Source organism: Streptomyces sp. NPDC002032, from assembly GCF_042890765.1.
Taxonomy (GTDB): Bacteria; Actinomycetota; Actinomycetes; order Streptomycetales; family Streptomycetaceae; genus Streptomyces.
Genome location: NZ_JBIASM010000002.1, coordinates 168,173 through 223,376, shown reverse-complemented (window position 1 = coordinate 223,376; position 55,204 = coordinate 168,173). Strand labels below are relative to the sequence as shown.

Annotated in this window: 53 protein-coding genes and 2 pseudogenes (2 of these 55 cut by a window edge); 33 read left to right on the top strand and 22 right to left on the bottom strand. The window is 71.1% G+C overall.

The features are described from left to right. Both ACFYYT_RS05200 and ACFYYT_RS05195 read right to left on the bottom strand, forming a co-directional pair. Positions 1-416 carry the beginning of a DUF4190 domain-containing protein gene (locus tag ACFYYT_RS05200; RefSeq protein WP_351828905.1) on the bottom strand. 745 nt of this gene lie to the left of the window's left edge, so 416 of the gene's 1,161 nt are visible here — the first part of the coding sequence; it begins with the start codon at positions 414-416; its stop codon lies beyond the left edge, outside the window. 231 nt (positions 417-647) lie between these two features. Beyond that, a complete protein-coding gene (locus ACFYYT_RS05195) occupies positions 648-2,222 on the bottom strand; it encodes a S8 family peptidase (protein ID WP_351828907.1) in 1,575 nt (524 codons plus the stop codon). A gap of 213 nt (positions 2,223-2,435) precedes the next feature. On the opposite strand from ACFYYT_RS05195, the gene ACFYYT_RS05190 reads away from it, so the two are divergent. Both ACFYYT_RS05190 and ACFYYT_RS05185 read left to right on the top strand, forming a co-directional pair. Beyond that, positions 2,436-3,545: a threonine synthase gene (locus ACFYYT_RS05190; RefSeq protein ID WP_351828909.1), complete on the top strand. Its 1,110-nt coding sequence runs from the start codon at positions 2,436-2,438 to the stop codon at positions 3,543-3,545. A gap of 106 nt (positions 3,546-3,651) precedes the next feature. Continuing rightward, positions 3,652-4,587, top strand: a complete 936-nt coding sequence (locus ACFYYT_RS05185; protein WP_351828912.1) for an EamA family transporter — start codon at positions 3,652-3,654, stop codon at positions 4,585-4,587. Positions 4,588-4,616: 29 nt separating this feature from the next. On the opposite strand, the gene ACFYYT_RS05180 is transcribed toward ACFYYT_RS05185, so the two are convergent. From ACFYYT_RS05180 to ACFYYT_RS05165, 4 genes are all read right to left on the bottom strand, one after another. After that, on the bottom strand, positions 4,617-5,405 hold the full coding sequence (locus ACFYYT_RS05180; protein ID WP_351828915.1) for a trypsin-like serine protease: 789 nt from the start codon (positions 5,403-5,405) through the stop codon (positions 4,617-4,619). Beyond that, the gene (locus ACFYYT_RS05175; RefSeq protein ID WP_351828917.1) at positions 5,402-6,484 is read right to left on the bottom strand and encodes an alpha/beta hydrolase-fold protein; all 1,083 of its coding nucleotides are present in this window, start codon (positions 6,482-6,484) and stop codon (positions 5,402-5,404) included. The genes ACFYYT_RS05180 and ACFYYT_RS05175 overlap by 4 nt, the downstream gene beginning before the upstream one ends. 208 nt (positions 6,485-6,692) lie before the next feature. Further along, positions 6,693-7,820 carry an alpha/beta hydrolase-fold protein gene (locus ACFYYT_RS05170; RefSeq protein WP_351828920.1) on the bottom strand — a complete coding sequence of 376 codons (1,128 nt, stop codon included), beginning with the start codon at positions 7,818-7,820 and terminating at the stop codon, positions 6,693-6,695. A gap of 163 nt (positions 7,821-7,983) precedes the next feature. Further along, positions 7,984-8,421: a MarR family transcriptional regulator gene (locus tag ACFYYT_RS05165; protein ID WP_351828923.1), complete on the bottom strand. Its 438-nt coding sequence runs from the start codon at positions 8,419-8,421 to the stop codon at positions 7,984-7,986. 77 nt (positions 8,422-8,498) lie between these two features. Between ACFYYT_RS05165 and ACFYYT_RS05160 the strand changes: the two genes are divergently transcribed. The 8 genes and pseudogenes from ACFYYT_RS05160 to ACFYYT_RS05125 all read left to right on the top strand — a co-directional run bounded on the left by ACFYYT_RS05160 (position 8,499) and on the right by ACFYYT_RS05125 (position 15,553). Continuing rightward, positions 8,499-9,479 (top strand): SMP-30/gluconolactonase/LRE family protein, encoded by a 981-nt coding sequence (locus ACFYYT_RS05160; RefSeq protein ID WP_351828926.1) that lies wholly within the window; start codon positions 8,499-8,501, stop codon positions 9,477-9,479. 207 nt (positions 9,480-9,686) lie between these two features. Beyond that, a pseudogene (locus ACFYYT_RS05155) lies at positions 9,687-9,782 on the top strand (Uma2 family endonuclease); the annotation flags it as partial. Between the two features lie 50 nt (positions 9,783-9,832). Next, on the top strand, positions 9,833-10,219 hold the full coding sequence (locus ACFYYT_RS05150) for a CPCC family cysteine-rich protein (protein WP_351828929.1): 387 nt from the start codon (positions 9,833-9,835) through the stop codon (positions 10,217-10,219). Continuing rightward, complete coding sequence (locus ACFYYT_RS05145; RefSeq protein ID WP_351828932.1) at positions 10,216-10,947, top strand: HEAT repeat domain-containing protein; 732 nt, start codon at positions 10,216-10,218, stop codon at positions 10,945-10,947. Before ACFYYT_RS05150 ends, ACFYYT_RS05145 begins: the two co-directional genes overlap by 4 nt. Positions 10,948-10,951: 4 nt before the next feature. Further along, entirely contained in the window at positions 10,952-11,599 is a 648-nt protein-coding gene (locus ACFYYT_RS05140) for a DUF6000 family protein (RefSeq protein WP_351828935.1), read from the top strand. 215 nt (positions 11,600-11,814) lie between these two features. Further along, positions 11,815-13,173: a 3'-5' exonuclease gene (locus ACFYYT_RS05135; RefSeq protein ID WP_351831656.1), complete on the top strand. Its 1,359-nt coding sequence runs from the start codon at positions 11,815-11,817 to the stop codon at positions 13,171-13,173. Then, the gene (locus ACFYYT_RS05130) at positions 13,170-13,832 is read left to right on the top strand and encodes a DarT ssDNA thymidine ADP-ribosyltransferase family protein (RefSeq protein WP_351831659.1); all 663 of its coding nucleotides are present in this window, start codon (positions 13,170-13,172) and stop codon (positions 13,830-13,832) included. The genes ACFYYT_RS05135 and ACFYYT_RS05130 overlap by 4 nt, the downstream gene beginning before the upstream one ends. Positions 13,833-13,849: 17 nt before the next feature. Then, positions 13,850-15,553 (top strand): ADP-ribosylglycohydrolase family protein, encoded by a 1,704-nt coding sequence (locus ACFYYT_RS05125; RefSeq protein ID WP_351831662.1) that lies wholly within the window; start codon positions 13,850-13,852, stop codon positions 15,551-15,553. A gap of 79 nt (positions 15,554-15,632) precedes the next feature. Here ACFYYT_RS05125 and ACFYYT_RS05120 read toward each other — a convergent pair whose 3' ends face one another. Next, positions 15,633-16,169, bottom strand: coding sequence for an NUDIX domain-containing protein (locus ACFYYT_RS05120; RefSeq protein WP_388606968.1), 537 nt, complete (start codon positions 16,167-16,169; stop codon positions 15,633-15,635). A gap of 1 nt (position 16,170) precedes the next feature. Then, positions 16,171-17,526: a tetratricopeptide repeat protein gene (locus tag ACFYYT_RS05115; RefSeq protein WP_351828517.1), complete on the bottom strand. Its 1,356-nt coding sequence runs from the start codon at positions 17,524-17,526 to the stop codon at positions 16,171-16,173. 192 nt (positions 17,527-17,718) lie between these two features. Here ACFYYT_RS05115 and ACFYYT_RS05110 point away from each other — a divergent pair, with 192 nt between their 5' ends. From ACFYYT_RS05110 to ACFYYT_RS05090, 5 genes are all read left to right on the top strand, one after another. Next, positions 17,719-18,468 carry a hypothetical protein gene (locus ACFYYT_RS05110; protein ID WP_351828519.1) on the top strand — a complete coding sequence of 250 codons (750 nt, stop codon included), beginning with the start codon at positions 17,719-17,721 and terminating at the stop codon, positions 18,466-18,468. A 77-nt stretch (positions 18,469-18,545) separates the two neighbouring features. Further along, positions 18,546-19,457, top strand: a complete 912-nt coding sequence (locus ACFYYT_RS05105; RefSeq protein WP_351828520.1) for an aminoglycoside phosphotransferase family protein — start codon at positions 18,546-18,548, stop codon at positions 19,455-19,457. Beyond that, positions 19,458-20,150: a class I SAM-dependent methyltransferase gene (locus tag ACFYYT_RS05100; protein ID WP_351828522.1), complete on the top strand. Its 693-nt coding sequence runs from the start codon at positions 19,458-19,460 to the stop codon at positions 20,148-20,150. It begins immediately after the preceding gene. A gap of 15 nt (positions 20,151-20,165) precedes the next feature. Next, positions 20,166-20,711: a hypothetical protein gene (locus ACFYYT_RS05095; protein WP_351828524.1), complete on the top strand. Its 546-nt coding sequence runs from the start codon at positions 20,166-20,168 to the stop codon at positions 20,709-20,711. 249 nt (positions 20,712-20,960) lie between these two features. Beyond that, entirely contained in the window at positions 20,961-22,259 is a 1,299-nt protein-coding gene (locus ACFYYT_RS05090; RefSeq protein ID WP_351828525.1) for a hypothetical protein, read from the top strand. A 50-nt stretch (positions 22,260-22,309) separates the two neighbouring features. Here ACFYYT_RS05090 and ACFYYT_RS05085 read toward each other — a convergent pair. From ACFYYT_RS05085 to ychF, 3 genes and pseudogenes are all read right to left on the bottom strand, one after another. Then, positions 22,310-23,501, bottom strand: a pseudogene (locus tag ACFYYT_RS05085) (IS256 family transposase). Between the two features lie 80 nt (positions 23,502-23,581). Further along, complete coding sequence (locus tag ACFYYT_RS05080; protein WP_351828527.1) at positions 23,582-24,148, bottom strand: tyrosine-type recombinase/integrase; 567 nt, start codon at positions 24,146-24,148, stop codon at positions 23,582-23,584. Between the two features lie 51 nt (positions 24,149-24,199). Then, positions 24,200-25,288, bottom strand: a complete 1,089-nt coding sequence (gene ychF / locus ACFYYT_RS05075; protein ID WP_351828530.1) for a redox-regulated ATPase YchF — start codon at positions 25,286-25,288, stop codon at positions 24,200-24,202. Positions 25,289-25,437: 149 nt separating this feature from the next. Between ychF and ACFYYT_RS05070 the strand changes: the two genes are divergently transcribed. Then, positions 25,438-25,899, top strand: a complete 462-nt coding sequence (locus ACFYYT_RS05070) for a DUF6542 domain-containing protein (protein ID WP_351828533.1) — start codon at positions 25,438-25,440, stop codon at positions 25,897-25,899. Here the strand turns inward: ACFYYT_RS05070 and ppgK are convergent. Both ppgK and ACFYYT_RS05060 read right to left on the bottom strand, forming a co-directional pair. Next, positions 25,896-26,648: a polyphosphate--glucose phosphotransferase gene (ppgK, locus tag ACFYYT_RS05065; protein WP_351828536.1), complete on the bottom strand. Its 753-nt coding sequence runs from the start codon at positions 26,646-26,648 to the stop codon at positions 25,896-25,898. The genes ACFYYT_RS05070 and ppgK overlap by 4 nt on opposite strands. A 32-nt stretch (positions 26,649-26,680) precedes the next feature. Continuing rightward, the gene (locus ACFYYT_RS05060; protein ID WP_351828539.1) at positions 26,681-27,694 is read right to left on the bottom strand and encodes a 4-hydroxy-3-methylbut-2-enyl diphosphate reductase; all 1,014 of its coding nucleotides are present in this window, start codon (positions 27,692-27,694) and stop codon (positions 26,681-26,683) included. Between the two features lie 86 nt (positions 27,695-27,780). Here ACFYYT_RS05060 and ACFYYT_RS05055 point away from each other — a divergent pair, with 86 nt between their 5' ends. From ACFYYT_RS05055 to ACFYYT_RS05040, 4 genes are all read left to right on the top strand, one after another. After that, entirely contained in the window at positions 27,781-29,178 is a 1,398-nt protein-coding gene (locus ACFYYT_RS05055; RefSeq protein ID WP_351828541.1) for an APC family permease, read from the top strand. 9 nt (positions 29,179-29,187) lie between these two features. Next, positions 29,188-30,486 carry an exodeoxyribonuclease VII large subunit gene (gene xseA / locus ACFYYT_RS05050; RefSeq protein ID WP_351828543.1) on the top strand — a complete coding sequence of 433 codons (1,299 nt, stop codon included), beginning with the start codon at positions 29,188-29,190 and terminating at the stop codon, positions 30,484-30,486. 57 nt (positions 30,487-30,543) lie between these two features. Further along, positions 30,544-30,783 carry an exodeoxyribonuclease VII small subunit gene (locus ACFYYT_RS05045; RefSeq protein ID WP_351828546.1) on the top strand — a complete coding sequence of 80 codons (240 nt, stop codon included), beginning with the start codon at positions 30,544-30,546 and terminating at the stop codon, positions 30,781-30,783. Between the two features lie 117 nt (positions 30,784-30,900). Beyond that, the gene (locus tag ACFYYT_RS05040; RefSeq protein WP_351828549.1) at positions 30,901-31,491 is read left to right on the top strand and encodes a malonic semialdehyde reductase; all 591 of its coding nucleotides are present in this window, start codon (positions 30,901-30,903) and stop codon (positions 31,489-31,491) included. 90 nt (positions 31,492-31,581) lie between these two features. Here ACFYYT_RS05040 and ACFYYT_RS05035 read toward each other — a convergent pair whose 3' ends face one another. After that, a complete protein-coding gene (locus ACFYYT_RS05035) occupies positions 31,582-32,109 on the bottom strand; it encodes a DUF4245 domain-containing protein (RefSeq protein WP_351828575.1) in 528 nt (175 codons plus the stop codon). 237 nt (positions 32,110-32,346) lie between these two features. Between ACFYYT_RS05035 and glpX the strand changes: the two genes are divergently transcribed. Beyond that, positions 32,347-33,378, top strand: coding sequence for a class II fructose-bisphosphatase (glpX, locus tag ACFYYT_RS05030; protein ID WP_351828550.1), 1,032 nt, complete (start codon positions 32,347-32,349; stop codon positions 33,376-33,378). Positions 33,379-33,476: 98 nt separating this feature from the next. Here the strand turns inward: glpX and ACFYYT_RS05025 are convergent, their stop codons facing one another. After that, on the bottom strand, positions 33,477-33,878 hold the full coding sequence (locus tag ACFYYT_RS05025; protein WP_385324103.1) for a WhiB family transcriptional regulator: 402 nt from the start codon (positions 33,876-33,878) through the stop codon (positions 33,477-33,479). 218 nt (positions 33,879-34,096) lie between these two features. Then, positions 34,097-34,780: a DUF1707 domain-containing protein gene (locus ACFYYT_RS05020; RefSeq protein WP_351828556.1), complete on the bottom strand. Its 684-nt coding sequence runs from the start codon at positions 34,778-34,780 to the stop codon at positions 34,097-34,099. A gap of 160 nt (positions 34,781-34,940) precedes the next feature. Here ACFYYT_RS05020 and ACFYYT_RS05015 point away from each other — a divergent pair, with 160 nt between their 5' ends. Then, complete coding sequence (locus tag ACFYYT_RS05015) at positions 34,941-36,608, top strand: fumarate hydratase (RefSeq protein ID WP_351828558.1); 1,668 nt, start codon at positions 34,941-34,943, stop codon at positions 36,606-36,608. Positions 36,609-36,659: 51 nt separating this feature from the next. Here ACFYYT_RS05015 and ACFYYT_RS05010 read toward each other — a convergent pair whose 3' ends face one another. Then, positions 36,660-37,025, bottom strand: a complete 366-nt coding sequence (locus ACFYYT_RS05010; protein WP_351828561.1) for a hypothetical protein — start codon at positions 37,023-37,025, stop codon at positions 36,660-36,662. A gap of 53 nt (positions 37,026-37,078) precedes the next feature. Between ACFYYT_RS05010 and ACFYYT_RS05005 the strand changes: the two genes are divergently transcribed. Continuing rightward, positions 37,079-37,846 (top strand): glycerophosphodiester phosphodiesterase family protein, encoded by a 768-nt coding sequence (locus tag ACFYYT_RS05005; protein ID WP_351828564.1) that lies wholly within the window; start codon positions 37,079-37,081, stop codon positions 37,844-37,846. A gap of 54 nt (positions 37,847-37,900) precedes the next feature. Here ACFYYT_RS05005 and ACFYYT_RS05000 read toward each other — a convergent pair whose 3' ends face one another. Then, positions 37,901-39,430 carry a ricin-type beta-trefoil lectin domain protein gene (locus ACFYYT_RS05000; RefSeq protein ID WP_351828567.1) on the bottom strand — a complete coding sequence of 510 codons (1,530 nt, stop codon included), beginning with the start codon at positions 39,428-39,430 and terminating at the stop codon, positions 37,901-37,903. Positions 39,431-39,537: 107 nt separating this feature from the next. Between ACFYYT_RS05000 and ACFYYT_RS04995 the strand changes: the two genes are divergently transcribed. The 3 genes from ACFYYT_RS04995 (at position 39,538) to ACFYYT_RS04985 (ending at position 44,186) form a co-directional block, all read left to right on the top strand. Continuing rightward, positions 39,538-40,941, top strand: coding sequence for a class II fumarate hydratase (locus ACFYYT_RS04995; RefSeq protein ID WP_351828569.1), 1,404 nt, complete (start codon positions 39,538-39,540; stop codon positions 40,939-40,941). A 102-nt stretch (positions 40,942-41,043) separates the two neighbouring features. Further along, entirely contained in the window at positions 41,044-41,751 is a 708-nt protein-coding gene (locus ACFYYT_RS04990; RefSeq protein WP_351828572.1) for a DUF402 domain-containing protein, read from the top strand. Positions 41,752-42,005: 254 nt separating this feature from the next. Then, on the top strand, positions 42,006-44,186 hold the full coding sequence (locus ACFYYT_RS04985; RefSeq protein ID WP_388606960.1) for a SpoIIE family protein phosphatase: 2,181 nt from the start codon (positions 42,006-42,008) through the stop codon (positions 44,184-44,186). 70 nt (positions 44,187-44,256) lie between these two features. Here the strand turns inward: ACFYYT_RS04985 and ACFYYT_RS04980 are convergent, their stop codons facing one another. Then, positions 44,257-46,530: a transglycosylase domain-containing protein gene (locus tag ACFYYT_RS04980; RefSeq protein ID WP_351820303.1), complete on the bottom strand. Its 2,274-nt coding sequence runs from the start codon at positions 46,528-46,530 to the stop codon at positions 44,257-44,259. A 243-nt stretch (positions 46,531-46,773) separates the two neighbouring features. Here ACFYYT_RS04980 and ACFYYT_RS04975 point away from each other — a divergent pair, with 243 nt between their 5' ends. The 5 genes from ACFYYT_RS04975 to ACFYYT_RS04955 all read left to right on the top strand — a co-directional run bounded on the left by ACFYYT_RS04975 (position 46,774) and on the right by ACFYYT_RS04955 (position 51,713). Beyond that, a complete protein-coding gene (locus tag ACFYYT_RS04975) occupies positions 46,774-47,685 on the top strand; it encodes an SPFH domain-containing protein (RefSeq protein ID WP_388606958.1) in 912 nt (303 codons plus the stop codon). Further along, positions 47,682-47,942 (top strand): hypothetical protein, encoded by a 261-nt coding sequence (locus ACFYYT_RS04970; protein ID WP_351820297.1) that lies wholly within the window; start codon positions 47,682-47,684, stop codon positions 47,940-47,942. Before ACFYYT_RS04975 ends, ACFYYT_RS04970 begins: the two co-directional genes overlap by 4 nt. Before the next feature lie 209 nt (positions 47,943-48,151). Further along, on the top strand, positions 48,152-48,676 hold the full coding sequence (locus ACFYYT_RS04965) for a PadR family transcriptional regulator (protein ID WP_351820294.1): 525 nt from the start codon (positions 48,152-48,154) through the stop codon (positions 48,674-48,676). After that, a complete protein-coding gene (locus ACFYYT_RS04960; RefSeq protein ID WP_351820291.1) occupies positions 48,673-49,359 on the top strand; it encodes an ABC transporter ATP-binding protein in 687 nt (228 codons plus the stop codon). Before ACFYYT_RS04965 ends, ACFYYT_RS04960 begins: the two co-directional genes overlap by 4 nt. Continuing rightward, entirely contained in the window at positions 49,356-51,713 is a 2,358-nt protein-coding gene (locus ACFYYT_RS04955) for an FtsX-like permease family protein (RefSeq protein WP_351820288.1), read from the top strand. The genes ACFYYT_RS04960 and ACFYYT_RS04955 overlap by 4 nt, the downstream gene beginning before the upstream one ends. A 42-nt stretch (positions 51,714-51,755) precedes the next feature. Here ACFYYT_RS04955 and ACFYYT_RS04950 read toward each other — a convergent pair whose 3' ends face one another. After that, positions 51,756-52,730 carry a hydrogen peroxide-inducible genes activator gene (locus tag ACFYYT_RS04950; RefSeq protein ID WP_388606955.1) on the bottom strand — a complete coding sequence of 325 codons (975 nt, stop codon included), beginning with the start codon at positions 52,728-52,730 and terminating at the stop codon, positions 51,756-51,758. Between the two features lie 135 nt (positions 52,731-52,865). Between ACFYYT_RS04950 and ACFYYT_RS04945 the strand changes: the two genes are divergently transcribed. Further along, entirely contained in the window at positions 52,866-53,420 is a 555-nt protein-coding gene (locus ACFYYT_RS04945; RefSeq protein ID WP_351820282.1) for a peroxiredoxin, read from the top strand. 3 nt (positions 53,421-53,423) lie between these two features. Then, positions 53,424-53,963, top strand: a complete 540-nt coding sequence (locus ACFYYT_RS04940) for an alkyl hydroperoxide reductase (RefSeq protein WP_351820279.1) — start codon at positions 53,424-53,426, stop codon at positions 53,961-53,963. A gap of 58 nt (positions 53,964-54,021) precedes the next feature. Here ACFYYT_RS04940 and ACFYYT_RS04935 read toward each other — a convergent pair whose 3' ends face one another. Next, positions 54,022-54,699 (bottom strand): hypothetical protein, encoded by a 678-nt coding sequence (locus tag ACFYYT_RS04935; RefSeq protein WP_351820276.1) that lies wholly within the window; start codon positions 54,697-54,699, stop codon positions 54,022-54,024. Then, positions 54,683-55,204, bottom strand: partial view of an AI-2E family transporter gene (locus ACFYYT_RS04930; protein ID WP_351820273.1) — the final stretch only. Its footprint extends 837 nt past the window's final position; only the last 522 of its 1,359 coding nucleotides appear in the window; its start codon lies beyond the right edge, outside the window; the stop codon is at positions 54,683-54,685. Before ACFYYT_RS04930 ends, ACFYYT_RS04935 begins: the two co-directional genes overlap by 17 nt.

Genomic DNA, 55,204 nt, shown 5'->3' with positions numbered 1-55,204 from the left:
GGGTCCTCGGCCAGCAGGTCGCCGCGCGGGACGTTGAAGCAGTCGCCGGCGCGCAGCTCGTCCATGGCCGCCGGCTCGCCCTCCACCTGCTCCAGCGGCCGTGCCGCGCCCAGCCGTTCGAGGAACGACCGGCTCTGGCTCGCCACCCCGAGGACGAGTACGACGCTCATCACCGCGGACACCACCAGCCCCAGGACCGCCAGCGCCCTGCCCCGCTCGCCCCGGCGTCCGATCTGCACCAGCGCCGCGATGCCGAAGGCGATCCCGAGCGGCGGCAGGCAGAGCAGGCCGACCAGCGGCGAGGCGAGGGCGAAGCCGTTGAGCGGGGGCCGCAGCGTGATCCCGGGCGGCGCCCAGACCGGCTGCGCGGCCTGCGGGTACGGGTGGTGGGGCTGCTGCGGGGGCGGGGTGGTCACAGGGGGACGTACTCCATCACGGATACACGGACGCACGGACACGACGGGGTGCGGCGGGGCGGGCGCGACGGGGACTGCGCCGCCGGGCGCCCGGAGGGCGAACGATTGCGCGAATAGTACGCAGCGGGGGTGACCGAAGATTCGGTCACCCCCGCCGTTCATCGCGCGATCCAGCCTGTTATCGCGCCCCCCGCCGCCCGGTCACCCGGGCGGCGGCAGGTGCGGGCCGCTTCAGAACTGCAGCGCCCAGGAGTCGATCTTCCCGGTGTCCGCTGCGGCGAGGTCGGCCACGCGCAGCTTCCACACGCCGTTGGCGACCTCGGAGGAGGCGTTCACGGTGAAGGTCTGGACGATGTCGTCCGCGCTGCCGCCGGTGCGGTTGCGCAGGTTGTAGACGGTGCCGTCGGGGGCGACGAGGTCGACCTTCAGGTCACCGACGTACGTGTGCTTGATGTCCACGGGCACGCTCAGCGTCGCCGGGGCGTTGCCGGAGATCCCGCTGACGGTGATCGGCGACTCGACGGTGGAGTTGTCGTTGATCGCGTAGTCGGCGGTGTTCTCGAAGCGGGTGCCGGGGTTCGGCGGGGTGGTGCCCGCGCCGACGTTCAGCAGGCGGTTCGGGGAGCCCGTGCCGGGGCCGGTGACCACGTTCGGGGTGGCCGCCGCGACCAGGCCGTCACGGACCTGCGCCGGGGTGCTGCCCGGGTTCTGCGCCAGGTACAGGGCCGCCGCGCCCACCACGTGCGGGGTGGCCATCGAGGTGCCCGAGATGGTGTTCGTCGCCGTGTCGCCGGTGCCCCACGAGGAGGTGATGCCGGAGCCCGGGGCGAAGATGTCGAGGACGGAGCCGTAGTTGGAGTAGCTGGCCTTCGCGTCCGTGTTGGTGGTGGCGCCGACCGTGATGGCCTCGGCCACCCGCGCCGGGGACTTGGAGGAGGCGTCGGTGGACTCGTTGCCCGCCGCGACGCCGTAGGTGATGCCGGAGGCGATCGAGTTGCGCACGGCCGTGTCGAGCGCGGAGTCGGCGCCGCCGCCGAGCGACATGTTGGCCACGGCGGGCTTGACCGCGTTGCGGGTCACCCAGTCGATGCCGGCGACGACCTGGGCCGTGGTGCCGGAGCCGTTGTTGTCGAGCACGCGGACGCCGACGATCTTCGCCTTCTTGGCCACGCCGTAGGTGTTGCCCGCGACCGTGCCGGCGACGTGCGTGCCGTGGCCGTGGCCGTCCTGCGCGGTGTTGTCGTTGTCGATGGCGTCGTAGCCGTAGGAGGCGCGGCCGCCGAGGTCCTGGTGGGTGATCCGGACGCCGGTGTCGATGATGTACGCCGTCACGCCCTCGCCGGCCTTGTCCGGGTAGGTGTAGCTCTGGTCGAGGGGGAGCGCGCGCTGGTCGATGCGGTCCAGGCCCCAGGACGGCGGGTTCGGCTGGGTGGCGTCGACGGTGAAGACGCGGTCCTGCACGACCGACTTGACGGCCGGGTCGGCGGCGAGCTTCCTGGCCTGCGCCTCGGAGACGTGCACGGAGTAGCCGTTGAGGGCCGCGCTGTAGGTGCGGTCGATCGTGGCGCCGTAGCGCTTGGCGACGGCCTTGCCGCTGTCGGCGGTGGACCGGGCGGCGGAGTCGTCCAGGGTCACGATGTAGCTGCCGGCGACGGTTCCGGCGGCGCCCGCGTTCTCGATGACGCCCTGCGCGCCGTGGTCGGCCGCCGAGGCGGGTAAGGCGGCGGCCGCGCCGAGCGCGAGGGCCACCACGGCGGTCGCGCTGATGCCGGCGAACTTCCGGCGGGTGTGACGCATCACGGACATGTGAGGGTTCCTCCTCATAGGTGGTGCGCTGCGGGGGGGGTGCGGGGGGGGTGGCGCGGAGCCCCTGAATTGCATGTACATGACAAGGCGCGGAGCCCAACGGCCCGTCGCCTCCGAAAGGTTGACCCACCCGTGCGGCATCCCACAAGAGGACAACGGACGCGTAACATCCGTGCCATACGACGGCCATGAATGAGCAAAGGTGGTCAGCACATGACGCACGCACTGCCCGGCTACGTCTGCCCCGAGGACGGTACGCGCGCCGACGTGCGGACCGCCCCGTGGTGCTGCCCGCTCTGCGCCGGCCCGTGGGACCTCGACTTCGTCCCGGATCCGGCCACCGCCCTGGATCCGGCGGCCGGTCCCCATTCCCTCTGGCGGTACGCGGCCGCACTGCCGCTGCCGGGGGCGTTCTCCGTCTCGCTCGCGGAGGGGAACACTCCGCTGGTGCCGCTCGCGGAGCGCATTCACGCCAAACTCGACTACCTGATGCCCACCCTGTCCTTCAAGGACCGGGGCGCGGTGATGCTCGCGGAACTGGCCCGGCGGCTGGCTCCGGAGCGGGTCGTCGCCGACAGCAGCGGCAACGCCGGGACCTCGGTGGCGGCGTACTGCGCGCGGGCCGGGCTGGATTGTGAAGTTTTCGTGCCCGAGGGCACCTCGGAGAAGAAGACCGAGCAGATGCGGGCGCACGGGGCGGCCGTACGGATCGTCCCGGGCGGCCGCGAGGCCACCGCCGTCGCCGCCCGGACCGCGGCGGACGGCCCGGGCGTCTTCTACGCGAGCCACGTCTTCAACCCGTACTTCCTGCACGGTACGAAGACGTACGCGTACGAGATCTGGGAGGCCCTCGGCGGCCGCCTCCCCGAGGCCCTCGTCGTCCCGGTGGGCAACGGCACCCTGCTGCTGGGCGCGGCGCTGGCGGTGGAGGAGCTGGCCCGGCGCGGGGTGCGGCCGCCGGCGCTGATCGCGGTGCAGTCGGCGGCGGTGGCGCCGCTGGCCGGGGCGTTCGCGGCGGGCGCGCAGGACGCGGAGCCGGTGCCGCAGCTGCCCACCCTGGCGGAGGGCATCGCGATCCCGGCGCCGCCGCGGGCCCGGCAGATCCTGGCGGCGGTGCGGAAGTCCGGCGGCACCTTCCTGACGGTGCCGGACGACCGGCTGCGCGCCGCCCAGCGGGACCTGGCCCGGCGCGGGCTCTTCGTGGAGCCGACGGCGGCCGCCTGCTGGGCGGCGGTCGGGCCGGGCGCCCCCGACGACCCCCTCCAGGGCCGCACGGCGGTCCTCCCCCTGTGCGGGGCGGGCGCGAAGACGGGCCTGGCCTGACGCCCGGGCGCCCGGGGTCGCGCGGGGGCGCGGGGGCGCCGAACGCCCTGCTCGAGGGCTGAGATACCGGGAAGCGTGCAAGGGGCAACGACCGTAGGATCCGGCCATGAGCACCCCGACGCCCCTGGAGACCTCCGCGAACGCCCCGCAGCGCAAGGTCACCGGGGCGGTGTGGCTGGCCCTCGTCCTCGTCTACGTGGTCTGGGGTTCGACCTACCTCGGCATCCGGATCGTCGTGCGGACCATGCCGCCGTTCCTCTCCGCCGGGACCCGGTTCGTCACCGCCGCCCTGGTGCTCGCCGCGATCGTGGCCTTGCGCTACGGTCCCGGCGCCCTGCGGGCCACCCGCGCGCAGCTCGGCTCGGCGGTGCTGGTCGGGCTGCTGCTGGTGCTCGGCGGCAACGGCCTCGTGGTGCTCGGCGAGACCTCGGTGCCCTCCGGGCTGGCGGCGCTGCTGGTGGCGGCCGTACCGATCTGGGTGGTGGTGCTGCGCGCCGTCACCGGGGACCGGCCGCCGCCGAGCACCGTGGCCGGGGTGCTGGTGGGTCTGGCGGGGCTGGCGGTGCTGACCAGTCCGGGGCTGAGCGGCGAGGTCCGGCTGTCGGGGGTGCTGATGGTGGTGGCCGCGTCGGTGCTGTGGTCGCTGGGCACGTTCGCCGGCTCGAAGCTGCCGCTGCCGGCCAACCCGTTCACCGGCAGCGCGTACCAGATGCTGGCGGGCGGGATCGGCGGGCTCCTCGTCGGGCTGCTGCGCGGCGAGACGCGCGGCCTGGACCTCGGCTCCTTCTCCACCGCCTCCTGGGTGGCGCTGGCCTACCTCGTGCTGATCGGCTCGGTGGTCGGGTTCACCGCGTACGCGTGGCTGCTGCGCTCGTCGGCGCCGCTCTCGCTGGTGGCGACGTACGCCTACGTCAATCCGGTCGTGGCGGTGGCCCTGGGCGCGCTGATCCTGGACGAGGCCCTGACCTGGCCGATCCTGCTGGGCGGGGCGATCGTCGTGGTGGCGGTGGGCGTGATCGTCAGTACGGAACGCAAGAAGTAGCGCGGCACGGCGGGGCCCGGCGGCGCCCGTCAGCCCTTGGCGGCCCGCTCGTAGAGGGCCTTCGCCTTCTCGTCGAAGACCGCGGCGGTGGAGTCCACGTCCGTCTCGCCGCCGCTGAGCACCCCGATCAGCCGGCCCGGGCTGCCCGGGCCGCCCCGGTCGGCGATCCAGGGGCTGCCGCTGGTGCCCGTCCAGAAACCCGCGCAGCTGATGTAGAGCATGTCGGGGTCGTCCGTGTCGTGGCGGGTCTGGGTGGTGCAGGAGACGGGCTTGTTCTGCGGGTTGTGCTCGGACTCCGGGTAGCCGATCACGGTGACGTCCCGCTCGTACCCGGAGGTCCACTCGGGCTTCGGTGCCTCGCCCTGCCCGACGCGCTGCTGCACGCTGCGGCCGTCCGCGTCGGGCTCGATGGTGAGGAAGGCGAAGTCGGCGGTCTCGTCGCCCCACTTCGTCCAGCGTTCGTCCACGTGGATCGAGCGGACCTTCCACACCCCGAGGGGCTGGGTGCCGGAGCCCTCACCGCTGAAGGCGGGGGCGAAGGAGAGCTCCCCGATGGCCAGGCCGTCGTGGGCGACCTCGCCGGGCCGGCCGTCCTCGCCCGCGGGGGCCACGCAGTGCGCGGCGGTCGCGACGACGTTGCCCCGGGGGCTGTCGACGACGCTCGCCGTGCACCAGTGCTCGCCGTTCGCCATGAGCACGCCGACGGTGGGGAAGGGATGCACCGACTGGTCGGCGGACGCCTCGAAGAACACGACGGCGCACACCGCCGCGATCCCGGCGACGACCGCGGCCGAGGCCCCCTTCACCACCGGGCTCATCCCGCGCCGGGGTCGGGCGTCGGTCCCTGCATCACCTTGCTGATCCACTCCAGGGAGCCCTCCCTCATGCCACGTACGTACGACTTCCCATTGTGCTCACCATCCTGGATCACCTGGAGGCGGGTGTGCACGGGGCCCTTCCCGTACTCGCGCATGAAGGCCTCGGCCTGCTCCCGGCCGCTCTCCTTGGTGCCGATCTGGAAGTTCACGTACACGTCGGGGCCGCCCTCCCGGATCAGCTTCGCGGCGAGCTTCTCGGGGTTGTTCTCGTCCATGGCCTGCCGGTTCCCCTGCCACAGCGGGGAGTCCGGGACGAAGTCGACGCCGCTGGCGATCACCGCCTTGAAGCGGTCGGGGTACTTCAGGACGTCCTTGAAGGCGCCGAAGCCGCCCGAGGAGGAGCCCATGAAGGCCCAGCCGTCGCGGGAGGTGAAGGTGCGGAAATTGGCCTTCGTGAAATCGGGGACGTCCTCGGCCATCCAGGTGCCCATCTTCGGCTGGCCGGGGATGTCCGAGCCGTCGAAGTGGTGCTTGGTGTCGGCGTTGATCACCGGCATGACGAGGATGAAGGGCAGGCTCTTGCCGGTCTTGATCCCGTCGATCACGGCCTGCTGGAGGCCGAGGGCCGGGCCGGTGCCCCAGTAGTTCTTGGGGTAGCCGCGGCCGCCGGGCAGGGAGATCAGCACCGGGAAACCGCTCTTGGCGTACCTCGGGTCGTCGTACTCCTTGGGCGCCCACACCCACACGTCGCCGGTGAAGCCCGACTTCCGGCCGGTGAGCGTGGTCATCGCGATCTGCGTGCCGTCCGGCAGCCTGCTGGTGCGCACGAACTGGGCCCTGGGCCCGGTCGGCATCAGCACCCCCGGCCGGATGTCCTGCACCGCGGCCGCCGACTCCTGGGCCTTCCCGAAGGACACCGGGTCCCCGAGGTCCGAGAAGAGGCCGAAGGCGTACGCCGCGCCGGCCCCGGCGGCGAGGGCGAGCGCGACCGCACCGCCGATCAGGCCCTGGCGCAGGCGCTGGGGGCGACGGCCGCCCTTGGTCGCGGGGCCGCCGTCGCCTTGCTGGTCATACTGCACGGATTTGTTCCCGTTCCTTCTCCGGCGCCCTGGTTGGGCGCGGGTCGGACCGATTGGTCCCCCTTGACACCAGTACAGAGGTGTCAACGACCGTAGGGGTTGCCTGGGACCGGGGCGACGTGGCGAGGGCCACGTGGCGGAAGGGACGCCGGACGGGACGCCGGACGGTACGGCGGAAGGGGCGGCGGGGTCGGGGGCGGGCCCGGACTCAGCCGGCGGCGGGGTCCGGCTTCGGGCCCTTGAGCACCTTGCTGATCCATTCCAGCGAGCCCTCCCGCATGCCGCGCACGTAGTGCCAGCCGTTGTGCTCGCCGTTCTGGATGTCGCGGATGGTGGTCTTGACCGGGCCCTTGCCGTACTCGCGCACGAACTTCGACATGCGGTCCTTGCCGGTCTCCTTGGTGCCGACCTGGAAGTTCACGTACACCTCGGGACCATGGGCGTCGATCAGCTTCTGCGCGAGCTTCTCGGGGTCGTTCGCGTCCATCTCCGCCTGGTGCCCCTTCCAGAGCGGGGAGTCGGGGACGATCTCGCCGCCGCTGGCGATGACGGCCTTGAAGCGGTCCGGGTACTGCAGGACGGTCTTCATGCCGACGAAGGCTCCGGAGGAGGAGCCCATGAAGGCCCAGCCGTCGCGGGACTTGTACGTACGGAAATTGGCGCGGGTGAAGTCGGGGACGTCCTCGGCGATCCAGGTGCCCATCTTGGGCTGTCCGGGTATGTCCGCACCGTCGTAGTAGTACTTGTTGTCGGGGTTGAGCACCGGCATGATCACGATGAACGGCAGGCTGGTCCCGGCCTGGACCCCGTCGGATATGGCCTTCTGGAGGCCGAGGCTGCGGTCGGACCAGTAGTTCGCCGGGAAGCCGTTGCCGCCGGGCAGGGCGATGAGGACCGGGAAGGCGCTCTTGGCGTACTTCGGATCGTCGTACTCCTTGGGCGCCCACACCCAGACGTCACCCTCGAAGCCGGACTTGGCGCCGGTCAGCCGGGTCTTGGCGATGACGGTGCCGTCGTCGAGCCTGGCGGTCTGCTTGAAGTCCGACTTCGGACCGGACGGCATCGAGACGTCCGGATCACCACTGGGCGTGGGAGTGGGTGCGGGGGTAGGCGTGGGCGCCTCCCCCTTGGGCCGCTGCGCGGGGGTGGGGGCGGCGAAACTGACGGCCCCGCCGTTCCCGGAGAACCACTCGTTCTTCCAGGCGGCGAACCCGCCGCCGCCGAGGAGCAGCGCGCAGACGACCGCCGCCCCGATCCACCCCGCGCGCCGGGCCCTGCCCCGCCCCCGCCCCGGCTCGGGGTCACGGCCGGACGACTGCTGCGGGTACTCGTGCACGGACTTCGCTCCGAACGTTCATGGCTGCCCCGGGCCGGGACGGGTCCTGATGAGCGAGTCTCCGCGACAGCCCCGACCCGGCGCAAAACACGAGGCCAACACCCGGTGACGCGCGGCGGCACCCCGGCCGCCCGGCCCACCCCGGCCACCCCGGCCACCCGGGCTACCTGAGGCCGTCGAGCACCTCGGAGCAGCGCCCGAGCAGCGCGACGAGCTGCTCCCGTTCCCCCGCGGAGAAGGCCGCGGCCAGCGCCCGTTCCACCCGTACGGCGCCGGCGTCCGCCCGCTCCATCACGGCGCGGCCCTCCTCGGTGAGCCGCGTCTCCAGCACGTTGCGGTGCCACTCGTGGGGGGAGCGCTCGATGAGCCCGCGTTCCCGGAGGTTCTTCAGCACGGTGTTCATCGTCGGAGGGGTGACCCCGCAGAGCCGGGAGAGGGCGGCGGCGGAGATCCCCGGCTTCTCGGCGAGCCAGAGCAGGGCCGCGTACTGCGGGACCGTGACGGCGGCCGGCTTGAGGGCGGTGTTCTTCGCCGCGAGAAGTGCCTGCTCGGCCCGCTTGACGTGCGAACCGATGCGCTCCTCGGGGGGCATGGAGGTCATGGCGGCATCCTACGACCCTTGCCAATCATTAGAGCTCTAACTACTGTTCGACCACACCCGACAGAAAGAACACACCGATGCCCACCCAGCCCCCCAGGCCCCTCTTCCTCACCGCGATGCTGGCCGCGACGGCCGCCCTCACCCTGACGGCCGCCGCCCCTTCCACCGCCGCGCCCCGGATCTCGACGGCGTTCACCCTGCCCGGCGCCAAGGTCTACCCCGAGGGCATCGCCGCGGACTCCCGTACGGGCACGGTCTACGTCGGCTCGTACGCGGACGGCACCGTCTACCGGGCCCGCCCCGGAGCCCGCACCGCCGAGGTCTTCCTCCCCGCCGGCACCGACGGCCGCCACACGGCGAACGGCCTGCGCGTCGACGCCCGGGGCCGGCTGTGGGTCACCGACTCCACCACCGGGGTCGCGGTGTACGACACCCGCACGGGCGCGCGCCTGGCCCACTTCGAAGTCCCGGGCAGCGGCCCGCGCTTCATCAACGACCTCACCATCACCCCGGACGGCACGGCCTACCTCACCGACAGCGCCCGTCCGGTGATCTACCGGGTCACCCCGGCCCAGCTCCGCACCGGCTCCGGCGCCCTGACCCCGGCCTACGACCTGACCGGGCACCTCACCCCGTCACCCGCCGGCAGCTTCGCCCTCAACGGCATCGTCTCCGACCCGGCGGGCCGCTACCTGCTGGCCGTCGACATGACCGCGGGCGACCTCCACCGCGTCGACCTCGCCGGCGGCACCCTCAGCCGCGTCACCCTGACCGGCGGCGACCTCAAGGCCGCCGACGGCCTCGACCTCTCCCCCGACGGCACCCTCCGGGTGGCCCACAACACCCCGAACACCCTGACCCGCTGGCAGCTCGCCCCGGACGGCACCCGCGCCCGCCTCACCCGCACCCTCACCGACCCGGCCCTCCAGATCCCCACCACCCTCACGCACACCCCGACCCGCACCCTGGTGGTCCGCTCCCAGTTCGACAAGGGCGGCCCCATGAACCCCCAAGGCACCCCGGCCCCCTTCACGATCGCCGCAGTCCAAGGCCTCTGACCCCCACCCGACACCCGCCACCGCCGCCGGCACGCGCATACAGAAGGGGTCGGACTCGACGGAGTCCGACCCCTCCTGAGCACAACGCCTGCGGAACCGCCGCTTTCGAGGGAGCCATTGAAATCCCCCGGACCGGATCGTCGGCCCTCCAGCCCGAGGCGCAGGCCGCTACCGTGAAGCCAAGCCACGACCGCACTGCCCGGCTGGATGCGCCCGCCGCGCGCGGAGGGCTGGTTCGCGGAGGACCTCGACCGCCTCCCCGAGGCACCCCGCCACACCGAGCTGATCGACGGAGCCCTCGTCGGCGGAGAAATCCATGGCGCACCGGCCGGACCTGCAACGAGACTGCGCAGGTGAGCGACCGCTACCCCTGCCCCTGCTGCGGGCACCGCATCCTCGGCGCGATGCCCGGCTCCTACGAGATCTGCCCCGTCTGCTTCTGGGAGGACGACGGGGTCCAGTTCCGCTGGCCGGCCATGGACGGCGGAGCGAACAAGATCTCCCTGATCGAGGCCCAGCGCAACTACCAGGCCTTCGGCGCCTGCGACCAGCACGGCCGGCAGTACGTCCGCCCGCCGGCCGAGGACGAGCCGCTCGACCCCGCCTGGCGCCCCATCGACCTGACGCGCGACTCCTTCGAGGACCGGGACGCCGAGGACCGTGCCCCGTGGCCCGACGACCGCTCGGTGCTCTGCTGGTGGCTCCCCACCTTCTGGCGCCGCAACCACCCTGCCTCATGACGTCCCACATCGAGCGACTCGTCCAGCAGCTCGACGGCGAGTCCGGCGCGTCCTACGACGCCCGCGCGGAACTGATCCACATCGGATCCGCGGCCACCCCCGCCATCCTCGACGCCCTCCCCTCCCTCGGGAGCTTCGGCCAGCTGACCGCCATCGAGGTGTTCGAGGAGGTCGCCGACCCCCGCTGCGGTCCCGCCCTGATCACCCTGCTCGACGGCGACAACCCCACCGTCCGCCAGTGGGCGGCCTCAGCCCTGGCGAGCCTGGAGACCGAGGACGCGGTCGAGCCCCTGCGCCGCGCCTACCGTGCCTGCCTGGAGCGACGGACTCCCCCCGACGAGTCCGAACCCGTCGCCATCCGCTGGGCCCTGACCGACCTCGGCGCCCGCCGGCCCGTCGTCCCCTCCCTGACCGCCCGGCTGCGAGCCGGTACCGGACCGGACAGCCCCGGCTGGCCCTCGGCCCACTTCGCGGAGATCATCGACGACCTGGCCGACCACTCCCAGCTGATCCTCTACTCCCAGTTCTGGCGAGTGGACGCCGGCCACACGTACGGCGTCTCCGGCACCGGTCTCGACTGGCAGCTCGACTGGACCGCGCCCTGGGAGCACCTGGTCGAGGAAGCCCGCACCTGGTCCCTCCTGGAAGCCACCGAAGCCCCCGTCGCCGACAACCTCTTCGTCGCCCCCACCTGGATCGACCGGACCGACCTCCACCCGGAAAAGTGACCCCATGCCGTTCCAGCGCCCCGAGGAGATCAGCTACGGCCACGTGATCAAGCGCTACGTGACGAGGAAGGACTCGGACCACCCGCGCTACCTCGAACTGAACAGCCGTCGTGTCCTACGGCCAGGGTGGCCGTACGCCGAAAGCTTCGCCCGCCACCTGATCGACGACGCGGCCGCGATCACCGACGCCGAGCTGGAAGCTCTCCTCGCCTACGAATGGCGATCGCGCCTCACCGCCGCCTGGCTGATCGGCGTCGACCGTCGCGAATCGTTCCGCGAGCGCATCGGCGACCTGCTCCTGGCCAGTGAGGTCTGCTACTCCGGCGGCGGCTACTGCTTCGCCCTGGCCCGTCTCGGCACGCACGCGGACGCCGAGACCCTGACCGCCTGCCTCGACCACTGCCTCCCCCGCACCGACCTCCGCTACGACCAGCCCGCCGCCCTGGGCGCCCTCCTCCGCCTCGACGCCCACCTCGGCACCCACCATGCGGACCGCTTCACCCAGCCTGACGGTCTCTGGGACCAGTGGGTCAATGCTCTGGCCCACCTCCGCGACCACCCCGCCTACACCCCCGTCGAGCGTCGCCGCTGGACGGACCTCCAATGCGACTTCGCCAACGGCTGGACCCAACCACCGATTGCGGCAAAGTGAAGTCCGAGTACGGCATGTACAGGCCACAGGTGCGGCACATGAAGAGCTAGCCGTTGGGCTGATCTCACATGTGACATCTCATCCGATGTACGGAAAGCCGCACCCGCTCCCTCCCTTCGGCCTAGCCTGAGCGGCATGCGAGTCCGTCACACCGGACCCAACCGTGGGGGATGCACATGAGGTTGCTGTCACACGTTGAAGCAAGCCCAGAGCAGATGCGGATCCTGGCCGACACGCGGCCGGGCTTCCATCTCGTCCGTGGCGCCGCCGGAAGCGGCAAGACCACCACTGCCCTGTTGCGTCTGCGGCAGCTGTGCGCCACCAGGCTTAGCCGTCGCGAGCGACTGCAACTCGTTGACCCTGTGCGAGTGCTGGTACTTACCTACAACAAGACCCTTCAGGGATACGTCGCAGAGCTGGCCCGTCAGCAAGTCTCTGGTTCACCCGGACTGGTCCTTCGCGTTGAAACCTTTAGCAAGTGGGCAGTCGGGATGGTCGGCAACGAGGGTCTCGTCGACCGCGAGCGGACACGGCCGGCCATCGGCAGCTTGGCCGCTTCTGTTCCACTGCCAGTCGACTTCGTCATCGACGAGGTCGAATACCTCATGGGACGCTTCCGCCCTGAAGAGATGGAGGACTACCTCGGCGCCCGTCGAGAAGGACGAGGGCAAGCTCCCCGCGTTGAGCGAGCACTACGCCAGCGCCTACTGACCGAGGTGGTCCTTCCATATGCCGCACACAAGGAGAAGCAGGGCTGGCGCGACTGGAACGACATCGCCGCAGAAGCTGCCTTGGTAGAAGGGCAGCCGACCTGGGATGTTGTGATCGTAGATGAGGCACAGGACTTCAGCGCCAACCAGGTACGTGCAATCGCTGCACATGTTGGTGCCGAACACACCACGACATTCGTCATGGACGCGACTCAGCGTATCTACCCGCGCTTCTTCACCTGGCCCGAGGCTGGTGTCCAGCTCGCGAACTCTCATGTCTTGCGCAGCAACTACCGGAACACCCGGCAGGTTGCTGCCTTCGCGCGAGGACTCGTTGAAGGGCTACCCCACGAGGATGACGGCTCACTTCCTGACTTTCACGCATCCGATCGCGACGGCCCACTCCCTACTGTTGCAGTTGGCCGATTCAGCGCTCAAGTGCACTACGCGATCCGACGCCTGCGCAACGACATCGACCTGACGAGCGAGTCTGTCGCATTCCTCCACCCCAAGGGCGGCGGATGGTTCGACCACCTCCGACAGGAGCTGAATCGCGAAGGCGTTGCCTGGTGTGACCTGACTCGTGCATCCGGTTGGCCGTCTGGGCCCGAGTCAGTCGCTCTCTGCACCATCCACTCTGCCAAGGGGCTGGAATTCGACCATGTGTTCATGCTTGGCTTGAACCAGCAGGTAACCCCTCACGGCGACGAGGAAGGCGATGCAACGCTGGACATGCTACGCAGGCTGCTGGCTATGGGCGTAGGTCGATCCCGGAGGACCGTGACGCTGGGGCACAAGGCCGACGATCCGTCAACACTCATCGACCTCTTGGCTGCTGGCACGTACGAGGCGGTGCGCCTGTGACGTCTGCTCAGGACGCCGCGGAGACCAAGGACACGGTCGAATCGATCATCGCGAGCCGGAAGATCTCCGAGGCCCTCCACTTCACGACCAATCTGGGCCTGCTGGGAATACTCGGCACATCTGCAGTACTCAGCCGCCGCCAACTCCCGTCCGAGAAGTACGTAGAGCACATCTATACACCCAATTGCAGCACGCGGAAAGATCACGCTTGGCTTGACTATGTCAATCTCAGCATTTCCCGCATCAACGATTCCATGTTCGATGCCAGCAAGCGGTGGCATGAGGTCGATAAAGTGTGGTGGGCTGCACTAAGTTTCGAAGCCCAGATCCTCAGCGCCCCTGGCGTCTATTTCACCACCACAAACAACATCTACCCATCCGTACGCCGAGGCACTGGAGCGGACGGATTGAACGCCCTGTTCGCCGAAGTGATCAGCGGACGCTACTCTCAGCCTGTGATGCGAAGAGCCGGGCAGCCGACCTCTTGGACCACTGACCGACAGGCGGAGGTACTGTACCCGAGCCGCCTCCCTCTGGCGCAGTTGCAGCGCATATATGTGCGCGAGGAGCACCACGCAGATGACATCAGCGGCTGGTTTGCCAGCTTCCCATCCACCCCCACTGTTCCTGTCATCTGCGCACCCAAGGTCTTCACATGAGCCCGAATGATGCAAGTATGCACATCCAGCAGCGGCTGCGCTCGGCGCTATGGGCAGCCTGGGCAGATGCACTCGGATTCATCAGCGAGTTGACAGACGAGGCGGGGCTCCGCCGACGCCTGGCCGGGGGAACCCTTGAACACCCGGTTGAGTGGCAGCGTCGTATTGGTGGAAAATTTGGGGTAACCGTTCCACTTCCCGCCGGAACTTACAGCGACGACACTCAACTTCGCCTGGCAGTCGGACGGGCGATCCGCCCTAGTGGTTTCGATCCAGAAGTCTTCTCGAAGATCGAGCTCCCCGTCTGGACTAGCTACGCCCTTGGCGGCGGGAGAGCATCCAAGGCAGCCGCATCCCACATCGCCGGCGCTAGCGTTCCCTGGTTCGGCAACTTCTACAAAGGGTGGACCGACGCTGGAGGAAATGGTGCCGCAATGCGCGTTCAGCCCCACGTCTGGGCAGCGCAGGACCCGAGTAGGGTTGGATCGCATCTTCTGGATGTCCTGATCGATGCCGTCATCACCCATGGCCACCCACGGGCCCTTGTTGGCGCTCTCTTCCACGCGATGACTTTGGGGTTCACGCTCGATCGCGGCCGAACTCCCAACCCCGCCGAGTGGGCGACCATTGTTGACGAAATGCATCAATTCCCCACAATGATTCGCCAACACGCAGAGCTCTCCCTGTGGTGTTCCGCCTGGGAGCGCAGTGCCGAGAAAACGCTGGACGCCGCCTGGGAATCTACGATTCTCGAGGTGACCGATATGTTTAACGCTGCTGAAGAGTTTACATATTCCGGCGACGCGGCACTACAAAAGGGGGATTTCGAGTCCCTCCGTACCGCCTACGAGCTACTCATCGAAAAGCTTAACTTGCGTTCACCTGCCACGAGAGGGAGCGGGACGAATACGGTCGTAGCCGCCCTAGCCTTGGCAGTTGCAGGTTCAAGCCGCCCCATCCCTACCTTGCAAATCGCAGCTCAGGCCGTGGGGACAGACACAGATACAATCGCCACGATGGCAGCCGCCTTGGCGGGAAGCGTTACCACCGACGAGCCGCCTAGCAATGTCGCCGATTATGAATACATTGCGACTGAAGCCGTCCGCCTCGCAGCGATTTCCGCGGGAAACCGGGAGCGCGTCGAGAATTTCGCCTACCCGGATCTTCTCCATTGGGAGGCTCCCAGAACCCAGGCGGGCGCTGTCGGTCTGGTGGAGGGCAAGCCCGCTTTGGCCGGGCTTGGTCCGTGCGATGCCTTGATGCTGGCTGGGACCTCTCAGTCATTCTCCTGGTCCTGGACGACGCTGAATTTTGGTCAGACCGTCCTGGCCAAGCACCGCACAGTGCTGGACGAGCTGCCAGCCACGCAATGCCCTGCGCCCCCGCCGAGGGGTACAGTTCATAAAGAGTCAGGCCCAGCCCGGTCGGAACCCACGCACAGCATGGTCCAGCAGGAAATTGAGCTCCTCATGCCCGTGACAACACCACAAGAGCAACGAACACCCTCAGGCCCTAACCGTCGACGACCCAGCGGGGGTCAAGCCCTTGATGTCGATGCCATGTTGGAATGGCTTCGCGCTCAGGGGCACACTGACCAGGCCATCGGGTATGCCGTTCGACGCATCGCCGAACTCGGCACAACGGAACAAATGATCGCCTTCACTGCAACCATCCAAGCTGAGATCCGGCTGCATGCAGGTCAGAAGCACCGTACTTTCTAGCTCGACCCGTCAGATCGCCTCAGACGGCGGACGGCCGAGAGGAACTCGGACCCTGGTTTGAGTTCAGGGGGCGTGATGTTCACGCTGTTGGCCAACCCATGACGGAGACCGCGGCGCCATTGTGCAGATAGTGACGGAGGGCGCTGTCCGTGGTGTCGACGAAGGCTTCGGGGATGGCGTTAGCGTCAACCCAGCGGACTTGGGAGTGCTTGCGGGGTTCGCGGTTCTCGGGTTCGCCGGTCCAGTCGTGGGCGGCGAAAACCACCGTGAGGAAGCCGTTGGGGGCTTCGACGCCCCAGGCTCCGTGGATGATGTGGGCGACCTTGAGGGACTCGGGCTTCACCGTCAGGCCGGTCTCCTCGTAGAGCTCGCGAACCGCGGTCTCGGTGATGGGCTCGCCCGGCTCGCTCTTGCCGACTGGGAGGTCCCACATGCCCTGGGCGAACTTCGCGTGCTCACTGCGCTGGAGAAGGACGACGCGGTTGGTGGCCTTGTCGTGGACGATGACGGCCGCGACCAGCAGGGTCATCGATTCGAGCGCCGGCTTGAGGGCTTGAGAGCGGTCGTCGGTCTGCTGGGCCACGGTGTTCCCTTCGTCGGGCGGGTTGTTGGGCATGTTAGGCGAGGGCCTCGCGGGCGCGGCGGGCGAGATCGGCGGCGCCGGGAACGCGGCGGCGCTGGTAGACCGCGAGCGTGGAGCGGATCGAGGTGATCGCCTTATGGGTGCGGTCGGAGGTCATGCCCTCCATGAGGACCAGGGCCTGGGTCCAGGCGGCCACGGCCTCGTCAGCGCGGGCCTGGGCGGCAAGGCTGTCACCCAGATCGGCGTGGGTGAGGGCGTGGACGCGCTTGTACTTCTCCGGGTCCCAGCGGGTGAGGGCGTCGCGGTGTTGTTGCTCAGTGCCGATGTGGTCGGCGAGGTCGGTGAGCGTGCGGGCGGTGTGGCTGGCCACGGTGCCGGCGGCTGGGCCGCTGACGCGGGAGTAGCTGGGCTGGGGGCCATCGTCCCGTAGCAGGGCGTCTTCGGCGGCGAGGAGGGCACGTGCGGCTGAGGGGCTCGCGTCCGTGGCGGCGTAGGCGCGGGCGTGGGTGATGTGGAGGAGGGCCTCGGTCTGGCCGTCGACGTGGCCGAGGCCGCGTCGCAGGGCGCCTTCAACGAGGTCGACGCAGTGGTGGGGCTGCTTGAGGCTCAGGGCCTGGTGGGCGAGGGCGCGCATCATCCAGGCGGCGTGGCCGTGGGGGTCGGCTTCGCAGGCGAGCTGATAGCCGACCTGGTAATAGCGCTGGGCGGCGCCTTCATGGCCCAGGTCGTGGTGCTTCCATCCTGCGAGGTAAGCGAGTTCGGCGACGGCGCCGAAGGCGGCATGACGTAACGGTTCCGAGGGGAAGCGTCCCCGGAGCATCGGTGCGGCGGTGTCGGCGAGGTACGCGGTGGCGGTGGTCAGGCCGTGGCCGCCGCCCAGGCGTTCGTCGGCGGCACTGAAGGCCGCGGTGATCTGGCGTACGACGTCGATGTCCTCGCCTCCGACGAGCGAGCGGCCGGTGCGGGCGCGGAGCATCCGGGAGGTGGCTTCTTGGTCGTGGAGCAGCGGCATGGCGACGCCGGCCGTGGTGAAGGCGGCGATGGCGAGGAAGCGGCGGCGTTCGACGTCGGCACGGCCGAGGTCGGTGACGGTCACGACCGGATCGCCGTTCGAGGTGGCTCCCACGTCACCGGGCTGGAGGCCGATCTCGATCGGGGTGACGACGCGGCCCAGGCGGCGGGAGAGGGCTTCGGCGAGGTACTGGCCGGCCTGGCCTGAGGGCGCCCGGGTGCCCTTGGCCCAGTGGGAAATCGCGGACTTGTTGGTCTGGAGCAGTTCGCCGTTCTCGGCGGCGATCCGGCGGACGTCCTTGGCGAGGGCTTCGTACGTACATCCGGCCGCGTGGATCGTCTCGCGCAGGCGGGAGTTGACGTCGGTCGGCACTGGCACGTCCTCCGTCCCGGAGCTGTAAACCGCGTATACCGCTTGGCCTCGGTCACACCGTACCCACTGTGCGTAGCGGGCGGTTCACTTATCGACAGCCGCCCCACTCTCGGGCCGGGCGGCCCCCAAGTTCCGTACGCCCTACCGGGCTCGGGCATTCCTATGCCCTGGCCTCGAACGATCAGAGACGGAGAAACGGTGACCACCATCGACACCGCGACCATCACGGTCGAGCTGCCCGACGCCTTCGACCCCCGCTGGAGCCGCCTGCCTGGAATCCAGATCGACGGCCGGCGCATCACCATCGACCCGGCCGAGTACTTCTTCCGCTTCGAGTCCAACACCTGGCTCGTCGCTGACTGGGAGCTGGTCAAGGCCCAGCTCCTGGACGTGGACGAGACGACCGAGAGCGCGGTCGAGCAGCTGGCGCTCGACTTCATCAAGAACCACGGCGAGTCCACCTCTGACGCCGCCCGCGTCCTGGCCACCGCGTACGAGGTGTACGCGTACCTCTTCCGCGAGGAGCACCTCGCCGGCCTCGGTCTGCCGCAGATCACCACCGACCACCTGCGGATGCTCCGCGAGGCCGCCACGCTCATGGCGCTCAACAAGGTCGAACTGGACGGGCACATCTCCAACGTCGGGCCGTGCTGGTTCTTCCCCGCCGCCACCTCCGTCGTCTTCGACCTGGATGACGAGACGGGCGGAATGCTGGACGAGGTCTACCACGGCGGCTGGTTCAACGAGCACCGCCGGATCGAGTCCATCAAGGCCCACGCCGCGCTCGGCGGCCGGCTCGTGCACGGCTGCCAGTCCGTGCCGGACCAGTCCGGCGGGGTCGTCGCGCCCTACGGTGCCTCGATGGCTAACTTCCGTGACGACCTTGCGGCGTTCAAGGCGGGCTGGATCGAGCAGGTCTACGCCCACCGCGTGGCCGCCGCCGAGTAGCCCCATCCCAGTACGGCTTCGGGGCGGGCCGGCACGCTCGCCCGCCCCGGAGCTCACCAGCCCCTGGAGACACCCCCATGGACCAGAGCCTGACCGCCGCCCTGCTGGACGACCTGTGCACCCTCGTCGGCAAGCCCCTCCCCGAACGCACGGAGATCCGCGTCTGGGGCATGTCCGGAGTCGAACGCATCACCTTTCCCGACGGCACCACGGCCGTCTTCAAGTACGCCAAGGAGCCCTTCGACCGCGAGGCCCAGGCCCTGCGAATCGCACACCACCGCGGGCTGCCGGTACCCGAGCTTCACGCCACCGCCATGCAGGACAAGTGGATCGGGATGCTCATGGACGACCTCGGCACCCCGGTACGGGACGCCGACGACCTCGACGGCGTCGCCGCCGCCGTGATGCTCCACGCCGCCCGCCCTGCCAGCAGTCTGCCCTTCCTCGACGGCGCGGGCCTCGCGGCCCTGCCCGGCCGGGCCCTCGATCACCTCCAGCGGCTTCGAAAGGCCGGCCGGTGGACGGATTGCGACGACATCGAGACCGCGCTGGGGAAGATCTCCGCGGCAGCCGAGGCCCGCGCCCAGGGGGCGACGCTCGACCCGTTCGGCTGGGTGCACTCCGAGTTCCACCCCACGAGCGTCCACATCGGGGAGGAGGGCTGGCACCTCCTCGACTTCGCCCGCGCCTTCACCGGACCCGGCCTGATCGACCTCGCCTCGTACCACGGCACCACCGAGACGCCCAGCCCCGTCCGGCTGAGGGTGTTCCTGGAGCAGTACGTCACCGCCGGCGGTCACGAGGACGCCCTCGCCGCCCGGGGTGGCCTGGCTGCCGAGGCATGGGCGCTGGGCTGGCACCGCATGTGGGCCGTCGAGTGGTTCATGGAGCAGGCGATCCGCTGGATCAACGACCGGACCAGGGACTTCGCGTACATCCCCGTCGTTCGCCGCCACCTGAACGACGTGGTCCAACTCCTGGAGGTCTAGGTGCTCGCCCAGGTCTCCCCCTGGTACGCCCACGCCGCCCAGCGTCTCGCCACCGCACCGGCCCACGCGCTCGTTCCTCCGGCACGGATGGAGTGGAGCACCCACCCCGGTCTGGGCCCCGGCGCGGAGATCCTCGGCCGGGACCTGCGCGGCAAGCGTCTCCTGGAGCTCGGGTGCGGTCCCGGCCACAACGTGGCTCACCTGGCCCGACACCACCAGGCCCGCGTCACCGGAGTCGACCTGGTGGGGCTCCAGGTGCGGCGAGCACGCTCGCACCACGGCCACATCGAGGGCGCCACCTTTACCGCCGGCCATGCACTGCACTACCTCCAGGCCACCGGCCAGACCTTCGACGCGGTCTACTCGGTATTCGGCGCCGTCGGCCTGGTCGCTCCGGAGCTTATGCTCGCCGCAATCTCCCGCCACCTCGTGCCCGGCGGCGTACTGGCCTTCTCCGTACCCCACCCGGCACGGGCCGGGAGACATCCTTCGACGGACGACCGTCCCCGCGAGGACTACGTCACCATGCCCGACCGCACCCGGCTGCCCATCGCCCGCTGGGAGTACGACGCCCACCGCTGGGCCGCCCATCTCTCCCGGACCGGCCTGCGGATCACCTCGGCCATCGAGCTGCGGCACCCGCGTCTCGACCCGTGGCCCACCACTCTCCTGATCACCGCCCGGAAACGCTGACCGACGGAGGCAACGATGCCCTTGCCCTACCTCCTGCTCGACATCGACGGCGTCCTCATACCGTTCCCGGCGTCCGACGGCAGCACCCCACCCACCCACGTCCGCCACACCGTCCTGCCCGCGGGCCGCGACCCCGACAACCCGGTACCGATCTGGCTCAACCCCGCCCACGGCCCGTTGCTCGCCGGTTTCCTGACCAGCGGCCTCGTCGCCCCCGTGTGGTGCACGAGCTGGCGCAAGGACGCCACCACCATCGTCGGGCCGCTCCTCGGGCTGCCGGAGTTCCCGTACCTCGATCTCCCCCGCCCCGAGATCCCCACCAGCCACCCCAACGGCTACCTCTGGAAGCGCGACCACGTCGAACCGTGGCTCTGCGGGTCGGCGGTCGCCTGGGTTGACGACGACTTCACCGACCTCGATCGCGCCTGGGCGGCGGAGCGGACCGCCAAGGGAACGCCGACTCTCCTCGTTCAGCCCGACTCACACCACGGGCTGCAACCCGGGCATCTGGCCGAGCTCACGACGTGGGTCTCGCAGTTACCCGCAGCCCACGCCGCCTGACGACTGATGTCCTCGCTGCCACGAACAGCGAGGACATCAGAATGCTGCTCGAGCGTGAGCTGTCTGCGGCCTATGGCAGGCATCGGCGCCCCTGATGTCGGATTCGGCTGGAACACTGCGGTCGTGATCAACGAGATGACCCCAGACCTTCCTGATGCTCCCGGCGGCTGCCTGCCACACAGAGCACAGGCAGAGCTCGCAGGCACCGGCTGGGGGAAGCTGCCGCACGTCTGTACGGGCCTGCACGGTGTGCCTGACACACCGGACGTCCTCGGTGCTGTGCTCGCCGCCGACCCGGCCCACCGAGTACGGGCAGTGGGCGATCTGTATCGGCTGCTCCTCAATCAGGAACAGGTCTTTCCAGCGACCGCTCCGGCGGCCTTGGTCCTCGCCTGTCTTCTCGACGATCCGCGCACCCTCGCCGAAGACCGGTGGGAGCGCAGGGCCGGTGTGCGGTCGCTTCGCGCCGAACTGCTGAATTGGCTGGCTTCGTTCGCCGACATCGCCCGCCTGGACGTCGAGGACGGCGTCGGCACGGCGCGAGATCTGGCCGCCGCCCGTGCGGCACGGCCAATACTCCACGACCGCATCGCGGATTTCTGTGACGACGACGATCCACTGGTGAGGGAGGCCGCGCTCGCGGCCACCGCCCTGCTCCTGGCCGACCCCGCCCTCACCTCGTCCGTACCCCGGTACGCGCCCGCCGTTCGCGAGGTCCTGGCCGTGAGCGCGGACTCGTACTACCGGTGGATCGCCCGGGAACGGCTGGCTGCCTGGGGTGAGGATGTCACCGGTCTCGTCACTGCGGAGGAGGAGCGCCGCGCGGCCCTGGACCGGGCAGGCGAGTTGGCGGAGGACCCGTTCGGCCAGGACCAGGAGCAGGCGATCCGCTGGCTGGAAGAGCAACCCGAGGACACTGCAGCTCCGGAACAGCTCGGCCGCCGACGTGAGGACCGGGCCGCGCCCATAGCGGCCGCCCCGCACGAGCCGGCACCCGAGCCGCCCGTGGCCGCCCTGGGGAGCGAGGCTGGATACCACGGCCCGTGTCGGATCGCCCGGAAGGAGGAGCGCGCCGAGTGGACGTTCACGCCGTACGTAGGAGTCGGCCCCCTGCACTTCGGGATGACCGTGGAAGAGATCACCCGCGTCCTCGGCGAAGAACCGGCCGTATCGTCCTATTCCCACCACGGCGAAGACCAGAAGCCCAACTATGCCGACTTCGCTGAGAGCGGGATCAGGGCCCTCTTCCACGACGGCCGCCTGGGGTGCGTCGCCGCAGACGCCCTCACGGGCCCCCAGGTGAGACTGGACGCAGCCCCGCTGACCGGCTGCGCACCTTCCCACGTGGAGGACTGGCTCGTCCACCGCACAACACGGCCCGGCAGCCTGGCGTACAGCGTCGCCGGCGATCCGGTCTTCGCCGACCTCGGCCTGGCGATCCGCTCCCAGCGGGCCGGCGACGTCGTCCTGACCCGCCCCCTCTTCCTGCTCCACGACTGGCTCGACCTATGGCACTCCCTGCCCAGCGAAGAGTGGAGCTGCTCCTGAACCGTGGTTCGCGGATCTCTCAATCTAACGGTGAATCGAGGGTGGTTGGGTTACTGACGGGCGGCGGAGAGTCGGCCGTCGAGGGTGATGTCGAAGGCGTTCAGAGCGGTCTTCCAGCGCATGGTCCAGCGGGCCTGGCCCTTGCCGGTGGGGTCCGGCGACATGATCGCCATGTATACGCACTTCAGGGCGGCGGTCTCGTTGGGGAAGTGCCCGCGGGCCTTGACCTCCCGACGGATCCGCGCTTTCACGGACTCGATCGCCTTGGTGGTGCAGATGATCCGGCGGATCTCTGTGTCGAATCGCAGGAACGGGGTGAACCCTTCCCAGGCGTTCTCCCAGAGCCTGACGATCGCCGGATACTTGCGGCCCCAGGCGTCTGCGAACTCGGCGAACCGGTCGAGGGCAGCCTCCTCCGTCGACGCGGTGTAGACGGGCTTGAGGAGCTTGGCGATCTCGTCCCAGTCCTGGCGGGCGGCATAGCGGAAGGAGTTCCGCAGCAGGTGGACCACGCAGGTCTGCACGATCGTCTTCGGCCAGACGGTCTCGACCGCGTCGGGCAGGCCCTTCAGCCCGTCGCAGACGAGCATGAGGACGTCGTTCACGCCGCGGTTCTTGATCTCGGTGAGGATGCGCATCCAGTGCTTGGCGCCCTCGCCGCCGTCGCCGGCCCAGAGCCCGAGGATGTCCCTGCGGCCTTCGGTGGTGACGGCCAGGGCGACGTAGACGGGCCGGTTGGCGACGGCACCGTCGCGGATCTTCACGTGAATGGCGTCGATGAAGACCACCGGATAGACGGAGTCCAACGGTCGGTTCTGCCACTCGGCCATGCCATCGAGCACCCTATCGGTGATGGTGGAGATCGTCTGGCGGGAGACCTCGGCGCCATAAACCTCGGCCAGGTGGGCCTGGACCTCGCCTGTGGTCAGGCCCTCCGCAGAGAGGGAGATGACCATCTCGTCCACGCCGGTCAGGCGCTTCTGCCGCTTCTTGACGATCTTCGGCTCGAAGGATCCGTCCCGGTCGCGGGGCACGGATATCCCGACCGGTCCGACGTCCGTCAGCACGGTCTTCGCGCCGCTTCGTCAGCTGCTGGAGCAGTCCGCCCTCGCCGGTCAGCTGCAGGCCCTCGGCCTGGACCCGGGATACAAGCTCGTCGATCAGCCGGTCATCCACCGCCTTCGACGGCTGCGGCTCAGACGGCTCGACGGTCTCGGCCCCGGTCACGTTCTCACTGGCCATCGGTGCATCTTCCTTGATCGGAAGTTACACCGAACGATTTACAGTCCCCGCCCCGGTGAGCTGTTCGGCCTCCAGGCGCGTCACCTCGACCTGCTGCATGCCACGGTCTCGGTCGAGCAGCAGATCCAGCAGACCGCCAGGCACGGCGTGTACGTCTGCCCGCCCAAGACCGCTCGCTCGCACCGCATGGTCCCGCTCCCCCCGTACGCCTTGTCGACGGCGGCCCGGGTCCGCTCCTCGGAGTCGGGCCACAGGTGGGTGTAGATGTTCAGAGTCATGGCCGCGTTGGTGTGGCCGAGGCGCTCGGAGACCGTCTTCACGGACTCGCCGTGCTTGATCAGCAGGCTGGCGTAGTGATGCCGGAGGGCGTGGGGTCCGGTGCCCTTCGCTATGCCGGCCTTCGCGCAGGCGGGCTGCCAGGACCCGTCCATGAAGTGCGTGTAGACCACGGGCCCGCCTTGCGGCGCCGTGAAGATCCAGCCCTCGGGCCCATCGGCGGGGAAGTCCCGCAGATGGGCCTTCATCGCATCCACTGCCATGCCGCGGACCAGTCCGCCGATGCCCATCCGCAGGTCGACGAAGCGGCGTAGTCGCTCCCCCGCGCGCTGAGCGAAGTCGGCACGCTGCGGACTCTGTGCGGACAGCAAAGGCCGCCCAACCCGCTCCGTTGCAGGTCAGACGGCCTTTCGCCGGACGTATTACACGTTGAAGCGGAACTCCACCACGTCGCCGTCCTGCATGACGTACTCCTTGCCCTCCATGCGGGCCTTGCCCTTCGCGCGGGCTTCGGTGACCGAGCCGCATTCGACCAGGTCCGCGAAGGAGATGACCTCGGCCTTGATGAAGCCGCGCTGGAAGTCGGTGTGGATGACGCCGGCCGCCTCCGGGGCGGTGGCGCCCTGCTTGATGGTCCAGGCGCGGGTTTCCTTCGGGCCTGCCGTCAGGTAGGTCTGGAGGCCCAGGGTGGCGAAGCCGACGCGGCCGAGGGTGGCGAGGCCGGGCTCCTCCTGGCCGACCGACTGGAGGAGCTCCAGGGCTTCCTCGTCGTCCAGCTCCGAGAGGTCCTGCTCCAGCTTCGCGTTCAGGAAGATGGCCTCGGCCGGGGCGACCAGCGCGGACTGCTCCGCCTTGAAGGCGTCGTCCGTCAGCTCGTCCTCGTCCACGTTGAAGACGTAGAGGAAGGGCTTCGTGGTGAGCAGGTGCAGCTCGTGCAGGAGGTCGCCCTGCTCCGTGCCCTTGGTGATGCCCTTCGAGAAGAGCGTGTCGCCCGCTTCCAGGATCTTCTTCGCCTCGACGACCGCGGCCAGGACCGCGACCTTCTCCTTCTGGAGGCGGGACTCCTTCGTCAGGCGCGGCTCCGCCTTCTCGATGGACTGGAGGTCGGCGAGGATCAGCTCGGTGTTGATCGTCTCGATGTCGTCCTTGGGCGAGACCTTGCCGTCGACGTGGACGACGTTCTCGTCCTTGAAGGCGCGGATGACCTGGCAGATCGCGTCCGACTCGCGGATGTTCGCGAGGAACTTGTTGCCGAGGCCCTCGCCCTCCGAGGCGCCGCGCACGATGCCCGCGATGTCGACGAAGTCGACCGTCGCCGGGAGGACCTTCTGCGAGCCGAAGATGCCGGCCAGGACCGCGAGGCGCGGGTCCGGTACGCCGACGACGCCGACGTTCGGCTCGATGGTGGCGAACGGGTAGTTGGCCGCCAGCACGTCGTTCTTGGTCAGGGCGTTGAACAGGGTCGACTTGCCGACATTCGGCAGGCCGACGATTCCGATCGTGAGCGACACGTTGGCGACTTCCCGTAGCTGGAGGGGGCGGCGGCCCGGAGTGGGCCACCGGACAGTTTACTTTCCGATGAGCTGCGCTCGATGTACGCGTGTCCGGGGACCGATCCGGGCAGCCGCCCGCCTAGTTTGGTGGGGTGGAGCAATACAGGATGCGTTCGGTACGTCACCCTCAGGCGCGCGGACCACGGCCCCCCGCGGTCCGGGCCGGGCGGCGCCTGCCGCGGCCCCGGCTGACCGGGCTCGGCGGCGGGCTGTTCGCGTGCGCCGCGATGCTCCTGGCCGCCGGGGTCTGCTGGCTGCTCTTCGATTCCTCGCTCTTCGCCTACGGCCTGCTCTTCCTGCCCGTGGCCGCCGCGACGGCCGTGTGGGTGCGCCCGGCCGACCTGGTCACCGCGCCCGTCTCCGTGCCGATCGCCTTCGCCGCCGGGGTGTGGCCCGTCTCGGGCGGCTCCGGCGGCCTCGGCGGGCAGCTGATGGGGGTGGTGTCGGCGCTGTCCCTGCACGCCGGGTGGCTCTACGCGGGCACGCTGGTCGCCGCCCTGATCGCGCTGGTGCGGCGGGCCGCGCTGAGCGGACGCCGGCGCGCCGCCCGCCGCAGCAGCACCGCCTAGCCCGTCGGCGCCCCGTCGCGGGCCGCCATCGCCGCGCCGACGATGCCCGCGTTGTTCTGCAGCTTCGCCGGGACGATCTCCGCGCGGATGCCTCCGATCAGCGGGAGGAACTTCTCCGGCTTGCGGCTGACGCCGCCGCCGAGGATGAAGAGGTCCGGGGAGAACAGCATCTCCACATGGGCCAGGTACCGCTGGAGCCGGTGCGCCCAGTGCTCCCAGCTGAGGTCCCCGTCCTCCTTGGCCTTGACCGAGGCCCGCGTCTCCGCGTCGTGACCTTTGAGCTCCAGGTGGCCCAGCTCCGAATTCGGGACCAGCCGCCCGTCCGTGAAGAGGGCGCTGCCGATGCCCGTGCCCAGGGTGAGCAGGATGACCGTGCCGCCCCGGCCGCGCCCGGCCCCGTACGTCATCTCCGCGACGCCCGCCGCGTCCGCGTCGTTCAGGACGGTGACGGGCAGGCCGCCGAGCTCGCGCGAGAGGAGGGCCGCGGCGTCCGTGCCGACCCACGCCTCGTCGACGTTGGCCGCCGACCGGGTGACGCCGCCGGTGACCACGCCGGGGAAGGTGACCCCGACCGGGCCCTTCCAGGAGAACGCGCCGATCACCTCGGCGACGCATCCGGCCACCTTCTCGGGGGTGGCCGGATGTGGTGTCAGTACCTTGTGGCGCTCCTGCGCCAGCTCGCCGCGGTCAAGGTCCACGGGAGCGCCCTTGATACCGGAACCGCCAATGTCCACACCGAAGATCTGCATGGACTCACCGTACGAACGCGGGGCGCCGCAGGCTACTCGTCCGCACCGCCGGCGACCAGTTCGGCCGCTTCCGCGCGCAGATCGCGGCGCAGTTCCTTCGGCAGGGAGAAGACGATCGACTCCTCGGCCGTCTTGACGATCTCCACGTCCGCGTAGCCGCGCTGCGTCAGCCACTCCAGGACCTCTTCGACCAGCACCTCGGGCACCGAGGCGCCCGAGGTCAGGCCGACCGTGGTGACGCCCTCCAGCCAGGCCTCGTCGATCTCGCTCGCGAAGTCGACCAGGTGCGCGGCGCGGGCGCCCGCGTCGAGGGCGACCTCGACGAGCCGGATGGAGTTCGAGGAGTTCTTCGAGCCGACCACGATGACCAGGTCGGACTCGGCGCCCATGACCTTGACGGCGGCCTGGCGGTTCGAGGTGGCGTAGCAGATGTCGTCGCTCGGCGGCGAGACCAGCAGCGGGAACTTGGTCTTCAGGGCGTCGACCGTCTCCATGGTCTCGTCGACGGAGAGGGTGGTCTGGGAGAGCCAGACGACCTTCGACTCGTCGCGCACCTCGACGTTCGCCACGTCGTCCGGGCCGTCCACGATGGTGATGTGGTCCGGGGCCTCGCCGGAGGTGCCGATGACCTCCTCGTGGCCCTCGTGGCCGATGAGGAGGATGTCGAAGTCCTCGTTCGCGTACCGGATGGCTTCCTTGTGGACCTTGGTGACCAGCGGGCAGGTCGCGTCGATCGTCGCGAGCCGGCCCCGCGCCGCCTCCTCGTGCACCACCGGGGCCACGCCGTGCGCGGAGAACATCACGATGGAGCCGGGCGGGACCTCCTCGGTCCGCTCGACGAAGACCGCGCCCTTCTTCTCCAGCGTCTGGACGACGTACTTGTTGTGCACGATCTCGTGCCGGACGTAGACCGGCGCACCGTACTGCTCGAGGGCCTTCTCGACAGCGATCACGGCACGGTCCACGCCCGCGCAGTAGCCGCGCGGGGCGGCGAGCAGGACGCGGCGGGATGCGGGAGCGGGGGCGGGAGCAGTCATACGCTCCATCGTACGGGGGTCTCCAGCAGGCCGGACGTCCCCCGTTCGGCACAGACTTGGTCGAACGTCCGTCCCGGCGATCCTCCGGAGGAACGATGGCATCCGCTACGGATTCCACCACCGCACCGCCCACCGCCCTGCGGCGGAGCCTCGGATTCCGGGATCTGGTCGTCTACGGACTGCTCTTCATCGCCCCCATGGCCCCGGTGGGGGTCTTCGGCACGCTCGACGCCACGTCGCACGGCGCCGTCGCGCTCGTCTACCTCGTCGCGACCGTCGCGATGGCCTTCACCGCCTTCTCGTACGCGCAGATGGTGCGGGTGGCCCCGCGGGCCGGTTCGGTCTTCACGTACGCCCGCACGGCGCTGGGCGAGGGGCCGGGGCTGATCGCCGGCTGGATGGCGATGCTGGACTACCTGCTGATCCCGGCGGTCGCCTACCTCTTCTCCGGGATCGCGATGAACGCGCTGGTGCCGGAGGTGTCCCGGTGGGTGTGGACGGCGCTGGCGGTGGTGGTCACCACCGCGCTGAACCTGTGGGGCGTACGGGCGGCCGCGCGCGTGGGCTTCGCGGTGCTCGGCCTGGAGGTCGTCGTCCTGCTCGTCTTCCTGGTCTCGGCGGTGACCGTGCTGCTGCGGGACGGCGCCCGGCGCGGCTGGCTGTCCCCGCTGACCGGCGACGGCTCGCTGGGCTTCTCGACGGCCGCCGTCCTGGGCGCGGTGTCCGTCGCGGTCCTCTCGTACCTGGGCTTCGACGCCATCGCCTCCTTCGCCGAGGAGGTCACCGGGGGCTCGGCGAAGGTGGCCCGGGCGGTGCTGTTCTGCCTGGCGCTGACCGGGGTGCTCTTCCTCGCCCAGACCTACCTCGCGGCGCTGCTGACCCCGGTCTCCTCGGCGGAGCTGGCCGCCGACCCGGCGTCGCAGGGGCCGGCCTTCTACAACGCCGTGGAGACCTCGGTCGGGGGCTGGCTGCACGACCTGGTGGCGGTGAGCAAGGCGATCGGGGCGGCCTTCGCGGCGCTGGCCGGGCAGGCCGCGGCCGGTCGGCTGCTCTTCGCGATGGCCCGCGAGCGGCGGCTGCCGGGCGCCCTGGCGCGCACCTCGGGCGGCACGCCGAGGGCGGCGCTGCTGGTGGCGGCGACGGTGACGCTGGTGGCGGCGGTGTGGGCGGCCCGGCGCGACGACGGGCTCGACCACCTGGTCTCCGTCGTGGACATCGGGGCGCTGACCGCGTTCACGCTGCTGCACGCCTCGGTGGTGGCCTGGTTCGTGGTGCGCCGGATGGCGGGGCCGCCGGAGTGGGGCAAGCACCTGGTGGTGCCCGTGCTGGGCGCGGCGGTGACGGTCGCGGTGATCGTCGAGGCCTCCTGGACGGCGCAGCTCGTGGGGGCGGTGTGGCTGCTGGTGGGCTTGTGCGTACTGGTGGTCCAGCGCGGCCGACGCGCGGGGATCCCGTCCGACGGGCCCGGTACCGGTGTCGGCCCCGGCGGCTAGCCTGCGTGCATGGGTCTGAATACGTCGGCTGATGCGCCGCTGCCGGTCGGTCAGGTGTCCCGGCTCATCGGGGGCTGGATCGACCGGCTGGGTCAGGTGTGGGTGGAGGGGCAGATCACGCAGCTGTCCCGGCGGCCGGGGGCGGGAGTGGTGTTCCTGACGCTGCGGGACCCGTCGCACGACATCTCCGTCAGCGTGACCTGCTTCCGGCAGGTCTACGAGGAGGTCGCGGACGCGGTGACGGAGGGCGCGCGGGTCGTCGTCCTGGCCAAGCCCGAGTGGTACGCGCCGCGCGGGCAGCTGTCCCTGCGGGTGACCGAGATCCGCCCGGTGGGCATCGGGGAGCTGCTGGCCCGGCTGGAGCGGCTGAAGCGGTCGCTGGCCTCCGAGGGCCTGTTCGCGCTGGACCGCAAGAAGCCGCTGCCGTTCCTGCCGCAGCTGATCGGGCTGGTGGTGGGGCGGGCCTCGGCGGCCGAGCGGGACGTGCTGGAGAACGCCCGGCGGCGCTGGCCGGCGGTGCGCTTCGAGGTCCGCAACGTCGCCGTGCAGGGGGTGCACGCGGTGCCACAGGTGGTGCGGGCGGTCCAGGAGCTGGACGCCCGGCCGGATGTGGACGTGATCATCGTGGCGCGGGGCGGGGGCAGCGTGGAGGACCTGCTGCCCTTCTCCGACGAGGAGCTCGTGCGGGCGGTCGCGGACGCCCGTACCCCCGTGGTCTCGGCGATCGGGCACGAGCCGGACTCCCCGCTGCTGGACCTGGTCGCGGACCTGCGGGCCTCCACGCCCACGGACGCGGCGAAGAAGGTGGTCCCGGACGTCGGGGAGGAGCTGGAGCGGGTGGACCAGCTCCGGGGCCGCGGGCTGCGGGCCCTGCGCGGGCTGCTCGACCGGGAGGAACGGGGTCTCGCGCACGCCCTGGCCCGGCCGGTCTTCGTCCATCCGCAGCGGATGGTGGAGACCCGGGAGGCCGAGCTGGAAGCGCTGCTGGGCCGTAGCCGGCGCACGCTGGGACACCTGCTGGACCGGGCCGACTCCGAGCTGGAGCACACCCGGGCCCGGGTGGTGGCGCTGTCCCCGGCGGCCACCCTGGAGCGCGGGTACGCGGTGCTCCAGCGGGCGGACGGGCACGTGGTGCGGGCCCCGGAGGAGGTCGCGGCGGGACAGGTGCTGCGGGCCCGGGTGGCGGCGGGCGAGTTCACCGTGGAGGTCACGCGGACGGACTCCGCGCCGGACGCGGGCACCGTGTCCGAGCCCGCCCCCGGGACGGCATCCGCCGCTGCCCCCGCCCCCGCCCCCGAGGCGCGCTGACGCCGACACACTCCGGCAACAAATTCGTTGTACTGCACACCTACGATGGGAACGGGAATGACTGGAACCGATACGGCGCTGGGGTACGAGCAGGCCCGCGACGAGCTCGTCGAGGTCGTCCGCAAGCTGGAGGCCGGCGGCACCTCCCTGGAGGAGTCCCTGGCCCTCTGGGAGCGCGGCGAGGAGCTGGCCAAGGTCTGCCGGCACTGGCTGGAGGGCGCCCGCGCCCGGCTGGACTCGGCGCTGGCGGCCCGCGAGCAGGAGGCCGCGGGCGGCAAGGGCGGGGAGGGCCGCTAGGGCGGGGCCGCGAGAGGTGATCCACATCACCCCGCGCCAAAGTAGTTGAAATTTCATCTACTTTTGTCCTAGAGTCGGGACATCGCACTTCACCTCCGTACCGAAGAAGGCTTTCCGATGTCTCTCGTTCTCGACGCCGCCGCTCAGGACCTGCTGTTCCGCGAGGCCCGTACCGCCAACTCGTTCTCCGACGAGCCGGTCACCGAGGAGCAGGTCCAGGCGATCTACGACCTCGTGAAGTTCGGCCCCACCGCCTTCAACCAGACCCCGCTGCGGATCACCCTGGTCCGCTCCCCCGAGGCCCGCGAGCGCCTCGTGAAGCACATGGCCGAGGGCAACCAGGCCAAGACCGCCGCCGCGCCGCTGGTCGCGATCCTCTCCGCGGACAACGAGTTCCACGAGGAGCTCCCGCAGCTGCTCCCGCACTTCCCGCAGGCCAAGGACGCCTTCTTCGCCGAGCGCCCGGTCCGCGAGCAGTCCGCCCTGGTCAACGGCGCCCTCCAGGCCGCCTACTTCATCATCGGCGTCCGCGCCGCCGGCCTGGCCGCCGGCCCGATGACCGGCCTGGACTTCGCCGGTGTCCAGAAGGAGTTCCTGGACGCCGACCACACCCCGCTGATGGTCGTCAACATCGGCCAGCCGGGCGAGAACGCCTGGTTCCCGCGCTCCCCGCGCCTGGACTTCGACCAGGTCGTCACGACCGTCTGAGTCCTCCCCGACGCCAAGAAGGCCGCCCGCCCCGGTTTCCCCGGGACGGGCGGCCTTCCGCGTCGTACGGACCCCTCGGGTCCACGTCGGCTACGGAGTCTGCGGGCCCTGCTTGAACTCCAGCGCGGCCGCCATCCTGCCGAGCTGGTCGAAGGAGGCGGTACCGGTCACCACGGTGACGTAGCCCTGCTCCTGGCGTACGAGGGCGTCGTACTTGTCGCCCTCCCAGCGCTCCCACGCCCGGTCCCCGACCTGCTGGGTCTGCCCGCTGGCCTTGGCTTTCTGCGTGACGTGCTCCAGGTACTTCACCGAGGTGTCGCTGGACTGCTCCACGGCCACGTACTGCTTCTCCGGGTCCTGGAAGCCCAGGTGCCAGGCGTTGGACGCCTTGCGCTCGTAGGTCACGGAGGTCGCCCGCCACTCCCCGGGCAGCCCCACCGGGGCCGCCACCGGGTACGGCGCCGCGCGCCGCGCCGTGATGGTCTCCACCCGGTAGTCCACCACCCGCGTCGGGTCGGCCGTGTCGTCATGGGGGAGGAAGATGTAGATCCCCGCCACGACGACGCCGATCACCGCCAGCGACCGGACCATGTCCCAGACCGTCTGCTTGCCTTTCATACCTGCCACGCCCCCATCGTCCCGCATCGCCGGGGGCGATCTCCGCCGGGGTCGCCCTCGCGGGCGCGCCGTGAGTGCGGCGAGGGATGCGCGGGTAGGCGCCGGGTGTCCGCTCAGCCGACACGCTTGACCGATAATGCGCTCATACGTGACCCGCTCTGCTCAATATGTCGACGTACCGATAGAGTTCCAGCACCCTCACATCCCGGCCGTCGTCGTACAGAAAGGTGCGCTCCGATGACCGAGCACAACCTGCCGCCCCAGCTCGAAGTCTCTCCCGAAGCTCCTGACCGCAACCTCGCCCTGGAACTCGTCCGGGTCACCGAGGCCGCGGCCCTCGCCGCGGGCCGGTGGGTCGGCCGCGGCGACAAGATCGGCGCGGACGGCGCCGCGGTCAACGCGATGCGGACGCTGATCTCCACCGTCTCGATGAACGGCGTCGTCGTCATCGGCGAGGGGGAGAAGGACGAAGCCCCCATGCTCTTCAACGGCGAGCAGGTCGGCGACGGCACCGGTGCCGAGGTCGACATCGCCGTGGACCCGATCGACGGCACCACGCTCAACGCCAAGGGCATGCCCAACGCCATCGCCGTCCTGGCCGCCGCCGACCGCGGCACCATGTTCGACCCGTCCGCGGTCTTCTACATGGACAAGCTCGTCACCGGTCCCGAGGCCGCCGACTTCGTGGACATCAACGCCCCCGTTTCGGTCAACATCCGCCGGGTCGCCAAGGCCAAGGGCATGGCCGTCGAGGACGTCACGGTCGTCATCCTGGACCGCCCCCGTCACGAGGGCATCGTCAAGGAGATCCGGGAGACCGGCGCCCGCATCAAGTTCATCTCCGACGGCGACGTCGCGGGCTCGGTCATGGCGGTGCGCGAGGGCACCGGCGTGGACCTGCTCCTCGGCATCGGCGGCACCCCCGAGGGCATCATCTCGGCCTGCGCCATCAAGTGCCTCGGCGGCACCATCCAGGGCAAGCTGTGGCCGAAGGACGACGCCGAGCGCCAGCGCGCCCTCGACGCCGGCCACGACCTGGACCGGGTCCTGAGCACGCACGACCTGGTCTCCGGCGAGAACGTCTTCTTCGTCGCGACCGGCATCACCGACGGCGAGCTGCTGCGCGGCGTCCACTACCGCGCGGAGACCGCGACCACGTCCTCGCTGGTCATGCGCTCGAAGTCCGGCACGATCCGGCAGATCGACTCCACCCACCGCCTCTCGAAGCTGCGCGCCTACAGCGCGATCGACTTCGACCGGGCGAAGTAGCGCCCGGAAGGGTACGCGGCGAGAACGGTCCGGCCACAGACGGCACGGCGAAGGGGCGGCCCCGGTGCGGGGGACCGCCCCTTCGTCCGTTCCACGTCTCAGCCCGCGGCGGCGACCGGGGGCGTGCCCGCGCCCGGGAGCAGTTCGGCGGCGCGGCGGCGCCTGCGGCCGAGGACGACCCGGCGCTCGGCGGCGGTCAGGCCGCCCCAGACCCCGTAGGGCTCGGGCTGCAGCAGCGCGTGCTCGCGGCAGGCGACCATCACGGGGCAGCGCGCGCAGACCCGCTTGGCGGCCTCCTCGCGGGCGAGCCGGGCCGCGGTGGGCTCCTTGGACGGCGCGAAGAAGAGGCCCGCCTCGTCCCTGCGGCACACCGCCTCCGCGTGCCATGGGCCGTCCTCTTCCCTGGCCGGCACCCGCGGCTTCGGCACGGCGGCCACCGGGCGCGTCTGAAGACTCTGAACGGCGGCTGCCTGCAGGGACTGATGCGGCGGATGCGGCACGGTCTACTCCTGACGACGTATACGCGAGCGAGAGACGATGCACCAGTCCCTACCCGCTGTACGTGCCCCTAAGCCCCGCGTGGCGACGCCGGGGGGAGGTTCGTCCGAAATACGCCGCAGGCACGGGACGCTCGCGCACGGGTGCGCGGGGCGCCGCGTGCGCGCCCCGCGCGGGCGCCGTGCGCGCGGGCGGCCGCCCGGCTCAGCGACCGCCCGGCTCAGCCGTCGAGCCGCTTGCGGAACTTGCCGGCCAGGTCGACCAGCCGGGAACCGCGCTTGGGGTGGGCCTCGATGTTGCCCAGCAGCGCGAACCCGCGGACGATGACCACCGGCGCCTGCGGGTCGGCCGAGGCGCCCTCCCCGCGCACCTCGAAGTTGCCGAGGACACCGCTGCCGTAGCCGCGCAGGGTGACGTTCTCCGGCACCAGGACCTCGACGTTGCCGAGCACCGCGGTCACGTTGATCTCGGTGACCTGCTGCTCGAAGACGGCCTCGGTGAGGTCGACGGTGATGTCGCCGAAGACGGAGACCGCGCGGGTGCGGGCCCCCGGACGCCAGCGGCCCTTGCGGGCGGAGCTGCTGAACACGGCGACGACCGTCTCGACGGGGCCCTCGCCCGCGGCCGCCGGGACCGGGGCCGGGAAGGCCGGCCGCGAGGTGTCGGCGGCCGCGGCGGCGCCGGCCGGGAGGTCGCGCACGAGGACCTCCAGCTCGCCCACGGTCTTGACGGCGTAGAGGGAGTCCAGGCGCTCGTGGTGCTCCTCCGCGGTCAGCCGGCCCTCCGCGAGGGCCTGCCCGAGGATGTCGGCGATCCGGTCCCGGTCGGCGTCGGAGGCGCGCAGCCCGGCGGGGGCGGGGGCCTCGGGGGCAGGGGCGGCGGCGGGGTGCTTTTCCAGGTCCACGCGGCTCAGCATAGCGAGACACGATAGATCGCGACACTCCCCCGCGAGGGCCGGTGAGCCCTACCTCACAGACGAACCGCCCGGGCGAGGTCCTACGCTGGTTAACCGCGCTGCCAAATGGTCGCCAGCGCCTTCTGCCGAGTGAGGAATGACTGCCGTCATGCCAGAGTTTGCGTACACCGATCTGCTCCCCCTGGGCGAGGACACCACCCCCTACCGGCTGGTGACCTCGGAGGGCGTCTCGACCTTCGAGGCCGACGGCCGTACGTTCCTCAAGGTCGAGCCCGAGGCGCTGCGCAAGCTCGCCGAAGAGGCCATCCACGACATCCAGCACTTCCTGCGCCCCGCGCACCTCGCGCAGCTGCGCCGGATCATCGACGACCCGGAGGCGAGCGCGAACGACAAGTTCGTGGCGCTGGACCTGCTGAAGAACGCGAACATCGCGGCGGCCGGCGTCCTGCCGATGTGCCAGGACACGGGCACGGCGATCGTCATGGGCAAGCGCGGCCAGAACGTGCTGACCGAGGGCGGCGACGAGGCGGCCCTCTCCCGCGGCATCTACGACGCCTACACCCGGCTGAACCTGCGCTACTCGCAGATGGCCCCGCTCACCATGTGGGAGGAGAAGAACACCGGCTCGAACCTGCCCGCGCAGATCGAGCTGTACGCGACGGACGGCGGCGCGTACAAGTTCCTCTTCATGGCCAAGGGCGGCGGCTCGGCCAACAAGTCCTTCCTCTACCAGGAGACGAAGGCGGTCCTCAACGAGGCCTCCATGATGAAGTTCCTGGAGGAGAAGATCCGTTCGCTCGGTACGGCGGCCTGCCCGCCGTACCACCTGGCGATCGTGGTCGGCGGCACCTCGGCGGAGCACGCGCTCAAGACCGCCAAGTACGCCTCCGCGCACTACCTGGACGAGCTGCCGCGCGAGGGGTCGGCGCTGGGCCACGGTTTCCGCGACGAGGCCCTCGAACAGCAGGTCTTCGAGCTGACCCAGAAGATCGGCATCGGCGCGCAGTTCGGCGGCAAGTACTTCTGCCACGACGTGCGCGTGGTGCGCCTGCCGCGGCACGGCGCGTCCCTGCCGGTGGCCATCGCCGTGTCCTGCTCGGCCGACCGCCAGGCCACCGCGAAGATCACCGCCGAAGGCGTGTTCCTGGAGCAGCTGGAGCGGGACCCGGCGCGGTTCCTGCCGGAGACCACGGACGAGCACCTCGCCGAGTCCGCGGACGTCGTCTCCATCGACCTGAACCGGCCGATGGACGAGATCCTGGCGACCCTGACCGAGCACCCGGTCAAGACCCGCCTGAGCCTGACCGGACCCCTGGTCGTGGCCCGCGACATCGCGCACGCCAAGATCAAGGAGCGGCTGGACGCGGGCGAGGGCATGCCGCAGTACCTCAAGGACCACCCGGTGTACTACGCCGGCCCCGCGAAGACCCCCGAGGGCTACGCCTCCGGCTCCTTCGGCCCGACCACGGCCGGCCGCATGGACTCCTACGTCGAGCAGTTCCAGGCGGCGGGCGGCTCCAAGGTCATGCTGGCCAAGGGCAACCGCTCGCAGCAGGTGACGGACGCGTGCGGTGCGCACGGCGGCTTCTACCTCGGCTCCATCGGCGGCCCGGCGGCGCGGCTGGCGCAGGACTGCATCAAGAAGGTCGAGGTCCTGGAGTACGAGGAGCTCGGCATGGAGGCGGTCTGGAAGATCGAGGTCGAGGACTTCCCGGCGTTCATCGTCGTGGACGACAAGGGCAACGACTTCTTCCAGAACCCGGCCCCGGAGCCCACCTTCACCCACATCCCGGTCCGCGGCCCGGGCCTGGCGTAACCGGCGGCCCGCCCGTCCGGCGGCACCGGCCACGAAGGGCCCCGGGGGTACTCACCCCCGGGGCCCTTCGCCCCTCATCGCGCGCAGCAGCCGGGCCTCCACAGGGGTGGCGTCCAGGCCGTGGGTGCGCGCGTGGCGCAGTTCCGGCAGGGAGAGGCCGTAGAGCTCGCGGACGGCCTTGAGCGGGATGCCGTCCGGGCCGCCCACCGCGAGGCGTGTCGTCCCCTCCCGGGCCACGACGTGCTCGCGGACCCAGGGCGGCGGCGGGCCCCAGCCGCCGCCGCAGGCCTGCACCTGGTACGCCGGGCAGTGCTCGGACTCCTCCCAGCGCGGCCGGCCTTCGACGACGTGCTGCCATGCCTCGTACACGCAGGACGCGCAGGGTGTGCAGTGAAGTGTCACGAACTGTTCGGCCATCGGTGCAGCATGCGGCAGCGGCCGGGCCGACGCACCGGGATAACGTCTGCGGCATGACTGAATTGTCCTTCCCCGCCCCCCGCGACGTGCGGGTCGTCGCTCATCGCGGGGCCTCGTACGCCTTTCCCGAGCACACCGTCGAGGCCTACCGGCAGGCCATCGCCGACGGCGCGGACGCGCTGGAGTGCGATGTGCGGCTGAGCGCCGACGGGCGGCTGGTGTGCGTGCACGACCGGACGGTGGAGCGGACCTCCGACGGGCGCGGGGTGGTCTCCGAGATGACGTACGAGGAGCTGTCCGCCCTCGACTTCGGCCGGTGGAAGGGCGAGGCGCACCGCGGGGCGCGGGTGCTGCTCTTCGAGGACCTGCTGAAGGAGGCGCTGGCCGCGGACCGGCCCGTGGGGCTGGCCGTCGAGACCAAGCACCCCACCCGGGCCGGCGGGCGGCTGGAGGCGGAGCTGGTGCGGACGCTGCGGGAGAACGGGCTGGCCGACGGGGCGTCGGGGCTGGTCGAGGTGATGAGCTTCTCGCGGACGGCGCTGACCCGGCTGCACCGGCTCGCGCCCGGACTGCCGGCGGTGTACCTGATGGAGCGCCGGCTGCGGCCCGTCCGTCCTCCGTTCGCGGCGCACGCGGGTCCGGGCATCGAGCTCGTGCGCCGGGACCCGGGGCTGGTGGGGCGGTTGAAGGCCAAGGGGCTGGCGGTGCGGGTGTGGACCGTGGACGAGCCGGAGGACGTGGAGCTGTGCGTTCGCCTCGGCGTGGACACGCTCATCACCAACCGGCCGCGCGAGGTGCGCGAGGTGCTGCGGACGATGTGAGCACCCGGCCGGCCGGGCGGCCGGCCGGGTGTGGGGGTCGCGGGGACGGCGGGGTTACGCGAAGCGCTGGGCGGCCGAACCGTTGCAGGGCTGCAGGCGCAGCTGTTCGTGGGCGGCGGAGAGGGTCAGGCACTGGCCGGTGGCGGAGGCGGGGCGCAGGGTGGCGCCGTCGCGGACGAACTTCTGGTTGGCGCCGCCGTGGCAGTTCCACAGGACCAGCCCGGTGCCGGCCGCGTAGTTCGCGCCGGGGACGTCCAGGCAGCGGTCCTGGGTCAGTTCGGTGTGGACGGCTCCGCGCGCGGGGTCGAACCACCAGCCCTGGTTGCGGCCGCCGTGGCAGTCCCAGCCGACGACCTTGGTGTTGTTGGCGCTGGAGCCGGCGAAGTCGTCGAGGCAGTTGCCGGTCGCCTCGTTCTTCAGCGGCTTGTAGAGGTCGTCCCAGGCGCCGGCCTGGAGGACGGGGGTGCCGGTGCTGGCGGGGTCGGCGCAGGAGGCCTCGCGCAGGCCGGAGTCGTAGAGCTGGGTCAGGCAGGACGCGAAGGCGCCGTGGCCGCGGTAGTTGGGGTGAAAGGACTGCCGGGCGGTGTTCTCGTCCCACGGGAAGTGGTCCCCGAGGTCGAGGTAGAGCCCGCGGGCCCAGGCGTCCTCCATGCACACCTCGTGGCCCTGGAAGAGCCGGGAGTTGTCCAGGTAGAGGGCGCCGGCGGCGCGGGCGGCCGCGCGCATGCCCTTCTCGAAGGTGGGCACGGCGTAGTTGCGGCCCCAGGCGGCGTCGGAGTCGTAGCCGGCACAGCCGCCGGGGAGCTTGCCGGGGAAGGACGGGTTGTCGTTGAAGTCGGGGCCGATGGGGCTGGGGTAGCCCATCACGACGAGCTTGTAGTCGGAGTCGGCGTAGCCCGCGTCGCGCATGACCGCCTTGAGGTCGCCGACGGTGGCCTCCACCTTGGGCTTCAGGCCGTCCACGCGGGCCTGCCAGCCGGGCCCGTACTTGGGCTCGCAGGTGCCCTGGCTGAGCACCCAGCGGGTCACGCAGTCGGTCATGACGGGGCCGAACTGGAGGTCGTCGTTGGCCCCGGCGACCAGCAGCACCATCTTGATCTTCGTGTTGCGGGCCTTGACCGCGAGGCTGTCGCTCTGGACGAGTTCGTCGGCGTACTGCTTGCTGCCGCCGATCCGGATGTTGCCGGTGTACCCGCCGGAGCAGGCCACGTTGAAGGTGAGGTCCGCCGGGATGCCGGTGCGGTGGATCGCCGAGTCCGGCGAGCGGTGGCACTGGTTGGCGGAGGTGTTGGTGGCGGGGTCGTAGTTCCCGACGCCCTCGCCCGAGATCTCGCTGTCGCCGAGCGAGATCAGCCCGGTCTTGCGTTCGTTCAGCGGGCGGATCGCCGGGTCTCCGTAGATCGCGGTGGCCTCGGCCGCCCGGACGGCCTCCAGTTCCGGAGGGAGCGGTGTGGCGGCGGATGCGGCGGCGGGGGCCGCCTGGGCCATGGGGGTGATGGCGGTGACTCCCCCGAGGGCGGCCGCGACCGCCGCGACCGCCGCGAAGGTAGATCTGAGTCCGGTTCTCGTACGCGCACGTGCCATGAACGCCTCCCCGATGTCAGTGTTACCCACGGTATTTACTGGTCAGTAGGGGAGTTGGGAACACTTCGAACAAGACAATTGCTCAACTTTTTGAGGAGGCCACGAACATGACCGATGACCAGCGGGCCGAAGCGTTCCGCACCGAGCACGACTCCATGGGCGAGGTACGGGTTCCCGCGCACGCCAAATGGCGCGCCCAGACCCAGCGCGCGGTGGAGAACTTCCCGCTCTCCGGCCAGCACCTGGAGCGCGCCCACATCGAGGCCCTGGCCCGCATCAAGGCGGCAGCCGCCGCGGTGAACGCGGAGCTCGGGGTACTGGACGCGGACACCGCCGGGGCGATCCGGTCGGCGGCGGCCGAGGTCGCCGAGGGCCGCTGGGACGCGCACTTCCCCGTCGACGTGTTCCAGACGGGGTCGGGGACCTCGTCCAACATGAACGCCAACGAGGTGATCGCCACCCTGGCCACCGAGCGGCTCGGCCGCGACGTGCACCCCAACGACCACGTCAACGCCTCGCAGAGCTCCAACGACGTCTTCCCCTCGTCGATCCACATCGCCGCCACCGCCGCCGTCAGCGGTGAGCTGATCCCGGCCCTGGAGCACCTCGCCGCCGCCCTGGAGCGCAAGGAGGCCGAGTTCGCCGACGTGGTCAAGGCCGGCCGCACGCACCTGATGGACGCCACCCCGGTCACCCTGGGCCAGGAGTTCGGCGGGTACGCCACCCAGATCCGCTACGGCGTCGAGCGGCTGCGCGCGGCCCTGCCCCGGCTGGCCGAACTGCCCCTGGGCGGCACCGCGGTCGGCACCGGCATCAACACCCCGCCCGGCTTCTCCGCGGCCGTCATCGCGGAGGTGGCGTCGGCCACCGGGCTGCCGCTGACCGAGGCCCGCAACCACTTCGAGGCCCAGGGCGCCCGGGACGCGCTGGTGGAAACCTCCGGAATGCTCCGTACGATCGCCGTCTCGCTCACCAAGATCTGCAACGATCTGCGCTGGATGGCCTCGGGACCGCGCACCGGATTGGCCGAAATCAATCTGCCGGATCTGCAACCGGGATCCTCGATCATGCCCGGAAAGGTCAATCCGGTCGTGCCCGAGGCCGTCCTGATGATCGCCGCACAGGTGCTCGGGAACGACACGACGGTCGCCGTCGCGGGCGCCGCGGGCAACTTCGAGCTCAACGTGATGCTCCCGGTGATGGCCAGGAACCTCCTCGAATCGATCCGGCTGCTCGGCAACGGGAGCCGGCTGCTGGCCGACCGCACGGTGGACGGGATCACCGCCAACTCCGAGCGGGCCAGGGAGTACGCCGAATCCTCGCCCTCCGTCGTCACCCCCCTCAACCGCTACATCGGCTACGAGGAGGCCGCCAAGGTCGCCAAGAAGGCCCTCGCGGAACGCAAGACGATCCGCGAGGTCGTGCTGGAGTCCGGCTACGTCGACCGGGGGGCGCTCACCCTGGAACAACTGGACGAAGCCCTCGACGTCCTGCGGATGACCCGCCCCTGAGGAGCCCGCCCGCAGGGGCCGAATCCGGTCGTTTACCGTCCCCGCACCCCTCCGTGACCTGCACCGCAGCCGTTTCGCGGGCGGCCGCCCTAAGATCTGCGCATGACAGGTACCCACAGGTCCGGGAGCGGTGCGGGGCACGGCCCCGCCGAGGGCGGGCACTGGGCGCCCGGGGACCGGATCCTCTGGCGCTACCGCGACCACGCCCCGGGCCCCGGGGGCCGGGTGCACATCGCCCGCCCGGTGACCGTGGTCCGCGACACCGAGGACCTGCTCGCGGTGTGGATGGCCCCGGGCACCGAATGCGTCAAGCCGGTGCTCGCCGACGGCACCCCCGTGCACGAGGAACCGCTCGCCACCCGCTACACCGCGCCGCGCACCACCGTACGGTCGCGCTGGTTCGGCGCGGGCGTGCTGAAGCTGGCCCGGCCCGGGGAGCCGTGGTCGGTGTGGCTGTTCTGGGAACACGGCTGGCACTTCAAGAACTGGTACGTGAACCTGGAGGAGCCGCGCTCGCGCTGGTCCGGCGGAGTGGATTCCGTCGACCACTTCCTCGACATCTCCGTCTACCCGGACCGCAGCTGGACCTGGCGGGACGAGGACGAGTTCGCCCAAGCGCGGCGGATCGGCCTGATGGACCCGCGGCAGGCCGCGCGGGTGGAGGCGGCCGGGCGCTCGGCGGTCGCGCTGATCGAGGGCTGGGGGTCGCCGTTCCGCGACGGCTGGCAGGACTGGCGGCCCGATCCGGCCTGGGGAGTTCCGGCCCTGCCGGAGGACTGGGACCGCACCCCGGCGCATATGACCTCATGAGACCCTTGATGCGCCCCCGGGGTTCAAACGTAGGATCGTCCTCCGCCGGTCGCGCGCGGGGGGCCTCCCGGTCTCCGTAGCCGCAAATGACCTGTGGCGGCCGGGACTTGACCGGAGGTCGGCGCCGAACGAGAGAGGTAACGAGCGGGACGCGGAAACCGGGGGTGATGGTGCCTCCGCCGCTGAGCGGGTATACCGCGACTGACCGAGTTGAGTGCAGCGCACATCGAGCGCAAACGGACGGAATTCCACGCGTGACGGAGTACCCCACCTCCCAGGAGGGCCCGCAGCCCGCCGTCGCCCCCGGCGGAGGTACGGACGAGCCCGGCCACGGCAAGGCCCCCATCGCGGCCGCCGAGGCCGTACGCACGCATGCGCAGACTCCGGCCGCCGACCTCCCGCGCCCCCGCGCGGCCGCCGCCGGCGGGCCGCAGGGCGCCCGGAGCTCGGGACACGGCGCGGCGGACACCGGCCCGGCCGGGGCGCGCACGCGCGACGGCGAGGCCGCGCGCAACGCCGGCCGGCGCGACGCCCCGGGCGGCGACGGACCGCTCCCGCCCGCCACCGGCTCCGGCGCGCCCGCGGCGCAGCCCCCCGGCGCGGGTGCGGGAGCCGTCGCGGGCGGCGGCGCGGGCGCGGGCGGTGGAGCCGGTACCGGCGAGATGAGCGTGGCCCGCCGCGAAGGCGACCGGCTGCGCTTCGTCGGAGCCGCCACCCGGCGGATCGCGCGCGGCATCGACCTCGACGAGATCGTGCTCGGCCTGTGCCGGGCGACCGTCCCGACCTTCTCCGACGCCATCCTCGTCTACCTGCGCGACCCGCTGCCCGTCGGCGACGAGCGGCCCGTCGGCCCGGTCGTTTTAAGGCTCCGGCGCACCGACCGGCTCCGGCCGATCGACGACCTGGCCCTCGGCGAGACCGGCGAGGGCGCCCCGGCCACGGGGGCCGCCGGCGAACTCGACTTCAGCCAGCTGCCGCTGGTCGGCCCCCAGGGTGACCTGCCCGCCGCCGAGTTGTGCGAGATCCTCCCCGGCGGGGCCCTCGCCGAGGTGCTGCGCGGCGTACGCCCCGTCTTCGGTTCGGCCGCCGGTGCCCGGGACGCGCTCCCGGAGCTGCTGGGGGCCGACCACCCGGTGCCGCGCGGCCAGCGGGCCATCCTGGCCCCGCTGCGGGGCCGTCGGCGCGTGATCGGCGCGGCGGTGTTCCTGCGCACCCCGGACCGGGACGCCTTCGAGCAGAACGACCTGCTCGTCGCCGCCCAGCTGGCCACGCACACCGCGCTCGGCATCGACAAGGCGGTGCTCTACGGCCGCGAGGCCTACATCGCCGACGAACTCCAGCGCACCATGCTGCCCGACAGCCTCCCCCAGCCCACCGGGGTCCGGCTCGCCTCCCGCTACCTGCCCGCCGCCGAGACGGCCCGGGTGGGCGGCGACTGGTACGACGCCATACCGCTGCCCGGCAGCCGGGTCGCGCTGGTCGTCGGCGACGTCATGGGGCACTCCATGACCTCCGCCGCGATCATGGGGCAGCTGCGCACCACCGCGCAGACCCTGGCGCAGCTGGACCTGCCGCCGGCCGAGGTGCTGCACCACCTGGACGAGCAGGCGCAGCGGCTCGGCTCCGACCGGATGGCCACCTGCCTGTACGCCGTCTACGACCCGGTCTCGCACCGGATCACCATCGCCAACGCCGGCCACCCGCCGCCGGTGCTGCTGCACCTGGGCGGCCGCGCCGAGGTGCTCCGCGTACCGCCGGGCGCCCCCATCGGCGTCGGCGGCGTGGACTTCGAGGCCGTGGAGCTGGACGCCCCCGCCGGGGCCACCCTGCTGCTGTACACGGACGGGCTGGTGGAGTCCCGGCTGCGGGACGTCTGGACCGGCATCGAGCAGCTGCGCGAGCGCCTGGCGACCACGGCGCAGCTGACGGGGCTGGACCACTCGCCGCCGCTGGAGGCCCTCTGCGACGACGTGCTGGACATGCTGGGCCCCGGCGACCGGGACGACGACATCGCGCTGCTCGCCGCCCGCTTCGAGGGGATCGCGCCCAGCGACGTCGCGTACTGGTTCCTCGACCCGGAGGAGACCGCGCCGGGCCGGGCCCGCCGGTTCGCCCGGCGCGCGCTGACGCGGTGGGGCCTGGAGGAGCTGAGCGACTCGCTGGAGCTGCTGGTGAGCGAGGTGGTCACCAATGCCGTCCGGTACGCGGAGCGGCCCGTGACCCTGCGGCTGCTGCGGACCGACGTGCTGCGCTGCGAGGTCGGCGACGACTCCCCGCAACTGCCGCGCCAGCGCCGGGCCCGGGACACGGACGAGGGCGGCCGCGGCCTGTTCCTGGTGAACCGGCTGGCGCGCCGCTGGGGCGCCACCCGGCTGAGCAGCGGCAAGGTGGTCTGGTTCGAGCTGGCGCTGCCGGGCTCCCCCGACCGGCGCTGACGGCGTCCGCACGCACCACCGCCCCGCGGCGTGATCGCTGCGGGGCGGTGGTGTGTCCGGGGCCGGACGGCTACAGGTGCGGGAAGCCCGGCCGGTCGGGCGGCGTCGGGTCCTTGGTGGGGGGCGTCGGGTCCTTCGTCGGCGGCGTGGGGTTCTTCGTCGGCGGCGTCGGGTTCTTCGTCGGCGGGGTCGGGTCCGGCTTGCCGGAGCTGCCGGTCGGGTCCGGGGTGCCCGTGGGGCGGGTGCCGGACGTGGTCGGCGACGGGGTGAGCGTCGCGGTCGACGAGGGGGACGGGGAGCGGGTCGGCGCCGGCGGCGTGCCCATCTCGGCGTCCGAGAGGTCGAACTGGCCGGTGCTCTGGCCCTTGAGCGCGGCCAGCGTGTACGCCTGCCAGATCTGGGCGGGGAAGCTGGAACCGCCCGCGCGGCCCTTGCCGGCCGTACCGGTCAGGGTGACCTGGTTGTGCGAGTTGGGGTCCTCGCCGAACATCGCGACGACGGTGACCAGTTCCGGGGTGTAGCCGGTGAACCAGGCGGCCACGTTGGACTCGGTGGTGCCGGTCTTGCCCGCGGCGTCGTAGGCGGAGCTGCGGACGGCCTTGCCGGAACCGTCCTCGACCACGCCGGTCAGCACCTTGGTGACGGTGTCGGCCGTCTTGCTCGTCAGGACCTGGGAGCCGATCGGGTTGACGGCCTTGAACTCCGCGTCCGCGTGCTCGGCCTTCTTGACGATCGTCGGGGTGACCTTCTTGCCGTGGTTGCCGAAGGTGGCGTAGACCCCGGCCATCTCGACGGTGTTGGCGCTCATGGTGCCGAGCGACATGGCGGGCCGGTCGGCCGGCCAGCCGTCGCGGTCGGTCATGCCGAGGGAGAGCGCGGTCTGCTTCACCTTCTCCGGCCTGGCGTCCACGATCATCTGCGCGTACACGGAGTTCACGGAGGAGTTGGTGGCCTCCTGGACCGTGAGCATCGGGTCGCCGTAGTTGATGTTGTCCTGGTTCTGCGGGGCGAAGGCGGTCGCGCTGCCGACGACGGGGCGCTTGCTGGTGCCGTCGTAGAGGGCGTTCGGGGTGATCGGCCGGCCGTCCTGGGTCTTCGCGCCCGTCTCCAGGGCGGTGGCCAGCACGACGGGCTTGAAGGTCGAGCCCGGCTGGTAGTCCGTGCGCAGGGCGTTGCTCTCGGCCTTCTCCGTCAGGCCCACACCGCCGTACATCGCGACGATCGCGCCGGTCTTGGCGTCCACGGAGGTGGCGCCGGCCTGGACGCTCTGGTCCTGCGGGCGCTCCTGGACGTTCTTGCGTTCGAGCTTGGACTCCAGCTCGTCCTGGACCGCCTTCTCCAGGGCGGCCTGCTTCTTCTTGTCGATGTTGAGCGTGATGGTCCAGCCGCCGGCGGTGATGTCGGCGTCCTTGATGCCCTGGCGGCCCAGCTCCGCCTTGGCGGCCTGGACCAGGTAGCCCTTCTGGCCGTCCATGCCCGGCTGGGGCTTGGGCTTGATGGGCTCCTGGAACTTCAGGGTGGCCCGCTTGGCCTGGTCCAGCTTGCCCATCTCGACCATGTTGTCGAGGACGGCGTTGAAGCGGATCATGACCAGCCGCTTGCCGTTGGGGCCCGCGGTCGCCCAGTCGTACTGGCTGGGAGCCTGGATGACGGCGGCGAGGTAGGCGGCCTGCTCCAGGGTCAGCTTCTCGGCGTCGACGCCGTAGTAGGCCTGGGCGGCGGCCTGGATGCCGTAGGCGTTGCGGCCGTAGAAGTTGGTGTTCAGGTAACCGGCGAGGATCTCGTTCTTCTTCATGCGCTGGTCGACCTTGACGGAGATCACCAGCTCCCGGAGCTTGCGGGTCGCCGACTGGTCCTGCGTCAGGTAGTAGTTCTTGACGTACTGCTGGGTGATGGTCGAGCCGCCGGCCTTGCCGCGGCCGGTGGCCGTGTTGAAGAGGCCGCGGGCCACACCGATCAGGTCGACGCCGCTGTCCTTGTAGAAGGACTTGTTCTCGATGGCGATGAACGCGGTCCGGACGTCCTCGGGGATCTTCTCGATCGGGAGGATCTCGCGGTTCATCGTGCCCGTGCGGGCCATGATCGAGCCGTCGGCGTACTTGTAGGTGTTGCTCTGGAGCGTGGCGTTCTTGTTCGGGTCCGGCGGATCCACCGAGAAGTAGAGGATCACCGCTCCGAGGACCAGGAGCAGGATGCCTCCGAGGAAGGTCCCCAGGATCGTCTTCCAGTTCAGGAAGCGACGTATGCCGCTGCGCTTCTTTCCGGTCGACTTGCCCGCACGCTCGCCCGGCGCTTTCCGCGCACCGCGCTGCTGCTGCGCCCGTCGCGCCTCTGCTCGGCCCATCGCTCCCGCTCCGCTCGATTACCCCCCCGACGTCAGCTCAGAAAACTAACACCGCAGGCTGTGACAAAGGTTGGCTAACCCTGATCAATACCGGTCAATTCGGACGTGAGAATCAGCACCCACGCCAATGGAACCGACGCTCATGAGACCCGATGGGTTGCGGTTAACGCAAAAAGTGATATCACTTTGCTAGGCGCTTCGGCCGGCCACGGCCGGACGCCTCACACCAAACGGGGGTAATCCATGACAACGCCAGTGGACAGGCAGCCGAGCGATGTACGGGAGTTCACGGCGCGCAGCGTCGGCGGCGGGCTGGCCCTGCTGCTCGGACTGGTGGGCATCGTGGCGGGCGCGGGGCTGATCGCCCTGGGCGCGGCGTCCGCCCAGGCGGGCACCAAGGGGTCCCTGATCACCCTCGGCATCCTGCTCGTCCTCGCCTCGGTGATCGCGATGAGCGGACTGAACACGGTCGCCCCGGGCCAGGCCCGGGTGGTCCAGCTCTTCGGCCGCTACCGGGGCACGATCCGCTCGGACGGACTGCGCTGGGTGAACCCGCTGACCTCCCGCGAGAAGATCTCCACCCGGGTGCGCAACCACGAGACGGCCGTCCTGAAGGTCAACGACGCGTACGGCAACCCGATCGAGCTGGCGGCCGTCGTCGTCTGGCGGGTCCGCGACACCGCGCGGGCGGTGTTCGAGGTCGAGGACTTCACGGAGTTCGTGGAGACGCAGACCGAAACGGCCGTACGGCACATCGCGATCGAATACCCCTACGACGCCCACGAAGAGGGCGGCCTCTCGCTGCGCGGCAACGCCGAGGAGATCACCGAGAAGCTCGCACTGGAGCTCGCCAGCCGGGTCGAGACGGCGGGCGTGCAGATCATCGAGTCCCGCTTCACGCATCTCGCGTACGCTCCGGAGATCGCCTCCGCGATGCTCCAGCGTCAGCAGGCCGGCGCGGTCGTGGCGGCCCGCAAGCAGATCGTCGAGGGCGCGGTGGGCATGGTGGAGCTGGCCCTGACCCGACTGGCCGAGGAGGACATCGTGGACCTGGACCCCGAGCGCAAGGCCTCCATGGTCTCGAACCTGATGGTGGTCCTCTGCGGCGACCGCGCGGCCCAGCCGGTCATCAACACGGGCACCCTCTACCAGTGAGCCCCGGCGGCGAGGACGCGGGCAGGGACCGGCCGGCGCCCCGGGCGGCGCGGCAGGCGCGCAAGCAGGTGCTGCTGCGCCTGGATCCCCAGGTCTACGACGCCCTCGCCCGCTGGGCCGGCGAGGAACTGCGCAGCGCCAACGCGCAGATCGAGTTCCTCCTGCGCCGGGCCCTGTCGGAGACGGGCCGCCTCCCGGGCGGCGCCGCTCCCATCCCGCCGCGCGGCCGCCCGCGCACCGGCCAGCCGGACGCCTGAGCGCCCACCCGGCCGGACGGCCCGACCCGCGCGCGCCCGCCCCGCACGCCCGACCGGTACACCCACCCCGCCCGGGGAGGCCGCCCGCCTCCCCGGGCTCGCGCATGCCCGCGGCCACCCGCTCCCCCACGTACGCACCGGGCGTATGCACCGCACGTATACACCGCACGTATACATCGTGCGTATACACCGCATGTATAGTCCTCGGCATGTCCATCGGTCACACCCTCCTCGGCCTCCTGGAGGCCGGCCCGCGCCACGGCTACGACCTCAAGCGCGCCTTCGACGAGAAATTCGGCCACGACCGCCCCCTCGCCTACGGACAGGTCTACTCGACCATGTCCCGCCTCCTGAAGAACGGCCTCGTCGAGGTCGACGGCATAGAGAGCGGCGGCGGCCCCGAACGCAAGCGGTACGCCATCACCGACGCCGGGATCACCGACGTCGAGACCTGGCTCGCCCAGCCCGAGAAGCCCGAGCCCTACCTCCAGACCACCCTGTACACCAAGGTCGTCCTCGCGCTGCTCACCGGCCGCGGTGCGGACGAGCTCCTGGACACCCAGCGCGCCGAGCACCTGCGGCTGATGCGCATCCTCACCCAGCGCAAGCGCAAGGGTGACCTCGCCGACCAGCTGGTCTGCGACCACGCCCTGTTCCACCTGGAGGCCGACCTCCGGTGGCTGGAACTGACCGCCGCCCGCCTCGACCAGCTCGCCCGGGAGGTACGCCGATGACCCCGGCCGGAACCCTTCTCTCCGCCACTGGCCTGCACAAGGTCTACGGACCCACCAAGGCGCTCGACGGCGCCGGGTTCTCCATCCACCCCGGCGAGGTCGTCGCCGTCATGGGCCCCTCCGGCTCCGGCAAGTCGACCCTGCTGCACTGCCTCGCCGGGATCGTCCCGCCCGACTCCGGCACCATCACCTACGCCGGCCGCGAGCTCTCCGCCATGAACGACGCCGAACGCAGCGCCCTGCGCCGCAGCGAGTTCGGCTTCGTCTTCCAGTTCGGCCAGCTCGTCCCCGAACTGACCTGCGTGGAGAACGTCGCCCTGCCCCTGCGCCTGACCGGCGTCAAGCGCAAGCAGGCCGAGCGCAGCGCGCTGGAGTGGATGGAACGCCTCCAGGTCGAGGACCTCGGCGCCAAGCGCCCCGGTGAGGTCAGCGGCGGCCAGGGCCAGCGCGTCGCCGTGGCCCGGGCCCTGGTCACCCGGCCCCGGGTGATCTTCGCCGACGAGCCCACCGGCGCCCTGGACTCCCTCAACGGCGAACTGGTGATGCAGCTGCTCACCGAGGCCGCCCGCTCCGCGAACGCCGCCGTCGTCCTCGTCACCCACGAGACCCGCGTGGCCGCCTACTCCGACCGCGAGATCGTCGTGCGCGACGGCAAGTCCCGCGACATGGAGCGGATCGTATGAGCTCGTCCACGGTGTGGATCCGCGATCTGGCCATGGGGGTCCGCTTCGCCTTCGGCGGCGGCCGCGAGGGCTGGACGCGCACCGCGCTCACCGGCCTCGGCATCGGCCTCGGCGTCGCGCTCCTGCTGATCAGCACCGCCATCCCCAGCGCCCTGGCCGCCCGCGGCGAGCGGGGGGAGGCCCGCTTCCCGGTGAGCACCGGCGGCGAACTCGCGCCGGGCCCGGACACCCTGCTGATGGCCGGGGCCAACATGACGTACCGCGACCGGGACATCGACGGCCGGCTGGTGCGCGCCGAGGGGCCCCGCGCGCCCGTGCCGCCCGGCCTCGCCTCCCTGCCGAAGCCCGGCGAGATGGCCGTCTCCCCCGCCCTGCGCGAGCTCCTCGCCTCCGGTCAGCACCCGCTGCTGCAAGAGCGGTTCGAGCGGTGGAAGCCCACCCAGACCATCGGTGACGCCGGCCTGACCGGCCCCGGCGACCTGTACTTCTACGCCGGCTCGGCGGACCTCCACCGGACGGGCCCCCAGGACTACGCCACCCAGCGGGTCAACGCCTTCAACCAGGAGATCGCGCGCCAGAAGCTCGATCCGGTGCTGCTGCTCCTGATCGTCCTGACCTTCGTCGCCCTGCTCCTGCCGGTCGCCGTGTTCATCGCCACCGCCGTCCGCTTCGGCGGCGAGCGCCGCGACCGGCGGCTCGCCGCCCTGCGCCTGGTGGGCGCCGACAGCCGGATGGTCCGCCGGATCGCCGCCGGCGAGGCGCTGGCCGGGTCCGTGGTCGGCCTCGGACTCGGGGCGGTGTTCTTCCTGCTGGGACGGACCCTCGTGGGCTCGCTCACCCTGGGCGGACGGAGCGTCTTCCCCGCCGACCTGAACCCCACCCCGTGGCTGGCCCTGCTGGTCGCCTGCGCGGTGCCCGCCGCCGCCGTGGGCGTGACCCTGTTCGCGCTGCGCGGCGTGGTCATCGAACCGCTCGGTGTCGTACGCACGGCCAAGCCGCGCAAGCGGCGCATCTGGTGGCGGCTGCTGCTGCCCCTCGCCGGACTGGGACTGCTGGCCCCGCTGACGGGCCGCGGCAACGACCACGGCAGGTTCAACACCTGGCAGGTCAGCGGCGGCGTGGTGCTGCTGCTGATCGGCATCACCGCACTGCTGCCCTGGCTGCTGGAGCGGCTGGTCGGCGCGATCTCGGGCGGCCCGGTCTCCTGGCAGCTGGCCGTGCGCCGGCTCCAGGTCGACAGCGGCGGCGCCGCGCGGCTGGCCAACGGGATCGCGGTGGCGGTCGCCGGGGCCATCGCCCTCCAGATGACCTTCGCCGGAGCCGAGGGCAGCTACACCAAGGACACCGGCCAGGACCCGGGGCGTGCCACGATCTCGATCCTGGTGCCCAGCGGCCACGAGGCCGGCGCCGACTCCGTCGCCCGGCAGGTGGCCGCGGCCCCGGGGATCGTCCGGACCGTCCCGGTCACCGGTTTCTCCGCCGCCCGCGCGCCGAAGACCGACGGCGACGACATCACCGTCACCGTCGGCACCTGCGAGGCGCTCGCCGAACTCGCCCGGCTCGACGGCTGCGCGGACGGCGACGCCTTCGCCCTGAACACCGCCGCCGGCACCCCCGACCCCGGCGCCACGGCCCGGCCGGGAGAGCGCCTCTACGGGGGCAACGTGCACGGCTTCGCGGGGATCGACGGGGCCCCCGCCGAAGCCCCGGTCGCCTTCACCTTCCCCGCCGGGGCGCGCACCGCGACCCCCCGCGAGGACCCGACCGGCAACCTCCGCAGCGGGCTGCTGCTGACCCCGTCGGCCGCCCCGAAGGGGCTCGGGTTCTCGCAGAGCGCGCAGATCTACGTCCAGGTCGACGAGAGCCGCCCGGACGGCCTGGACCGGGCCCGTACCGCGGCGTTCAAGGCCGATCCGCTCGCGACCGCGATGACCCTGAAGCAGAGCGGGCGCGACGGCAACTTCTCGGCCGTGCGCACCGGACTGTTCTTCGGCGCCGCCGGGGTCATGATCCTGATCGGCAGCAGCCTGCTGGTCTCCCAGCTGGAGCAACTGCGCGAACGCCGCCGGCTGCTGTCGGCCCTGGTCGCCTTCGGGACGAAGCGTTCGACGCTGAGCGTGTCGGTGCTGTGGCAGACGGCCCTGCCCATCGGCCTGGGCCTGGGGCTCGCCACCGGCATCGGAGTGGCGCTGGGCTCGGTGCTGCTGCGGATGGCGAACCAGCCCGTCCGGATCGACTGGGCCTCGGTGCTGGCGATGACCGGCGTCGGCGGGGGCGTGGTCGCCCTGGTGACCCTGCTCAGCCTGCCGCCGCTGCTGCGCCTGATGCGCCCGGAGGGCCTGCGCACGGAGTGACCCGGCGTCGGCCCGTGCGCCCGCTCCCCATACGGTCCGCCGCTAGTCGGTGGGCCACACCGGGAGCGGGCGTACGGCTTCGCGCAGGGCGGCGGCGATGGCCCGAAACTCCTCCGCCCGGGCCGTCCCGGTCCGCATGGCCAGGGCGATCCGCCGCGAGGGGGCGGGCTCGGCGAAGTACCCGGTGGCCAGGTGCTCGTTGCGGGCGGTCTCCAGCCGCAGCGCGGTGCGCGGCAGCAGCGTCACCCCGAGTCCCCCGGCGACCAGCTGTACGAGCGTGGAGAGTCCGGCGGCGGTGGTGGTGACGTCCGCCCCGGCGGTGCGGCCCGCCTCCCGGCAGATGTCCAGGGCCTGGTCGCGCAGGCAGTGCCCCTCGTCGAGCAACAGCAGCTGGAGCCCCCGCAGTTCGTCGCGCGGGATGTCCCGGCGCCCGGCCAGCGGGTGCTCGCGCGGGGCCAGCAGGACGAAGTCCTCGTCGAAGACCGGCAGTTCGGTGATCCCGGGCATCCCCAGCGGCACCGCGAGCAGCAGCAGGTCCAGCCGGCCGCCGGACAGCCCCTCCAGCAGCGTGGCCGTCTGCTCCTCGTGCACCTGGAGGTCCATGCGCGGGTAGCGCCGGTGGAAGAGCCCGAGGACGGTCGGCAGCAGGTACGGGGCCACGGTGGGGATCACCCCGAGCCGCAGCACCCCGGTGAAGGGGGCCCGTACCGCCTCGGCCTCCTCCAGCAGGCCGCCCATCGCGTCGAGCACGCCGCGCGCCCGCAGGGCGATCCGCTCGCCCGCCGGGGAGAGCAGCACCTTGCGGGTGGTGCGCTCCAGCAGCCGCACCCCGAGCGCCTCCTCCAGCGCCGAGACGGCCCCCGAGAGCGCCGGCTGGCTCATGCCGATCGCCGCGGCGGCGTCGCGGAAGTGCAGGTGCTCCGCGACCGCCGCGAACGCGCGCAACTGCGCCAGCGTCGGCTGCCTGGCCTGCCTCGCCTGCTTCACCTGGTTCGGTCCCCTACTACCGACAGCCACTGATAGGTACCTCCGATCACCCGGTATCAGAGTAGCTATTTCCGTAATCAATGCAGCTGTGCCAGCATGTGAGATCCGTCCAACCCCCTTGGAAAGCCCCCAAAAAGGCCACTTTCCAGATCGCAAGGAGAGCACGTGCTCACTGTCGGTGACAAGTTCCCCAGCTACGATCTGACCGCTTGCGTCTCGCTCGAAGCCGGCAGCGAGTTCGCCCAGATCGACCACAAGACCTACGAGGGCAAGTGGCGCGTGGTGTTCTTCTGGCCGAAGGACTTCACCTTCGTCTGCCCGACCGAGATCGCCGCCTTCGGCAAGCTGAACGACGAGTTCCTCGACCGTGACGCCCAGATCCTCGGTGTCTCCGGCGACTCCGAGTTCGTCCACCACGCCTGGCGCAAGGACCACGCCGACCTGCGTGACCTGCCCTTCCCGATGCTGGCCGACTCCAAGCACGAGCTCATGCAGGCCTGTGGCGTGCAGGGCGAGGACGGCTTCGCGCAGCGCGCGGTCTTCATCGTCGACCAGAACAACGAGATCCAGTTCACGATGGTGACCGCCGGTTCCGTGGGCCGTAACCCCAAGGAGGTCCTGCGGGTCCTCGACGCCCTGCAGACCGACGAGCTGTGCCCCTGCAACTGGACCAAGGGCGAGGGCACCCTGGACGCCGGCGCCCTGCTGGCCGGTGAGTGACGCATGTCCCTCGACTCCCTCAAGTCCGCCGTCCCGGACTTCGCCAAGGACCTGAAGCTGAACCTCGGTTCGGTCATCGGCAACCAGGACAAGCTCTCGCAGCAGCAGCTGTGGGGCACCGTCCTGGCCTGCGCGATCGCCGCCCGCTCCCCGCGCGTCCTGCGTGAGCTGGAGCCCGAGGCGAAGGCGAACCTGTCGCCGGAGGCATACACGGCGGCCAAGTCCGCGGCCGCCGTCATGGCGATGAACAACGTCTTCTACCGCACCCGCCACCTGCTCTCCGACCCGGAGTACGGCACGCTGCGCGCGGGCCTGCGGATGAACGTCATCGGCAATCCGGGCGTGGAGAAGATCGACTTCGAGCTGTGGTCGCTCGCGGTCTCCGCGGTCAACGGCTGCGGCCAGTGCCTGGACTCGCACGAGCAGGTCCTGCGCAAGGCCGGTGTCGACCGCGAGACGGTCCAGGAGGCCTTCAAGATCGCCTCGGTGATCCAGGCCGTGGCCGTCACCCTCGACGCCGAAGCGGCCCTGGCCGCCGAGTAGTCACCCGTACGGGCATCAGGGCCCCCGCAGCCTCACCGGCCGCGGGGGCCCCGCGCGTTCACCGGTGCAGCCGGGCCATCAGCGCCCGGACGTCCTCGATCATGGCCGCCGCGACGGCGTCCTCGTCCCACGAGCCGTTGCCGAAGGACTGCAGGGCGAGCGTGAAGACCGCCCCGCCGTCGAGCACCTGGAGCTGGGGCGCCACCACGTGCCGGGTGAACAGCGCCCGTTCCCCCAGCCCGGGCACCTCCTGCACCTCGGCGGAGCCGCCCGCGCGCAGCTCCGGGTCCAGCCCGGTGCCCACTCCGAAGACCGCCTCCGGGTCGTCCCGACGGTGCAGTTCGACGAGCAGCCGGCCCTGGACGGAGCCGCCGTTCTCGCTCCACTCGGTGCCGAGCCCGCAGTACGACCAGTCCAGCGCGGCGCTCTCGGCGTGGGTGGGGCGGCCGGAGTCGAAGGTGCCCAGGAGTTTGCCGAGGGTGGCCAGCGGCGCCTCCCGGCACAGGTTCTCGGCCTGCCGGTACGCGACCGGGGGCGCGGAACCGCCGAAACGTTCCTGCACAGCCAGGGTCCCGGCCCATACGGCGGAGGCCGCCAGCGCCCCGCCCAGTGCCCACCACCACCGGCCCCGGGGGCCGCGCTCGCCGGACCGCGCCCGCCGGACGGGCTCCGCGTCCCCCGCCGGCTCCCCCGGCTGCCCGGGCCGGCCCGCTTCGAGCTCAGGCTCGCTGATCATCCCCGGCCTCCCGCCCGGACTCCGGGCCGCCCGCCGGCTCGGCCACCGTCAGGGCCGTGGCCCCGTGCGGCGAGGGACCGCTCCCGACGGGCCCGCCCGGGTGCAGCTCGCGCGCGTGGGCCCGCAGGTAGCCGACCACCGTGTTGGTGACGGCGACCAGCGGCACCGCCACCACCGCACCGCCGATGCCGGCGATCAGGCCGCCGGCCGCCACCGACAGCACCACCGCGAGCGGGTGGACCCGTACCGCGCGGCCCAGGATGAAGGGCTGGAGCACGTGCCCCTCGATCTGCTGCACCGCCAGCACCACCAGGAGCACCATCAGCGCGATGAACGGACCCTGCGTCACCAGCGCCACGACCACCGCCAGGGCCCCGGAGACCACGGCGCCGACCAGCGGGATGAAGGCGAACAGGAAGATGAACACGGCCAGCGGGACGGCCATGGTCACGTCGAGGAAGTACAGCCCGAGGCCGATGAAGACGGCGTCGATGAGCGCGACGAG

What these genes read in the sequence shown, in the direction of transcription:
- ACFYYT_RS05195 (WP_351828907.1), bottom strand. Translation starts at nt 2,222, where the DNA reads ATGTCCGTGATGCGTCACACCCGCCGGAAGTTCGCCGGCATCAGCGCG.
- ACFYYT_RS05190 (WP_351828909.1), top strand. Translation starts at nt 2,436, where the DNA reads ATGACGCACGCACTGCCCGGCTACGTCTGCCCCGAGGACGGTACGCGC.
- ACFYYT_RS05185 (WP_351828912.1), top strand. Translation starts at nt 3,652, where the DNA reads ATGAGCACCCCGACGCCCCTGGAGACCTCCGCGAACGCCCCGCAGCGC.
- ACFYYT_RS05180 (WP_351828915.1), bottom strand. Translation starts at nt 5,405, where the DNA reads ATGAGCCCGGTGGTGAAGGGGGCCTCGGCCGCGGTCGTCGCCGGGATC.
- ACFYYT_RS05165 (WP_351828923.1), bottom strand. Translation starts at nt 8,421, where the DNA reads ATGACCTCCATGCCCCCCGAGGAGCGCATCGGTTCGCACGTCAAGCGG.
- ACFYYT_RS05160 (WP_351828926.1), top strand. Translation starts at nt 8,499, where the DNA reads ATGCCCACCCAGCCCCCCAGGCCCCTCTTCCTCACCGCGATGCTGGCC.
- ACFYYT_RS05145 (WP_351828932.1), top strand. Translation starts at nt 10,216, where the DNA reads ATGACGTCCCACATCGAGCGACTCGTCCAGCAGCTCGACGGCGAGTCC.
- ACFYYT_RS05140 (WP_351828935.1), top strand. Translation starts at nt 10,952, where the DNA reads ATGCCGTTCCAGCGCCCCGAGGAGATCAGCTACGGCCACGTGATCAAG.
- ACFYYT_RS05135 (WP_351831656.1), top strand. Translation starts at nt 11,815, where the DNA reads ATGCGGATCCTGGCCGACACGCGGCCGGGCTTCCATCTCGTCCGTGGC.
- ACFYYT_RS05125 (WP_351831662.1), top strand. Translation starts at nt 13,850, where the DNA reads ATGCACATCCAGCAGCGGCTGCGCTCGGCGCTATGGGCAGCCTGGGCA.
- ACFYYT_RS05120 (WP_388606968.1), bottom strand. Translation starts at nt 16,169, where the DNA reads ATGCCCAACAACCCGCCCGACGAAGGGAACACCGTGGCCCAGCAGACC.
- ACFYYT_RS05105 (WP_351828520.1), top strand. Translation starts at nt 18,546, where the DNA reads ATGGACCAGAGCCTGACCGCCGCCCTGCTGGACGACCTGTGCACCCTC.
- ACFYYT_RS05095 (WP_351828524.1), top strand. Translation starts at nt 20,166, where the DNA reads ATGCCCTTGCCCTACCTCCTGCTCGACATCGACGGCGTCCTCATACCG.
- ACFYYT_RS05070 (WP_351828533.1), top strand. Translation starts at nt 25,438, where the DNA reads ATGCGTTCGGTACGTCACCCTCAGGCGCGCGGACCACGGCCCCCCGCG.
- ppgK (WP_351828536.1), bottom strand. Translation starts at nt 26,648, where the DNA reads ATGCAGATCTTCGGTGTGGACATTGGCGGTTCCGGTATCAAGGGCGCT.
- ACFYYT_RS05060 (WP_351828539.1), bottom strand. Translation starts at nt 27,694, where the DNA reads ATGGAGCGTATGACTGCTCCCGCCCCCGCTCCCGCATCCCGCCGCGTC.
- ACFYYT_RS05055 (WP_351828541.1), top strand. Translation starts at nt 27,781, where the DNA reads ATGGCATCCGCTACGGATTCCACCACCGCACCGCCCACCGCCCTGCGG.
- xseA (WP_351828543.1), top strand. Translation starts at nt 29,188, where the DNA reads ATGGGTCTGAATACGTCGGCTGATGCGCCGCTGCCGGTCGGTCAGGTG.
- ACFYYT_RS05045 (WP_351828546.1), top strand. Translation starts at nt 30,544, where the DNA reads ATGACTGGAACCGATACGGCGCTGGGGTACGAGCAGGCCCGCGACGAG.
- ACFYYT_RS05040 (WP_351828549.1), top strand. Translation starts at nt 30,901, where the DNA reads ATGTCTCTCGTTCTCGACGCCGCCGCTCAGGACCTGCTGTTCCGCGAG.
- ACFYYT_RS05035 (WP_351828575.1), bottom strand. Translation starts at nt 32,109, where the DNA reads ATGAAAGGCAAGCAGACGGTCTGGGACATGGTCCGGTCGCTGGCGGTG.
- glpX (WP_351828550.1), top strand. Translation starts at nt 32,347, where the DNA reads ATGACCGAGCACAACCTGCCGCCCCAGCTCGAAGTCTCTCCCGAAGCT.
- ACFYYT_RS05015 (WP_351828558.1), top strand. Translation starts at nt 34,941, where the DNA reads ATGCCAGAGTTTGCGTACACCGATCTGCTCCCCCTGGGCGAGGACACC.
- ACFYYT_RS05010 (WP_351828561.1), bottom strand. Translation starts at nt 37,025, where the DNA reads ATGGCCGAACAGTTCGTGACACTTCACTGCACACCCTGCGCGTCCTGC.
- ACFYYT_RS05005 (WP_351828564.1), top strand. Translation starts at nt 37,079, where the DNA reads ATGACTGAATTGTCCTTCCCCGCCCCCCGCGACGTGCGGGTCGTCGCT.
- ACFYYT_RS05000 (WP_351828567.1), bottom strand. Translation starts at nt 39,430, where the DNA reads ATGGCACGTGCGCGTACGAGAACCGGACTCAGATCTACCTTCGCGGCG.
- ACFYYT_RS04995 (WP_351828569.1), top strand. Translation starts at nt 39,538, where the DNA reads ATGACCGATGACCAGCGGGCCGAAGCGTTCCGCACCGAGCACGACTCC.
- ACFYYT_RS04990 (WP_351828572.1), top strand. Translation starts at nt 41,044, where the DNA reads ATGACAGGTACCCACAGGTCCGGGAGCGGTGCGGGGCACGGCCCCGCC.
- ACFYYT_RS04980 (WP_351820303.1), bottom strand. Translation starts at nt 46,530, where the DNA reads ATGGGCCGAGCAGAGGCGCGACGGGCGCAGCAGCAGCGCGGTGCGCGG.
- ACFYYT_RS04975 (WP_388606958.1), top strand. Translation starts at nt 46,774, where the DNA reads ATGACAACGCCAGTGGACAGGCAGCCGAGCGATGTACGGGAGTTCACG.
- ACFYYT_RS04965 (WP_351820294.1), top strand. Translation starts at nt 48,152, where the DNA reads ATGTCCATCGGTCACACCCTCCTCGGCCTCCTGGAGGCCGGCCCGCGC.
- ACFYYT_RS04960 (WP_351820291.1), top strand. Translation starts at nt 48,673, where the DNA reads ATGACCCCGGCCGGAACCCTTCTCTCCGCCACTGGCCTGCACAAGGTC.
- ACFYYT_RS04955 (WP_351820288.1), top strand. Translation starts at nt 49,356, where the DNA reads ATGAGCTCGTCCACGGTGTGGATCCGCGATCTGGCCATGGGGGTCCGC.
- ACFYYT_RS04940 (WP_351820279.1), top strand. Translation starts at nt 53,424, where the DNA reads ATGTCCCTCGACTCCCTCAAGTCCGCCGTCCCGGACTTCGCCAAGGAC.
- ACFYYT_RS04935 (WP_351820276.1), bottom strand. Translation starts at nt 54,699, where the DNA reads ATGATCAGCGAGCCTGAGCTCGAAGCGGGCCGGCCCGGGCAGCCGGGG.